We start from the raw sequence: 56,832 nt of genomic DNA, 5'->3' as shown, positions 1-56,832 counted from the left end.
CTGAATGCCTCATCAGCAAGGCCCAAAAGCTTCTGGATCTGCTCACCCAGTGGTGTCGCCAGTTCGATGGAAGTGCCTTCAAGCACCTGAACCATCCCGAAGAACACCGCAGGGTTGCCCCGGTTAATCTGGTCGTACAGATACGAAACCATGAGCTCGATGGACAGGTCCGGCTTGCCGTTGCGAACCTGTTCCTTGTCGGCACCGCAGGCTTCCAGATCATTCAGGATCCACTCGTGGTGGCCATATTCCTCGTCGATGTATTCAACCAGCGCCTTGCGGACGAACTCCATCCGTTCGGGCAATCGGGCACCGCAGGCCATCATCAGAGGGACCGTGTGCTTGACGTGGTGGTAGGCCTGGGTCAGAAACCAGGTGTAGGCCTCAAGACTGAAACGCCCCTCGGCAATCGCCTTGACCACAGGCGCGCCGGTGACGTGCACCCGGGCCCCTGCTGTTTCCTGCTGCAATCTGTCAAAAAATGCCATGTGAGATTCTCCTGGCGTGTTGGATGAGGCTGAACAAGCAACCGTTACGTTCATGAAAATCTGAAAACTGTCGGAAATCAGCGTCGGCAGGTCGGCCTGGATTCTGTGGCGTACCGGCCTGCCGTTTGTGGTTAGATGGCCGCTAGCCTGTGTCAGGAGCTGCCGGCGAATGTAGAGTGCTTCCAGCCGGGCATAGTCCGGCAAGCCGGCATTGAGCGCAGTCAGCGCTGAACGCAACTGCTCCGGCGAGCGGCCATCCCGGATAACCACCAGCGCGCCCGGGTTCGGATCGCCGTCTCCAAATACCACCGCCTGCTGGGCACCGAGGGCCTGGATCAGTTCGCTCTCCAGCCATTCGGGGCTGATGTTGCGGCCGAAACTGGTAATCAGAAGATTCTTGGCACGGCCATTCACCATCAGAAATCCGTCAGGACTGAGGCGCCCCAGATCCCCGGTATCCAGCCACTCGTCACCTTCGGGTTCATCGCCCAGATAGCCCAGGTGGGTATTGCCACGGACCAGAATGTGGTGGTCCGAATCCACCATCACTTCAACGTGGGGAAGCGGCTTGCCAACGGTGCCTTCGCATTCATCACCGGGTACGTTGAGGGCAACCACAGAACTGCATTCCGACAGGCCATAGCCCTCGTAGAGGGGCAGTCCGACGGCACGGCCACGGGCCAGCAACTCCGGAGACACCCGGCCACCGCCAACGGCGAGAAACCGGAACCACCGGTTGTCCAGCTGTCCCTGTTCGGCGGCCGCCACCAGCGCCATGGCCAGCTCCGGCACCAGAATCAGTGACTGCGGCTTGCTCTGGTTGATGCCCGCCACCAGCCGACCAAGGTCCAGACCGCTGCTGCCGGTCATCCCCAGGCTCAGCAGGGGTTCCACGGTGACGGTGGCGCCCATCAGCAGGGGCAGGTACACACCCGCAATATTCTCCAGCAGCGTGGCCAGTGGCAGGATGCACAGGTGCTGTTGCAGCTGTACGCCTGCCAGTCGGTCTTTCAGGGCCAGCGTGGTTGACGTCATCTGTGCTGAGGACAGGCACACACCTTTGGGCGTGCCAGTGCTGCCGGAGGTGAACGTAATCTTGGCGGTGGTTTCCGGCATCCAGGCCCCGGCTGCGGTCACCGGCAGGTGCTGGAGCCAGACACCATGGCCCAGATGCTCACTGCCGGTACCCTGCTCACCGGACAGCAGGCAGTCGAGGCCCGCCCGTTCGATCAGGTGCGACGCCTGGAATTTCGAGAAAAAAACCGGCACCGGGACGCACACGACCTCTGCCAGCAGGCAGGCAAGATCGGCCAGAATCCAGGCCAGGGAATTGTCCCCGCACAGGCCAACACGGTTTACTCCCAACAGCCGCAACTGATCGGCCAGAGCTTCGGCCGCCTGCATCATCTGGCTATAACTGATTGCCGAATCCAGCCCCTGCAGGGCAGTGCGTGAGGGGTGAGCCAGTGCCTGGCGCTGGAGCAATTCAGGCAAGGCGGCCATAAGCACCCTCCTGAGCCGCGCCTCCGGCATCAATGACCGGAGCAACCGACTGAGTTACCCGTAAAAGGCCCGCCTGGCGAAGGGCGGCAAGCCCGTCCGAGACCCTGATAGCCATCACCACCGGGTGGTGATCGTAGTACCGGCCCCAACCGGCGCCGCCGCCCGGAAGCCGGGCAGGGTCCGCATCACCCAGAACCTGCGTGGCGATCCCCAGGCGATGGAAGCTATTGCGGAGCTGGTCAGTGCCGGTGCACACCACCCAGTCGTAACCGGCGCCATCCAGCCAGACCGACAGAGAGGCAAACAGAAAACGGCTGACACCGGCCTCGACACCGGCCAGGTGGGCAATCTCGGCGATCCTGTGGCGCTCGATACCCGGAACCGGCATCATCGTTTCCACCGGAACCGACAGATAATCCTCCAGAAACAGCTTCTCCAGCGCCGCATTGCGCACACCCACTGCCGCCAGCAAGGTTCCCTGAGCCGTCGTCAGGGCCAGAAGAGCCGGCAGGCGTAGACAAGGTTCGGCGCCATAAGCATGAAGAAAGCGGCGGCGTATAAAACCCGCGACTGTCTCAGCCATCGGGGTATCCGGGCGGATTTCGTTAAACCAGCGACCGGCACAACGGATGACAGGCACCACGTCCCCGGAATCCGGTGGGCAACAGGTCGACATTGTCAGCGGGTCTGTCATGGGTATTCTCCGGTCACACGGCCTTGTGGCCCCTTCCATCACGACCGCCAGATTAGAAAGGCAGCCTTAAACGGGCCTTAAGACATCACCGCAAAAACCTTAAGACCGCCTTAAGGTTTTGCCGGGAGGTTTTTCAGGTTTGTTTAAGAATGGCTGTGTAAAGTGCCGGGCCATTATCCGGATTCCCCCCGGATGGGCTCGGGTGCTGAAGCGAGGCTGCATGAAACTTCCGGATTTGCTGACAAACGAATGGGGCAGACTGCCCCGCTTCCTGCTGGCCGGAGGATTCGCCACCCTGCTCCATTGGCTGACCATGCTGGCACTGATTGGGTTCGGCATGAGCGCGGTGGTCGCAACCACCATCGGCGCAACTATTGGCCTGTTGATGAACTACCTCGCCCAGCACCGCTATGCTTTTTGCTCTGGCCTGCCACACCGGATCGCCTTCCCTCGTTATCTCACCGGAGCCAGTTTAGGCTGGATTCTGAACCTGCTCAGTTTTTCCCTGCTACTGGCGGCGGGGATCAGCGTTGCGCTTTCCCAACTCATTGCGACCGGCCTGGTGGCATTCGCCAACTATCTCTTTGCCGAGAGGTTTGTTTTTCATGAAGAACCGACAACCGACATTCAGTGACCCAGTGCTCAGCGTCATCATTCCGGTTCACAACGAGGCGGATGTCATCCCAACCCTTCTGACTCGGCTGGACCTGGTGAGCCGGCAACTGGAGGGCACGGTGGAACTGCTGTTCGTGGACGACGGCAGCCATGACAATTCCGTCGCCCAGTTGATGCGGGCCAGAGATCGCCAGCCCGGCATACGGGTAGTACAGCTGTCACGGAACTTCGGTAAGGAAGCGGCGGTGACCGCGGGCCTGGAGCATGCTCGCGGAGACGCGGTCGTGCTGATGGACGCTGATTTACAGGATCCCCCCGAGCTGATCCCGAGAATGGTTGCCGAATGGCGTAAGGGGGCAGACGTGGTGTTGATGAAGCGCCGGTCCCGGGCCGGCGAGAGCTGGCTGAAACGGACAACGGCCAGCATCTTTTACCGTTTAATCAACCGGATCAGCGATGCGGCGATACCGGTCGATACCGGCGATTTCCGACTGATGAGCCGGCGCACGGTCGATGCCCTGAACCGGTTACCCGAACGCAACCGCTACCTGAAAGGGATGTTTGCCTGGGTCGGTATGCCTACCGTCATCCTGGAATTTGACCGTGACCCGCGAGCGGCGGGCAAGACCAAGTGGAACTATCTCAAACTGATGCACCTGGCAATGGAGGGGATCACCTCGTTCTCCACCCGGCCCCTGCGTCTTGCGCTGGTTCTCGGCCTGCTCGCCGCCGGAGCGGGAGGCCTGTTCGGAACCTGGGAAGTATTGAGGGCGCTGATTTTTGGCATTTCCACGCCGGGCTACGCGTCCATGATTGCCATGATCACGTTTTTGTCCGGCGTTCAACTGCTCTGTGTGGGCCTGCTGGGGGAATACGTCGGACGCATATACATGGAAACCAAACAACGCCCGGTCTTCATTGTTGCCGAAGACAGCGAGGACCTCGCCCAGCCGGTTGTGCCCCAACTGAGAGTTGCCGGTAATGACCAGAAACATTAACACCCTGCTATGGCTGTTGTTTTCGGTTCTGGCTATCCGGCTTGGCCTGACCGCAATCCTCCCGCTGGCCGACACAACTGAACCCCGTTATGCCGAGATTGCCCGCATCATGGCCGAGACCGGCGACTGGATCACGCCCTGGTTCGATGACGGCGTGCCATTCTGGGGCAAGCCACCCCTGTCTTTCTGGGCGCAGGCAGTGTCGTTCAATGTATTCGGTGTGAGTGAATTTTCCGGCAGACTACCCTCCTGGCTGGCCAATGCCGTCATCGTCTATCTGGTCTTTACCCTGCGCCGTTTCCTGCACCCTGATCGCACTGGCGATGCAGCAAAAGCAGCCGGCCTCTGGGCTGCTCTCATTTACGCCACCACTGCCCTGGGCTTCCTGTCGGCGGGCACGGTGATGACCGACTCCTTCCTCGCCCTGGGCTCAACGCTGGTACTGACCAGCCTGATTGTCCGTCTTCAGGGCGGCCCGGCGCCGTGGGGCTGGCTGTTCTTCGTCGGTCTCGCCATCGGCTTGCTGGCCAAGGGCCCGTTGATTCTGGTTCTGACCGGATTACCGGTGTTTCTGTGGGTCGCCGTTACCCGGCGCTGGCGTACCCTCTGGCAGTGCCTGCCCTGGATCCGTGGTTCCATGCTGATGCTGGCCATCGCATTACCCTGGTATGTCCTGGCCGAGCTCAAGACCCCCGGTTTTCTTGATTACTTTATTGTGGGCGAGCACCTCAAGCGGTTCCTGGTCAGCAGTTGGCAGGGTGATCTGTATGGCAACGCCCACGAATTTCCCCGTGGCACCATCTGGCTGTACCTGGTTGTGGCCAGCCTCCCCTGGGGTCTGGTGGCACTGGCGGCATTTCTGCTCAATCGCTGGCGTGGGCACGACACCGTGCATGAATGGCAGGCCCGTGAAAAAGGCATTGGCGGACTGGTGCTGGCATGTACCCTGAGTCCGGCGCTCTTTTTCACCTTGTCGGGCAATATCCTCTGGACTTATGTTCTTCCCGGCTTGCCGTTTCTCGCAGTACTGGCATCAAGCCTCTGGCCACAGAGTCCCGCCAGGCCAATGCAACACTCCGCACTGGCTGCGATTCTTTTGATACCAATGCTCGGCACAGTGGCCGTGAGTTGGCTTGCCTTTCATCCGGAACAACTGAAAACCGAACGTGAACTGATCGCTCGGGTTGACCGCCTGCCCGACATGAGCGCCAACGAACTGGTCTATGTCGGCAAGGCACCATTTTCAGCCCGCTTCTACAGCCTGGGAAAAGTGCGTGCCGTAACCCCGGAGACACTAAAGCGCCAACTGGAGCAGGGAGCGCTTTCCAGACCGATGTTGCTGGCTGTGGAGAAAGGCAACACAGCGATGCTGCATCGGCTTGAAACGCTTGCCGATCCCATTGATGAGAACCGGCGTTACCGCGTATTCCTGTTGGATACCCGGCTCCGGAATACAGCGCACAACGGCGACCGGGAAAGCAAAAGCAGCAGAATCGATTACACTGCAACCAACGAACACCCGCTGAGCTGAAAACCAACCGGATTCCTGCTACATGCGAATACTGCTGATAGAGGACGATCACCTCCTGGCCAAAACCATGCTCGGGATGCTGCGTGACGACCAGAACACCGTCGACTGGCTGGATGACGGCCAGCAGGCCCTGAACGCCCTGCTCAACGACAGTTTCGATCTGGCCATCCTGGACCTGACCCTGCCGCGAGTGGATGGTCTGGATATCATTAAGAAGGTCCGCAACGAGGGCATCGAGACACCGGTGATTATCCTCACTGCCCGGGGTGATCTGGATGAGAAATTGCGGGGCTTGAATGCAGGAGCGGACGACTACCTGACCAAACCCTTTGCCATGGCAGAACTGAAAGCCCGAATCCGGGCGGTTACCCGGCGTGGCTCCGGCGTCCGAACCGCCGGCCTGAAGGTGGGTCGGCTAACTCTGGCCCCGGACTCCGGCCAGTTAGCGGTTGGCACCGAGACGTCGATTCTCCCGCGCAGCGAGTTCCAGATCCTGCACTACCTGATGCGACATCCGGACCAGGTCGCAACACGACGGCGCCTGGAAGAACAGCTCTATGGTTGGGAACAGGGCGCCGAAAGCAATGCCCTGGAGGTGCACGTTCACCATCTCCGCCGCCGTGTCGGCAAGAAAACCATTCGAACCGTTCGGGGAGTGGGCTACCTTCTGGACAGTGAGGCTGCGGCGCTTGGGGAACCCGAATGAGCCTGACCCGCAAACTCACGGTCCTGGTTACCAGTACCGTCTTTTTCATCACTCTGATCGCCGCCGGGTGGGGTTTCTACGTCACTGACCATCAGCTTGAGGAGTTGTTCGACGCGGAACTGGCACAGAGCACTCGCATCGTCCAGGGATTGGTGGACCACTTATCAACGACCCAGCCGGCTGATCAGCTCTCCCACACCCTGTCGAAAACGCTGAAACTGCCCGAGAGTGCATACCGTGGCGAGGAGGAAGAAGACGAGATCCTTCCCGGCGGAGCGGGCCACAAGTACGAACGCAAGATTGCCTTTGAAGTCTGGTCGCCGGACAAAGAACCGATTCTCGATACACTCCGCGCCAACGATTCCCATGGGCTCGATCCGGGTTTCGCCTGGCAGGAGGTAGCAGGCTATCAATGGCGCACATTTACCTTGAGGGATCCGTCTACCGGCTACTGGATTCGCACCGCCCAGCGTGAAGATGTCCGGGACGAACTCAGTCAGGAGATCGCAATGGGAAATGTATTGCCCTTCCTGGTTGCCCTCCCGTTGCTTGCACTGGCCGTGCTTGTGTCGATCCAGGTCGGCTTCCAGCCCCTCAGGAAACTTGAGAAACCGGTGCGCAATATGGCACCGGAAAGTATTCATCCGCTGGACGACCGCCAGGCTCCCAAAGAAGTGGCCGGACTGGTGCAGGCGGTGAACGGCCTGTTGCGACGACTTAACCAGGCTCTGGAACGAGAGCGCAGATTCTCCGCGGATGCCGCCCATGAACTGAGAACGCCGCTGACGGCACTTCGACTGAATCTGGAGAAAGCCTGCGAGGACCACCCGGAGCAGTATCAGGATCTGATCCGGTCGGTTGACCGTATGGTGCACCTTGTTGAGCAAATGTTGTTGCTGAGTCGGGTCGATGCAGGTACCGATTTTGCTCCGGCGTACCACAACCTGTCAGCGATTATTGAACAAAGCATTGCCGATGTGGCACCCCTGGCCATGAAGAAGAATATTGAGCCGGTGCTGGAAGACGATGCGGGCCAGGCCCTGGTGTGCTGCCATAGCGCTCTGATCAATACACTGATGCGCTCCCTGCTTGCCAATGCTATTCAGTACAGCCCCGAACAGACCGTTATTACCACCCACCTCACGCCTTCCGGCGACGGTTACCACATTACCGTCTGTGATCAGGGCCCCGGCATCCCAACCGAAGAACGGGAACGGGCTCTCAGCCGTTTTATCAGGCTTGATCAGCGACTTGGCGGCGGCGCCGGGCTCGGGCTCGCCATCGCCCGCCGTATCGCAGAGCTCCACCGGGGCCAGCTTACCCTCGCCGGAAGGACAGACGGGCAGCCCGGACTGTGCGTCAGCATCTGGCTGCCCGCACGACCTTCCTTTCAAAACAGCCGTTCTTAAGGTTGAATTAAGGTTAAGGGTATATACTGTCTGGTCTTATTAATGGGGAGCATTCAATGAACCCCATTGATGTTCTGCTTTCGAGGATGTTCTGAAATGGGCAAGAAAAGAACCCTGTCGCTGATTATTCCGGCCAAGGATGAACAGGAAAACATTGCTGACCTTCTGACAGAAGCCTTCGGTGTCATGCGGGATTACCCCGGCTTCGAAGTCGTTCTGGTGGACGATGGCAGCCGCGACCAGACACTGGACACCGCTATTCGGACGGCCCGGTCCCTTGGTGGCCGCCTCATCACGGTTCGTCATGAGCAGAGCATCGGCCAGAGTGGTGCGCTGGCCACAGGCATCAGGCACGCCCGAAGTCGTCTTATCGTGACGATGGATGGTGACGGCCAGAATGACCCCGCTGACATTCCGGCACTGCTGCAAAAAGCAAACACGATCCGGGCCCTGGATTTCTGCATTGCGGGCTATCGGAAAAACCGCAAGGACACCGCCTGGAAACGGTTCCAGTCCCGGCTGGCCAACCGCGTCCGCGATGCCCTGCTGCATGATGGCGTGCCGGACACCGGGTGTGGCCTCAAGCTGTTCCCCCGCTCCACGTTTCTCAAACTGCCCTGGTTTGACCACGGCCACCGCTTTATACCGGCGCTGGTGCGGGGTATTGGTGGTGAGATTGCGGTCGTAGAAGTAAACCACCGGCCACGTACCGCGGGAACCTCCAAATACAACGCGTGGAATCGGACCTGGGCCGGCATACTCGACCTGTTCGGCGTTTTATGGCTGCTACACCGCATCCGTACTCCCGTCATTGTCAACCCCGTCGATTCCGACACGCCGGTATCAGTAACGGAGCAGTCCTGACATGTTCAACTGGTCCCGCTGGCTGGCGTTTGCTGTGCTGGCGCTGGTCGGCTATCTGGCAATCCAGAATGGCTGGCTCGATTTTATTGCGGACAGGGCCCAGGTAGCCAGTTACCTGCACAGCCACGGAGTTGAGGGCCTGCTGGCTATTACCCTGGCAGGCGCGATCTTCACCGGCATCGGCGCCCCCCGCCAGTTGCTGGCGTTTGTGCTCGGTTTTGCCCTGGGCGGGATCAGCGGTACCCTGGTCTCAACACTGGCAGCCACTATTGGCGCCACAGGGTGCTTCTTCACCGCAAGATGGCTGCTGCGAACATCCCTGACCCGCCGGTTCAGCCGGCGCATGCGCCAGTTTGACGAACTGTTTCGGGAGCAGACCCTGCTGAAGGTACTTATGGTCCGCCTGCTACCTGTCGGTAGTAACCTGGCCACCAACCTCGTTGCCGGTTGTTCCGGCATCCGTTTTCTGCCCTTCCTGGCCGGCAGCACGCTCGGATACCTTCCGCAAATGCTGGTATTTGCTTTGGCCGGCGCCGGCATTGGCACTGCTGACGAATATCAACTGACCCTGAGCGTTGCCCTGTTCATTCTGGCCTCCATGCTTGGCGCGCTGCTCTACCACAATCAAAGAGCCAGAACCCTGGCCAATTCCGTTTCCGATCATCCCTGAGACCGACCATGCCCGCATCGCCTTTCGTTCGCCATCTCCCTGAATACCTTTTCAACCTTTCGCGGAACCGGCTACTGCTCGTGCTGCTGGCATTTGCCACAGTGATGATCTTCACCGGTATCGGCCTGCGCTCACCCTGGCCGGCCGATGAACCCCGCTTTGCCGAAGTTGCCCGGGAAATGGTGGCTTCCGGACAGTGGCTGATTCCCATGAGAGGTGGCGAGTTCTATCCGGACAAGCCTCCGGTCTTCATGTGGAGCATTGCCCTGTTCTATTGGTTAACTGGCAGCCTGAAAGTCGCCTTCCTGTTGCCAAATGCGCTTAGCAGCCTGCTAACCCTGGGACTGGTTTTTGATCTAGGCACGCGGCTATGGAACCAGCGTACCGGCACGATTGCCGTATTGCTGTTGTTGCTGGCACCGCAGTTCCTGATTCAGGCCCAGAAGGCCCAGATAGATGCCATGGTTGCGGCCTGGATTACCGTCGCCTCCTATGGCCTGATCCGGCATTTTTTCACCGGACCGGCCTGGGGCTGGTACTTCGTGGCCTGGGCATTCATGGGCCTTGGAATCATTACCAAAGGTGTCGGCTTCCTGCCCGCATTCATGTTTATCCCGATCCTGATACTCGGGCTCCGGAACCGCCAGCTTTTTTCCGACACACTTACCTGGCGCTGTGCGCTCGGTCCGCTGGCCATGATAGCCGTCGTTGCGGCCTGGCTGATCCCAATGGTGCTCTACGTGAACAACCTGGGTACAGAAGAAGCCCTTGCCTACAGGAATAACATTCTGTTCAAGCAAACCGGCGAACGATATGCCGACTCCTGGGGCCATATCCAGCCCTGGTATTACTACCTGACCAATGCTATCCCCTCGCTGTGGTTTCCTCTGCCGTTACTGTTGCTTGCATTAGTACGCCCCCTTGCGGGAGCCATCCGGCGAAACCCGGTCCTTCCCGTTCTGTTGGTCTGGGTCGCCCTGGTTGTGGTGTTTTTCAGCATCAGCCCCGGCAAGCGGGGGGTCTATATTCTGCCGGCATTGCCCATGTTCGCCCTGTGTCTTGCGCCGGTGTTGAGCACTCAGCAACCAGCCCGCTGGTTTCCGGCCGTTCTCACGGGACTGCATTTTCTGTTGGCCACAGCCCTGGTCGTCGTCGGAGTCATGGCCTGGAACGATCATCCCAGGCTGGTCGAAAAAGTGGCGGACTACAGCCGAGACCCGGCGCGGCTGCATGAGGCCGGGACACTGGTTTTCAGCGTTGGCCTGGCATGGTTGGTCAGCCTTGCGGTGTTCTGGCGCTCTAATGCGCTGGGGCGCCTATTCGTGGCCATGATGATCAGCTGGCTGCTATACACAACCTGGGGTTACCGGGTTCTGGAACCTTTGCGCACGCCTCGCAATATCCTCGCGGCTGCGGAACGGAGCATTCCCGCCGATGCGCAACTCGGCATGATCGATTTCCGGGAACAATTTATCCTGTTCTCCAGGCTCGATTTCACCCACTTCAGCTATTTCACCGGCCTTGAACAGGAAAATCGCAACGCATGGCTGTGGATGAACGAAACCGCAGATAGCTATCTCATCGTGGCGGATCAGATTGAGTTGCAGTGCTTCACCAAAGAAGGTGCTATCCCTCTGGGAACAGCTCACCGGGAAAACTATCTTTTACTGGGTGATCAACAAATGAAGCCCAGCTGCGCGCCGCCAGACAAGGTTAAACGGTTTACCACGCGCACTCCCGGTAGTTGGCAAGACTGAGCCGGATGCGCCGGGATTTGCACGGGCGGACGTTCTGTTTTAATCGGATCTACCCGGTTTTTGGCAGCGTCACCGAAACCTGCAAACCCTGGTCTTCCGAGCCGGTATCGAGCCGAATGTCTCCTCCCATGCCACGAATCAGGGTGCGTGCGATGGCCAGCCCCAGGCCGGCGCCGCCAGTTTCACGACTGCGGGATTGTTCCAGGCGGTAGAAGGGCTGGAATACCCGTTCGCGTTCGGCTTCCGGGATGCCCGGGCCCTGGTCGGTGATGGTGATGACAGCCTCTTTTTCTGTGGCGTCGAGTTTCACCACGGCCCGCTGCCCGTAGTTCACCGCGTTCTCGATCAGGTTGCGCAGGGCGCGTTTGACGGCTTCCGGCTGCCCCTGAAGGACGCATCGTGGGCTGTCCTCGTACTCTACGGCCATCCCCATCTCCTGCAGATCACCACAGAGACTGTCCAGCAGGGTGGCCAAATCATAACGCCGGTGTTGTTCAGTAGTGCTGCCACGAATGAAATCCAGGGTGGCTTCGGCCAGGTGCTGCATCTCCTGCAGGGTCTCGAGCAGGCGGTCCCGGTCCTCGCCTTCAGGCAGCATTTCCACCCGCAGCCGCATGGAGGTAATAGGTGTACGCAGATCGTGGGCGAGGGCCGCCAGCAGGCGCCCCCTGTCTTCCTGCGCGCGGCTGACCTGATGCTGCATCTGATTGAAGGCGCGCGTTACTTCGCGAATATCTTCAGGACCACGCTCCGGAATCCGGACCTTTTCACCACGCCCGAAGGCATGGGCGGCATTACTCAGTTCGTTAACGGGGCGCAGAATGTGGCGGATAGCCAGCAGGAGCGTGAGTATCAGCAGTATGGCAGTAATGCCTACACTGGTGAGCGTTGCCTTGAGCCAGAGCCACGAGGGTGCAGGCGGCTGAGCCCGGGCGTTGACCCACTGCCCCGTGGGCAATGCCAGGGACACGCTCAGAATGGGCGGGCACTCTTGTCGTTTCTCTTGCCGCTCCTCTTCTCTTTCCTTGCGGTGTTCCCGGCGCTCTTCATCCTCTAGATGCTGCTCATGGTCATCGTGTTTCGCGCGTTCGTCATGTTCATCCTGCTCCGATTCGTGCCATGACAAACATTCCTGTTTATCGGCTTCCATTGCGGCTCTCACCTGCTCCCGGGGCAGACCCAACTCTATAGCCAGTTGCTCAGTCATTGTTGGGGACAGGTCATTGGTGAGATGCGCTGACGGATCGATGGAAAGCTGCAGGGAGGGGCTGGAAAGTGCCCGTAATATGCGTTCCTGCCGCTCCGGGTCGGTAGTGTCTAGCAGGGTGTAGGCATCCGTAACCCGTTGCAGCACATGTTCGAGGCTGGCGCTGCGCAGAGCGCCCTGTCGCTCTCCGGCCAGAATCGCGATGGTGATGATCTGTGCCACCAGCAGCACCAGGATCAGCAAGAGTGCCAGCTGCCCGCCGGCACGCCGGGGCCACAACTTCATTGCCCTGCGCCTCCCACGCTGGCAATCCATTGGTACCCGCCCCCCCAGATGGTCTTGATCAGCCGGGGGTTGCGGGGGTCCGGATCGATTTTCCGGCGTAGCCGGCTGACATGATTATCGATACTGCGATCGAAGGCGTCTGCTTCCCTGCCGAGGGTCAGGTCCATGAGCTGATCCCGGGACAACACCCGACCGGCGTGCTCCAGAAAGGCCAGCAGCAACTTGTATTCGGCGGTGCTGAGAGACACTTCGACGCCTTCGGGATCGATCAGTTGATGGCGATCGACGTCCAGGGTCCAGCCCTCGAATGACAGGCACTGCCCGGCCATCGGGCTGCGTTGGGGTGGTAGCGCGATGGTGCGGCGCAGAACCGCCTTAATGCGGGCCAGAAGCTCCCGCGGATTGAAGGGTTTGGTCAGGTAGTCGTCGGCGCCCATTTCCAGGCCGACGATGCGATCGGTCTCCTCGCTCATGGCGGTCAGCAGAATAACGGGCAACCCGGTGTGTTCGCGCAGGTAGCGGCAGAGAGTCAGGCCATCCTCTCCCGGCATCATGATGTCCAGCACGACCAGGTCCACAGAGTGGTCTCTCAGCTGGCGCTTCAAGGCATCCCCACCATCGGCCAGGAGCACGCGCAGCCCGTGTTCCTGCAGATAACGGCCTACCAGGTCGCGAATGTCTCGGTGGTCGTCGACCACCAGAATCGTGGGAGAAGTGCTCACTCATTACTCCGTCTGTGTACTCACTGTCCCGATTATAGGGGAGTCATCGCGGGGCATGGGCATGAGGTTGTCAAAAATCATCCCAATTCAGGCTGTTGAGACAATTTGCGACAAATTCGGCTGCCACCCGAGACAATTCTGCGACGTTTTTCTGGTGCAATAGCTCGCACCGGGACTGATACGCCGTAATTAGCGCGAGAGCCCTGGAGGGGGAGTTCGCCAACATTCTGAAGGAGATCGACGATGACAATGATGGACGCTGGAAGCCGTTACGGTGCCGTTTCCCGTGCCTTGCACTGGATTATGGCAGTCCTGCTGCTGGCCATGCTCGGCAGCGAGGTGTGGTTCGAGGCTCTGGAGGATAGCCTCTCGGAGGCCTCCTTGATGGCCTGGCATCAGAGTGTGGGGCTGGCATTGTTCGCGCTGGTGGTATTTCGTGGTTTGTGGCGATGGCTGAACCGGTCGCGCCTTACAGCGCCTGCACACTGGGCGACCATGGCAAAGTGGGGGCATTTCGCTCTGTATGCACTGATGATTCTGATGCCTCTGTCAGGGCTGGCGACGGCCCTTGGGGAGGGAGACACTGTCACTTTCTTCGGGTGGACGGTTTTTGCTTCCGGCCCGGAAGTGGCGTGGCTGGAAGACAGTGGCGAAGACATCCATGAGGTCCTGGCAAACGTGCTCTGGCTGATGATCGGATTGCATGTGACTGCAGCGCTGGCACACCAGTACCTGCTCGGTGACCGGATCATGAAGCGTATGGCCGGATCGTAGGCCACAGCCACCAACATTTCTGTGGCACCTTTTTGAAACCGGTAGCCAACAGGCTGCAACGAGACAACAGGAAAGACGCGGACCTCGGACGCAACTCTGCACAGCTCCCGCATATGGGTTATGTTTCGTTTTCTGGTAATTCGAGTTGTCTCTCACTCCGCCAGATTCGAATAAGCACAACTTCGGTGGCTTGCCTCAGGTAAACAACTCGAAAAGGCGAGTGAATCAACTCTCGAATATGATCCAGACTGAATTCAGGAACAGCTCGGCCAGCCTCAGGATGATGCTTCAGCATTCCCGAGTGCTCCAAAATAGCAGTCACATACCCGTCACCAATATGCGGCACATCCTGCTCTGTGTAGTACTCCTGAATAGCCTGCAAATCTTCAAGGGCAGACTGTGCGATGCGTAATTCCATTTACTTGATGCCTAGCGTTTTCCTGGCTTCCTCCAAAGATACAGTGTTGCCCTCACGAACGTCCATGAGCCCTTGCGCCACCGCCTTTACGAACCGTAGTTCCTCTGCGGTTCGCTCGTAATCCTCAAGCCCCTGAACAACAGCGACACCACGGCCACGGCTAGTAAGCAGGATTGGACGATGCGTATCCTGAGCTCGACCAACCACCTTTCCGGGATTAATCTTCAGGTCTGAAAGAGGAATAACATCCTCAGAAAATTTCACTTGCATGGCAGTCACCAAATCGACAGAACTGGTATAACTACTAGCACCAGTTAACAGGTGCGGTCAAGAAACGCCAACAGCACGCGCGGCTGCGGAATGGAGGCGAAGCCGCAATGTAGTAATAGCCTTCGCCGTGCCTGTGTTATGCATTCCTGGGACCCTGCTCATGATACTGAGTCGCTGTATCGGGCAGTATTTCCCACGTAAGCAATGGGATGGACTCCTCCTCACCTCACCGCAAAAACACTCGCCGGTTATTGGCACTTCACTCTCCTTGGTGCATGGCGCCGAAGCGCACCTGGTTAGCTACTCCCAAGTATGTATGCACGAAGCTGCCGCTCCTCTCTCATAACACAGAGTATGAGAACCCGTTTCTTATCTTCACGAAAAAAAATTCGACAAGGGGGCACCACTACTTCTCTGTATACCGAATTGGGGAGCTCCGGAGGAATCCGTCCGGATTGGGGAAAATCCTGCAAACGCTCGGTTTTATCGAAGACTTCTTCGACCAAATGGCTTGCGGCAGCAGGATTATCCAGATCAACGTACTCGGCAATAGCGTCCAGTTCCTGAAGCGCGGGCTCCGTCCAGATTACTTCAGCCATTTACTCATTTTCGCCCTGGCCTCACTTTGGCTGCATGTTCTTCCCTCAAGTACCGCACGCTCTCCCCGTGAGAGCCCCTCAAGCAGCTCAAGCCGGCGCTGCATAAACTCGTAATCCTGAACATCGACAAGATAGGCCGATGGCTGACCATGCTCCGTGATCAGTATCGGCTCCTTTGACAAATGCAGGTCCGCCAGAATCTTCGTGGCCTGGCGCTTGAGGTTCGTAACAAGCTCAACTTTCATCGGCTCTCCCTGAATCAGACTATTAGTGACACTATAGTATCACTATTCGGGTGGGGCAATCACAGCTAACGCCCGCCATCACCGGTGACAAAACCGGAGCGAAGCGGAGATTTTGGCATCCGGTGCATGGCCTTGATGCAATATCAGTTTGACTCAACTATTTCTCTGATAACGCTTCCAAGCTCAGCTATCGCTGCATTTCTTTCGTCAAAGGATGCTGTGGTTTCAGCTATATAAAATGCAACAATGATTGGCTCGCCCTCTGATTTTACGCGGATTTCCAGCAAGTACGGAACTTTCCACAGCCTTTGGGTGGCCTCGAAATTAATTCCGTGCTTTTCCAGATTGACCTGGCGTTGGCACTGGCATGCAGAAGTTAGCATCGACTCTTTTCATGGTGTGCTCCACCGAAGGACTGCCTATACAGTATTGTTGAAGCGTACCATCAGAAGAAGCCAACATAGACATGGATGTACAGCCTTAAGAGAGTCGGGATGGGGTCTTGAGATAGGTGACCAGCGCATCAAATGGCAGAGGTTTTGTGAACAGAAATCCCTGGCCGAGCGGGCACTGAAGCTCCGCCAGCATTTGCAGTTGGTCGTCTGTTTCGATGCCTTCCGCCACCAGATTCAAACGCAGGTTGTCCGCCATTTGCACGATGGTGGTCACCAGTTGGCGAGCCATGTCGCTCTTGTGCATGTCATCCAGGAAGGACTTGTCCAGCTTCAGGGTGTTGACCGGAAGGAAGGCAAGTCTGGCGAGGGACGAGTAGCCGGTTCCGAAGTCGTCGATGGCGACGGTAAATCCGTGATCGTGAAATTCGTGCAGCATCCTTTCCATGCGGGGAACATCGCTCATCATTGACGATTCGGTGACTTCCAGTTCCAGTGCGCCGGGCGGTAACCCTTCATCCTGGATGGTCTGCTGGATCTGTTGGGTCAAGGTCGGTTGCCATAGCTGGCGCACAGACAGGTTCACGGCCATGCGTAGATTGGGAGCAAATTCCCGTGCTTTGCGAAGATCGCGACAGGCCTGCTTGATGATCCAGGTTCCCAGGCGCACGATGAGCCCGCTTTCCTCCAGCATTGGAATGAAGTGGGCGGGGCTCAGCAGGGTGCCATCTTCCTGTGGCCAGCGAAGCAGTCGCCTGCTTCGTGACCCAGGCCATCGTTGACTCTCTTGAAGCCGTCCAGGTCAATAAAGAGCACAGCGGCGTGGGCCTGCTCCCGCTCTGATTTCGCTTCCAGCGAGCCCAGCTCTTCCAGCACCCACTGACGGTTCGGCAATTTGGTTAGGGCATCCCGGTAGGCCCGCTCTTCGGCGCGCTCCTTTTCCGCATCCAGGGCCTGATGACTGCGCAGCGCGCTTAGCCCAAGGGCGATGTTTTTGGCCAGGCGCCACATCAGTTCTATTTCCGATTCTCCGAAGGCGTTCGGTTTTTCGGAATAAAGTGCCAGTACACCGACCGTGTTCTCTGAGATCAGCAGAGGTAACGCCAGCACTGAGTTCATGCCGTGTTGGGCGGCGCTGCCCCGCCAGGGGTCAAAAAGGGGGTCGGTGTGCAAGTTCTGCGAGACTTCCGGCTGGCAGCGGCGTATGGCGCTGCCAGCAGGGCCTTGCCCCTGGGCGTTGTCGCCCCAGGAGAGTTGCATGTTTTCCAGGTACTCCGCCGCGCCGCCACAGTGAGCAATCACCTCAACGGACTTCTGTTCATCGTGTTGCGCTATGCCGAACCATGCGAACCGATAACCGTGATCGCCCACCAATTGCCCAAGCATCTCATCCAGAAGCTCCGTTTCGGTCTTGGCCCGAATCACCAGCTCATTGCAGGCTGAGAAAATACGGAAAGCCCGGTCCATATTCTCCAGCGCGCTTTCGCTCTCATTGGCCCGCTGGCTCAGTTCCACGGTGGACTGCCGCAGCCGGAGCATGTTTGCGATTCGGGCGATCAGCTCGGGCGCACGCAGAGGGGACACCACGACATCCTCGAACTGGCCGTCCAGCGTACTTCTCGCCCGGCTTAGCTGGCTTTCCCTGACCACAAGCAGAACAGGAATCAAGGCGGGCGCCTGCGCTTCACGATGCGCTGCCAGCGTGTCCCGCCACTTTACAAGCGCCCCCAGATCCGCAATAACCATGTCAAAGTTTCGGTCCGGAATGAGGCCATTTTGGGGGCCAAGCAACTCGTGGTTCTCCAGAATCTGGGACAACAAGCGCTTGTTACCGGAATGCCCAAGTAAAACAAGAATCTGCGCCATTAGGTATTTCGCTTATATGGTTTTTTCTTCGGGCGCTGTCTGGTTTCGGTGGGTATCCACAAAATGAGGCTGCCCGTGCAGAATGCCCTGGAGGCCTTTTAGCGGCTCGCCGACATTCAGGCCATTGGGGGTGATTTCGAATGCCCGCAACGATCTTTCGAAATCACTGGTGCGCTTTTTAAGGACGCCAATGGTTTTGCGAAGTTCGCTGTTGAATTCCACATAGCGCAGCATGACGATGGTATCGGCCAGATAGCTGATGCCGGAGTCGGTGGCTCGCACCTCATTGCCGGCAATTGATGCAATTTCGTTAAGAATCAGCACGGTTACGCCACGGCTGACCAGATACCGACACAGCGCGTGGAGTCGTTCAACCACGTCATCCCCCGCCACCGAGAGGCGACCCACGGACAGTTTATAGCCGGAAAGGCTGTCCAGCATGACCAGGCGGGTATTGTTGATTTCAACTTCTTCACGAACCGAATGCGAAAGCTCATCCGGGGAATAGCTCACCGCCTCAACGGTCTCGATATGCAGCTGATCCTGTTCCAGAAGATCGTCCAGCGGCATGCTGAGGCTGCGGCAACGGTGCTTGAGAATACGGGGCTGTTCCTCAAAGCTGTACACCACGGCCCGCTCGCCTCGCAACGCCGCTGTGCGCATGATCTGCATACCCAGAGTTGTTTTCCCTACGCCTGTCGGCCCGGAAAGAACCGACACAGTGCCACGCTCAATTCCCCCGCCCAGAAGCGCGTCGATTTCCTCGACGCCGGTACTTAAAGTGACCGGGTCACAGGGAGCCTGCCTGTTATCGGGGATGAGTCGGGGGAATACCTGCATGCCACGGTCGGTCAACCGCATGAAATGCACGCCATCGGCAAACTGAATTTTGCCATCGGGGATCTTTAACTGCTGGCTCTGAGCGCGGACCTGGCCACCGTTTTCGCCCAGACTTACATAGAGCCCGGTGCCTTCGGTTTCCGCGGCCAAAAAATGCAGGGACAAGGTCGTCTTTCCGCCACCCGGTCCCCCTCTGACCAGATACGCTCGCTGTGGAAGGAGGCCGCCGTAGGCGATTTCATCCAGACCTTGAACACCGGTGGAAATGCGCTGTTCTGGTGACGTCACTGAGATTAACCTCGATAAATGTCAGAACATTGAGCGACCAACATAGCCATTGAGCCCACAGCATACAATAACCGTGCGGAAGAAAATCACGGTTATTGTGTTGCTATCTGGCGGGGCCCTGTGGTGCGATTCTGGCCAGCGCTGCACGGATCGCCTGGGGAACTGGTGCTGCCGGGCGCATCTTCCACTACTATCAAGGTACGTTCGCGCTAGAGACGACGTTACCGTGGGACTGTCGATCAAAAAATCGGAATTTACGGCGGAAGAGTTTGAACGTTTTGCTGCCAAGGTCCGGACGGACCTTACAGCACTCACTCGCCTTCTGAACCGGCCCGGCTTTGGTGAGGGAGAGAGTTCCATTGGAGCCGAGGTCGAGTTCTACATCGTAAACCCTGACCTGCGAGTTCAACCCATCAACACAGAAATCGCCGCCAGCGTTCAGGATCCCCAACTGACGGTTGAGCTCAATCGCTTCAATCTTGAATACAACCTCAGCCCCCAGGCTTTCAAGGGAACTCCGTTTGCCAGAACAGAGCAAGAGCTGCTCGCTGCCATCAAACGAATCGACCAGCACGCCGCACCACTGGATGGGGAACTGGTACCAATCGGCATTCTGCCCACACTCCGGCAGTCCGATATGGGCGCGAAGGCGATGACAGACGAACCCCGCTACCATGCGCTATCCAACGCGCTGATCAAGCAACGGGGCGAGCCATTCAGCATCCATATCGGCGGCAACGATGTCATAGATCTGGTGGCCGACGACGTCACCATGGAAGGCGCCAATACCTCGTTCCAGCTGCACTGGCGTGTCCCCGCCCACCGTTTCGCCGACTATTTCAATGCAGTCCAACTGGTCATGCCGATTGTTCTCGCTCTGGCCAGCAATTCGCCCAGCCTGTTTGGCCACCACCTCTGGGACGAAACCCGTATTGCCCTGTTCAAGCAATCCATCGACAGCCGACCCCCCAATCATAAAACCTGGCGCCACCCGCCAAGGGTCTATTACGGAAACGGCTGGGCACGCGGCGCCTGGGAACTGTTTGCGGCCTCCGCATCGCTGTATCCCCCCATCATTCCACTGATGTCAGATGAAGATCCGATGGCCGTGATTGATCGTGGCGAAGTACCGGAACTGGCCGAGCTGCGCCTGCACCAGGGAACCACCTGGCCCTGGAACCGGGCCATCTTTGATCCCTCAGACGGTGGTCATCTACGCATCGAGATTCGTTCTATGCCTGCAGGTCCGACTGCAGTGGATATGTGTGCGAACGGACTGTTCGTGATCGGCGCTGCGTTGGCAGTGCTCGATGACATCCGTCATCTGACGTCGATACTCCCCTTCCATTACACCGAACACAATTTCTACCGCGCCGCCAAATATGGCATCGGCGCAGAAATCATCTGGCCGCACAAGGATCAGGTTCAGTTGCAGGATATGCCCCTGTTGGCCGTGGCCCGTGAGCTGCTGCCCCGCGCCCGGGAAGCACTGCAACGAACCGCCGTGGACGAGACAGAAATCCACCACTTGCTGGGCATCATCGAAGGCCGCATTGAAACCAACATGTCCGGCGCCCGGTGGCAGCGCCACATCACCGAGTCTTTTTTCAGGTCCCTGAGCCCCGATGAGGCGTTCCGGAGTATGCTGTCTCTGTACATGGCCAACCAGAAGAAAAACATTCCGCTCCATGAATGGACACTGTCACCGTGAGTAACTCGAACGTTCTTGATTGTCTGAATCACCCGTCACCCCAGACGCTGGGCCGCTCACCCCTTGAGTGGCTGGACCGACTGCACAAGCCCACGGTTGTTCGTGTTGCCGGTCGTGATCGCTCCCGCACCCGAGCCATGGCAACGCTTCTTCACGGTAATGAACCTTCGGGTCTGTTTGCGCTTCACCGGTGGCTACTTGAGCAGCACACGCCCGAGGTCAACATGCTGTTTCTGCTGGGAGGCGTCTATCCGGCGAAGATCCCACCCAGGCTTTCACTGCGCCAACTGCCCGAAGGACGTGACCTGAACCGGTGTTTCAAAGAGCCCTTTGCAGGGGAAGAAGGTGCGATTGCCGAGGCCATGCTGGACGAGCTTCGCAAAGCGAAACCCGAATGCCTGCTGGACGTGCACAACACCTCAGGCACAGGCCCGGCCTTCGCTGTGACCATCACCAATGACGCCGCCCATCAGGCGCTGACCTCTCTCTACACCGACCGCCTCATAATGACGGATCTTCGTCTGGGTGCGCTGATGGAATATTCTGAACAGGAGGTGCCCACGGTAACCATCGAGTGTGGTGGGTCCCAGGATGATCAAGCTCATCAACTGGCGTACGAGGGACTCGTTCGGTATGCCTCAAGACCAGACGTGTTGTCACTGGAAAAAGCGGAGTGGGACGTCGCCGTACTGCGAAATCCGATTCGGGTGGAACTGGCGCCTGAAGCGACCATAGAATACCGCCTTGAGCCCACCGGTCAGGCTGACCTCACGTTTCCGCCAGACATCGAACACCGCAATTTCGGGATTGTTTCCCCAGATGAGCCGCTGGGATGGATTGGAAAAAAAGGCCTCGGCATACTCACAGCGATCGGCCACAACCGGACCGAAAACATGGAGCAGGTTCTTCGAGTCAAGGATGGGCAGATCTACCCCGCACAGGCCATCAGAGCCTTTATGATTACCACCAACCCGGTTATTGCGAAGAGCGATTGCCTGTTCTATGCGGTCAAAGCAACAGGCGAACCCATTTTTTAGAATCCAAAGAGTCCCAGAGCGACGCTGCGGGCTTCAGGCACCCGGCATTTCCACTCCCTGGCAATCATTACTACGCACTGACCCTGACCCCGGATTAGGTCCAGCCAGCAGCCTGTCGGACTTAAGTCCGACAGGCTGCTGGAGTGGGGAAAGTCCACGGATACGCAATGGCCAAGGTTAAACCCGATCTGACAGACGACGATCAAAATCGGTAGCTGAACTCAATCATGTGAAAATCCGCCCCTATCGTGTCAGATCCATTAACGCCGGCATCTGAATAATGAAGGAACCGATATCCCAGCCCCAGATTTCTATAAAGCGGAACAGCGACACCCGAGGTCAGGGCAAACTGGAAAGGCCCGCCATAATCCTGGGTGCCGAAGCCCCACCTGCTGAACAAAGCGCCACCCATGCCCAAATCCAGGACAAAGCGCCCGTCCTCACTACCCAGCGTCAATTCCGGGATGAGCGAAACGACGAGCGCATTTTTACCCGCTCCCCGCAAAAGTCCGCCACTCGCCATTAAACGGCTGCCGATACCCCAGCCTGAAGTGGAGTAGTTATTCCAGGGCAAATGGAAGTTCGCCGACACATCGTATTCCTTAAAATCCTCCGGAGCCTCTTCTCCAAGCAAGGTCTTCTCTGAAATCCGTGCGCGTATGCTGAGACTCTGTAATTCCAGGTCTTCGGAGTACGAGTAGCTCGGGCCAGGAATGAGAAGGCCGCAGAGGATGATCGGCAGCAGTCCGAAATGAAAGAAATGGCGAGAAAAAACCATTGCTGGCAGCCCATGCTTATTATGAGGAAGGCTTTCGCTGCTACGCTTGTGAGCGGTGAAGAGCCTTATAACGTTCCTCTAACTCAACTCGAATCGCACGACGTTCCTGGCCGTTAGCAAAGCGCCTGATTTGCTCATCAGTGCGTGGTTCCAGTTTAGGCACTGCAACGGCTTTTCCGTTTTCATCAACAGCTACCATAGTGAAAAAGCAACTGTTGGTATGTCTGACCAGCTTTTCACGGATGTTTTCCGTGATCACTTTAATGCCCACCTCCATTGAGGTGCGCCCTGTGTAGTTGACGCTGGCCAGAAAGGTAACCAATTCACCGACATGAACGGGTTGAAGAAACATTACCTGGTCTACGGACAGGGTAACCACATACGTACCTGCGTAACGGCTGGCGCACGCATAGGCCACTTCATCAAGACACTTAAGCAAGGTGCCACCGTGCACGTTGCCAGAAAAGTTGGACTTATCCGGCGTCATCAAAATGGTCATGGTGAGTGTTGTAGATTCGAGTTCCATAATGCGCTCGTTGTTATCTGACAATTCAGTATATGCGCAGTTCCTGTCCGCCACCCCCCAATTTTGCGTTGGGCTTACTTCCGGCCGGCGCTCCGGAGACATCCCCTCGCGGGTTTGCCCTTCCCCCTTTCGCTAACCTTCGGCTCTGCGAATACCTGGTATCGGGACTTTCACCCGACGAGTCTGGTGCCATGCCTGCCAGAGAGCGGTCCGCCTTGCGGCACGCCCTAGCAGCCTTAAGTCCGACAGGCTGCTGGCAGAAAATCCCTTCAGGTCAATAACTTCCCATTACTTTCCCTTTTCGTTTTCCAGACAAAAATGGTCAGTAAGACTACTATCCTCGCCCAATGGGTCCAGGGCATGCCACTGATTCAAAAAGAATTTATGAGTTCGTTCAAATTCCGCCAGGTTCATGGTCGCAACGACCATTTCCCATACCTTCCACAGCTTCGCCGCCAACTTGCTCAAAGGGGGTACAGACATTCGCAGTATTCAGGAGTTGCCGGGCCACAATGATATCTCCACAACACAGATTTATACCCACGTTGTTGGAACACACCAGTGTGGCATCAGCAGCCCGCCGGATGCTTGAGAGGCATTTTTTACGCTAACCCGGAACAAACACCGGAAAGCCGTCCAGTTCGGCAGAAAGCAGGCGCTGGCCAAACAGCTTTTCCAGCGCCGGGGCAACCAGCATGTCCCGGGCCGGTCCCCAGCATGCCTGGCCGTCAGGAAACATCAGCAGGATCTGGTCACACCAGCGGGCGGCCAGATTGAGGTCGTGCAGGCACAGGAATACCGCCCGGCCGGATGCGGCCTGATTGCGCAGCAGCTTCATCACCGAGGTCTGGTGCCGCAAGTCCAGATGGTTGGTGGGCTCGTCCAGCAGCCAGATTCCCGGCGCCTGGGTCATCAGCGTGGCAATGGCCACCCGTTGCCGCTCGCCCCCGGAAAGCGTGTTGACCAGCCGGTCCCTCAGGTGGCTTACATCCAGCGCTTCCAGTGCCTGCTCTGCAATTGCCAGGTCTTCGCCACGCTCCATCTGCCAGGGTGACAACCAGGGATGGCGCCCGATCAGGGCGGTTTCCAGCACCGTGGCCGGGAAACCGTCCTGCCGGTCCTGGAACACCAGGCCCATCTGTTGCGAAACCAGTTTGCGCCGGATTTCCGTCAGCGGTTTGTCATCCAGAGAGAGTTCGCCGCTGCGGGGCTCCCGGAGACCCGCCAGTGTATGCAGCAGTGTGGTTTTGCCCACGCCGTTGGGGCCAAGAACGCCCCAGACCTGGCCCGGCTGCAAGGACAGATTCAGGGGCACACCCGGGGCGCGTCCGGGAATGTCGATGATCAATTCTTCGGTGGTCAATATTGCCATTATCGACTCCGGTAGAGCAGGTACAGGAAGGTCGGCACCCCAATCAGCGCCGTGATCACGCCCACCGGCAACTGTTCCGGCGCGATCACCACCCGGGCCAGCGTGTCCGCCAAAACCAGCAACGTACCGCCCGCCAGCGCGCAGGCGGGCAGAATCAGCCGCTGATCATTGCCCAACGCCAGCCGGAGCATATGGGGCACCACCAGGCCGACAAAACCAACGGCCCCTGCCATGGTCACGGCGGTCGCCGTCAGCAGACTGGCCATCAGATAAATCAACCACTCCAGTGGCCGGACCGAAACCCCCAGAGCCGCGGCCTGCAATGAGCCCCGGGCCAGAACATTCAGTGCCCGCCCGAGCGGAAACACCAGCAGGCAGACCAGAACCAGAATAACCAGACCCGGCCAGGCCGTGGTGGCGTGGGAAAGGTCCCCCATCAGCCAGTAAAGCATGCCGGGCAGCCGGCTGGCCGGTGTCATGGACAGGATCAGGGTAATGACAGCACCCCAGCCGGCGGCCACCACCACACCGGTAAGCAGGAGACGGGAGGGTGTCCAGCTTCCGCTGCCATGGGCGAGACCAAAGACCAGCAGGGTCGCCAGCATGGCACCGGCAAAGGCCGAACCGGAAACCAGGTAACCGGCGGCTCCGGCCAGCATGGCCAGCAAGGCACCGACGGCAGCACCCCCGGACAATCCGAGCACATAGGGGTCTGCAAGCGGATTGCGCAGCAGTACCTGCATCAACGCTCCGGCCACTGCCAGTAAACCTCCGGTGGCGAACGCGCTCAGCGTACGGGGCAGCCTCAGATCAAGAATCAGGGTTTGCTGCAGTTCACTGCCGCTGCCGGCCAGCACCCGCAAGGTGTCCTCAATACCGATGGCGCTGCTGCCAATGCTGACCGACAAAAAGCCCGCCACCAGGCTCGCCAGCACCAGGACCAGCATGGGTTTCAGGGGACTAGAGATTGGCACGGGCCTGCTCCAGGGTCTGGCACAGGTGTCTGGCGCCTTCTGCCATGCGAAGCGTGGGTCGCGCCAGCAGATCGGGCGGTTCCAGGAACAGGTTGCCGGCTGCCGCCGCCGCAAGGCCCGGGAACTGGCGCCATGCTGCCAGCCACCCTTCGTTCTCCGCCGACCCGGCGGTGACAATCGCCTCCGGATTGGCCTCCAGAACCGCCTCCCGGCTGACCCGGGGCACCAGTCTCGGCAACTGGCCGAATACATTGGTTCCCCCACACAGCGTGATGGCCTTGCTGATCAACTCCTCCTGGTTCACGGTCATCAGTGGCTGGTCCCATATCTGGTAAAACACCCTGACGGGCCTGGCACCGGCAAAACGGTCCTCCAGTGTCGCGATTTCCTTTCGGAAGGATTCCGCGCGGGCCTCACCAACAGCCGGTGAGCCGGTCAGTAACGCGAGCGCCTCAACCGCCGTGGCGATATCATCGAACGCCCGCGGGGCAAGCCAGAATACGGAAACGCCAAGCTCTGACAGCCGTTCCAGCTGGCTGCGGGAGTTGCCATCCACCCAGGCCACCACCAGGTCCGGTGCCATCGAGACGATGGCCTCCAGATCCAGCCGGCTACTGTCGCCTACCTGCGGTAACTGCACCGCTTCTGCCGGATAGTCGCTCCAGGCACTCACCGCCACCACCTTCCCGCCGGCACCGGCGGAGAACAGCAGTTCGGTGGCGCCCGGTGACAGCGAGACAACCCGCCGGGCGGGATCAGCCAGGCACACCTCATGGCCGAGCGCGTCGCGAGCACACGGGCCGCCTGCCTGCGCCGACAAGGACGCAGGCAGAACCAGGACAAACAGTGCGGCGAGCCCGAGATGCCTCATCAAGACAGAAAGCCTTTCCGATCAATAAAGTTACTGCTGAAAATCATAGCGCACCGAGGCCATGAAGGTCCGGCCAGCGGCCAGATAGTCGAAAGGTTCGAAGGTCACGCTGTCATTGCCCCGACTGGTGGCATAGCGGCGGTCCAGCAGATTGTCGACCTTGAGTGACGCCGACCAGCCCGGCTGAAAGTTCCAGGCTGTTCTTATATCGACTGTGCCGTACCCGGGCAGAAGGCTGGTGTTGGCTGCATCATTATAGCGGTCACTCTCGGCGATGAAGCTGGCACCGACAGACCATTGCGCAAACAGGCGATCAACGTCGAGACGCACATTCTTTTCGGCACGGCGCGGCAGGCGGGCACCGCTATCCCGATTTTCGGTGTCCGCGTAGGTTACGGCTGCTGCCAGGTTCCAGTCCGCGGTTTCAATACCCGAGGAAACTTCGATACCGCGGATCCGGGCCGTCTCTACGTTTTCCATTGTGCCCTCAAACGTTACCGGGTCAGAGACAAAGGTAATGAGGTCTTTCACATCGTTCTGATAGAGCGCAATGTCCCAGTACCAGTGGTCATAACGCCCCGTAAAACCGGCCTCGATCATCTGGCCTTCTTCCGCATCAAGGTCGGGATTACCGGTGTAGAATGGTACTGTCAGATAAAGATCATTGAAGGTTGGAGCCCGGAACGAAGTGGCATAGCTGAGGCGCAAACGATGGGCCCGGTCCAGTTGGTGGCCAAGGGCCACACCCCCCGTCTCATCCTTGCCGTAGGCTTCGTTGTCATCAAGGCGAAGGCTGAGCATCAGGTCTGTCGCATCGAAGTTCAGGCGTCCCTGACCAAATACCGCGCTGTTCGACCGGCTGTTTTCGAGGAAGTCGCTACTGCCGTCCACTTCGTCGATCACCACCTCCGAGCCAAGAACCAGTTCGTGGACGCCGGCAGTCAACGTGTTTTCCCAGCGCGCAGAGCGGGACAGGGTGTCGAAGGTGCTCGGAAAACTCCCGAAGGTGTCCTGTTCATCCCTGGCCTCTGAGAACTGAATCCGGGTGCGCCAGTAGTCACTGGCAACCGCCTCCAGATACAGCCCCATGGCACGGATCAGGAAATCGGTATCACCACCTTCAAACTCGGTATTGCCCTCGGACTGGAACACCGTCAGCCCGGCACCGCCGCCCTGGCGAAACTCGTGGCTGATCTTTGCCAGCCCGCCGGCATTGCGAAACCCCTTATCCTCGCCACCGGCCCGCAAGCTAGTGCCCTCGGTATCGGAATAAACCCCGCCGGCCAGAAACGCCGACTGCCCTTCCCTTCCGGCCACGCCGGCCGTGGTTTCAAGCGTCTCGTGGGAGCCACCGGACAGTTCCGCCCAGCCCTGGCGGCCCGCTTCTGGCTCGAGGGTAAACGCCTGGATAACACCGCCCACCGCATCCGCCCCATACAGGGAGCTTTTCGCACCGCGTACAAGCTCGACCCGCTCCATCAGCTCCGGCGGCAGGAACTGCCAGGGCGGGATGCCGGCGGTGGCTGAGCGCAGGCGGATACCGTCCAGCAGCAGAACCGTACCGGAACTGCCGGCACCGCGCAGGAATACGCTGGTGGTCTTGCCATAGCTGCCATCGGAAACCACATTAACACCTGGCTGGGCGTCCAGCAGATCCCGGAATTCGGCTGGTTGCTGGCGACGGATGTCGTCTTTTTCGATGACCGTCACCGACGACAGGCTTTCACCCACGGTTTTCGGACCAAGGGTTGCCGTGACGATGATCGGATCAAGGGCTTCGGTGTCATTGTCATTCTGGCCCAACGCAAGGACAGGCAGGGTTAACAGTGACGTTGCCGTCACCAGGGCAGGGAAGGAAGGTTTCACAGTCATTATTCGTGGCTCCGCACCGCGCGCACCCGCGCAGGAATCTGGGTTTTGTTGCGGAACGGGAAAGCAGGGGGCGGGCGGTCATCGGGTGGCAGGAAAGCGGAACCGGACTATCACCCACCCAGGTCGCCCACCGCAACATCGGGTGTTTTTCCAGGCCGGTCTCCGGGCTGGCAGGCGGAACCGAGGTTCCCGGGCAATCACCTTCCCATGCCATGACGACACAGTGGCGCATCAGATTGCCGTTATCCTGCTTACCGTTGCGGGGGCAGCATCGGACTTGCGCTGGCAATGCCAGGCTCACCGATTTCCCGTTTCACCCGTCGCGCTGTGCGACGGACACCTGAAAAAAGTACCGGAAGGCTAGCAACACCGACGAAAGCGGTCAATGAGATCCGTCAAATGTCGACATGGCCGCTGCTTCCTACCACTGCTATATTGCTTATCTCAGATTGATTTTCCTCCGTCAAAACAGGGAGTTTTATGCAGGCCGAGCTTATCGACATCCGCAATCACATGGCGCAGTACCCGCCGTTTGACGAGCTGCCCGAGGAGCTGCTCGACAGGGTGGTTGGCGGCATTGAGGTGGTGTATTTCAAGGCCGGCACCCAGATCCTGGAGTTCGGTGAGCAGAACACCTGGCTTTGCTATGTGCGCAGCGGGGCCGTGGAGATCTATCGGCGCACCGGCGAGCTGTATAACCGGATCGGCGAAGGAGAGATATTCGGCCAGTTTGGCCTGCTGATGCGCAAGAAGGTGCGGTTTCCGGCGAAGGCCCTCGAAGACACGCTGATCTACAAGATCCCCGGTGAAACCTTCCACTACCTGTGGGAAAACGATGAGAATTTTGCCGATTTCGTGGAAATCGAGGACCGCAGCCGCCTGCGATCCGCCCTTTCCCGGCGGGAAAAGTCGAACCAACTGATGACCTCAAAAGTCACCCGCCTGATTGCCCGGGAACCGGTCTCGGCGCCCTGCACGGTCCGGCTCCAGGAAGCCGCCCGGATCATGACGGACAATGGCGTTTCCGCCCTGCTACTGATGGACGAGGAAGGTGAAAAGCCGTTGCTAAAGGGCATTATTACCGACCGCGACCTTCGCACCCGTGCGCTCAGCGAAGCCCTGCCCTCGGAGACACCCATCAGTGACATCATGTCGGAGGACCTGATCACCATCCGCTCGAACGCCTTCATCTTCGAAGCCATGCTCACCATGCTTCACAACAATGTGCACCACCTCCCCGTGATGGATCGGGACGAGGTGCGGGGCGTGATCGCCCTGTCCGACATTGTGAAATACGAGAGCCAGAGCAGCCTTTACCTGGTCAGCAATATCTACCATCAGCAGGATGTTAAAGGCCTGAGGAAGATCAGCCGGGATGTGCGCGACAGTTTCGTGCGGATGGTAAACGAAGACGCCAATTCCCACATGATCGGCAGTGCCATGGCCGGAATCGGGCGCAGCTTTACCCAGAGGCTGCTTGAGCTGGGCGAGGAAAAACTCGGCCCGCCCCCGGTTCCCTACTGTTTCATGGCCCTGGGTTCCATGGCCCGTGATGAGCAACTGGTAGTGACGGACCAGGACAACGCCATGATCCTGGACGACGGGTTTGTTCCCGAACAGCACGATGAGTATTTCCTGGCGCTGGCGAAATTTGTCAGTGACGGACTGGCCGAATGCGGATACACCTACTGCACCGGCGATATCATGGCCACCAACCAGAAGTGGCGGCAGCCGCTGCGGGTGTGGAAAGGCTACTTCACCGACTGGATTGACAACCCGAAGGCCCAGGCCCTGCTCAACAGCAACATCTTCTTCGATCTGGACGGCATCTATGGCCAGACCGAATTTGCCGAGCAGCTGAAAACCCTGGTGGCCGACAAGGCCAGCAACAGCCAGCGGTTCCTGTCACTCCTGGCCCGCAACGCCCTGAACCGGACACCGCCCATCGGCTTTTTCCGCACATTTGTGCTGGAAGAGGACGGCAAACAGCAGAAAACCTTCAACCTCAAACGCCGGGGCACCGCTCCGCTGTCGGACCTGATCCGGGTCCACGCCCTGGCCTGCGGCTCCCGGGCCCAGAATTCCTTCGAGCGGCTGAAAGCCATCGGCAATACCAAGCTGCTGCTGGACGATGATCTCGGCAACCTTCGGGACGCCCTGGAATTCATTTCGATTGTCCGGATACGACACCAGGCCCTGGCCATTGAGGCGGGGCGGGAGCCGGACAACAATGTCCGGCCGGAAGACCTGTCACCCTTTGAGCGCAGCCACCTCAAGGATGCCTTCCAGGTGGTCAGTAATGCCCAGAAATTCCTGAAATTCCGGTACAACACCCAGGTGACCCGCAATGTCTGATGACTCGCGGGCTGAACACTCCCTCACCAGCCTGCCATGGCCGGAGCAGTATCAGGCCATGGCCGACCAGAGTAAGTCACCGCTTCTGAAAGCTTTTTACGAGAGCGGATGCGTATCGCCCGATACGCCGCTGTCAGAGGTTCCGTTGGTGGCTGTCGACTTTGAGACCACAGGCCTCGATGCCAACCAGAACTCGATTGTCAGTATCGGTCTGGTGCCCTTCACGCTGGACGGGATCCGGTTGGCCGAGGCCAGGCACTGGATCGTGCGCCCGAAACTGCCCCTGCACCAGACCTCCATTGCCATCCACGGCATCACCCACAGCGATATCGACAAGGCACCGGATCTGGAAGACATTCTTGAGGATCTGTTTGCCTGCCTGAGTGGCCGTGTCCCTGTTGTCCACTACCGGAATATCGAACGACCGTTCCTGGATGTGGCGCTGAAGTGGCGGCTTGGTGAAGGCATCCGCTTTCCGGTCCTCGACACCATGGCCATTGAGGCCCACCTGCACCCGAACCGCCAACCTACCATGTGGCAGCGATTCCTGGGGAAAAGTCCGGTATCGATCAGGTTAGCGGACAGCAGGCTGCGTTATGGGCTGCCCCATTACGCGGCCCACAACGCGCTGATCGATGCCATTGCCACGGCGGAGTTGTTGCAGGCCCAGGTGTTACATCACTTCAGCCGGCAAACGGCGATTGGCGATCTCTGGCTGTAGCCTTATTGTCGGATTACGCTGCGCCAATCCAACCTTCCCAGATGCCCCAATCCCGCCGCCTGGGCGTCCGGCCCGGCTACTGACTGGCCATATCGGCCTTGGGTTGGACCTCGTTGATCCATTCGCCATAACCCGCCGAAGCCATGTCCTCCAGGGGAATGAACTTCATGGCAGCGGAATTCATGCAATAGCGCAGTCCCGTGGGGGCCGGGCCATCGTTGAACACATGGCCCAGGTGGGAGTCCGCGTAGCGGCTGCGAATTTCCGTCCGGCTCGTGAAGAATGAGCTGTCATCCCGCTCAACCACCGCATCCGGCGTGATGGGACGGGTAAAGCTGGGCCAGCCGGTGCCGGATGTGTATTTGTCCCGGGAGGAGAACAGGGGCTCACCTGAGACAATATCCACATACAGGCCCGCCCGCTTGTTGTCCCAGTACGGGTTATTGAATGCCGGTTCGGTGCCGTCTTCCTGGGTGACCTCATACTGCCTATCGGTCAGCCGCTGTTTCAGGGTTTTCTGATCAGGCTTCACAAAGCTCTGGCGATCAAAGCCCGGGTCCGCCTCGCCGGTCGCCATGGCTGCCGGCCTGAATCGGGAAAAGTCCAGTTCGTAGTCTTCACCATACACCTTCTCGATAAACTGATAACGGCCTGAATTGAAGGTGTAGAAGTTATAGCGAATCGGATTTTTCTTGTAATAGTCCTGGTGGTACTTCTCTGCCGGATAAAAGGTTTTCAACGGCACAATTTCAATCAGCACCGGGTTGTCGTAGATACCTGATGCCTCAAGCGCCTGCCTGGCCGCCTCCGCCAGGCGCTTCTGCTCATCGTTGTGGTAGAAGATCGCCGGGCGGTACTGCCGACCCCGGTCCACAAACTGACCCTTGATGTCGGTCGGATTCATCATCCGCCACAGCCCGGCCAGCAGACCTTCGTAGGTCATTTTCTCCGGGTCGTAATACACCTGGACTGCTTCGGTGTGGCCAGTGCGGCCAGACGAGACCTGCTGGTAGGTGGGATTCTGTTCATCGCCACCGGCGTAACCCGAGACCGCCTCGACCACGCCGGGGATCTTTTCGTAACCGGCCTCGACACACCAGAAACAGCCGCCGGCAAAGGTGGCCACCGCCAGCCCGGGATCATCCGGTGCGAATTCTGTGTCTTTGCGATCCTGCTTGTCAGCGGTCGCGTAAGCCGCAAACAGGCCACCGAAAGACACCAGCGCCAAGGCGGCCAACATACCCGTAATCGTGCGTTTCATGATAACTCTCCTCTACGTGATTCCATGCCGACAGCGTACCGCCCCGGATTCACGAAAGCGTTCGGTAGTTGTCACGAATCCATAACATCGTGGATTATTTACCGGCGGCACCCTCTGGCTCATCCGCCAGCGGAAGCCAGACAGAGAAAACAGCGCCGGTGTCACTGCGGACCGAGAGCCGGCCCTGCTGCAGGGATACCATCCGCTGGGCAATGGCCAGGCCGAGCCCGGCGTGGCCGATGCGAGAGGAGCCAGGGGCCTGATAGAAAGGTTCGAACAGGTGATCCATATCGGCCGCGTCAATACCGGGGCCGGCATCAGCCACGGTAATCTCCGCGCCATGCTCCCCGGCGGCGACGCCAAGGGTGATCTCGCTGGCCCTGGGCGAATGGTTGATGGCATTTCCTATCAGGTTATCCAGTACCCGCTCGGTCATGGCGATGTCGGCCAGAACCCGCACAGGAGCAACCTCGACAATGGACAGGGACACGCCGGCGTGTTCGGCTTCGGGCCGGTGTTTCTGCACCACATCGTGCAGCAGTTCGGCAACCACGAACGGCTCGGGTGTGGGCTGCTTTTCCCGGGCATCCAGGGCTGCCAGCTCAAACAGTTCTTCCACCAGGCGTCCGAGCCGGTGAGTTTCCGCCAGTGCCACATCGAGAAACCGGGCGCGCTCATCGCCACTCAGGGTATCCTGCTTAAGGCGTAACGCCTCAATGTAGCCCTGGATCGACGCCAGGGGGGTGCGCAGGTCGTGAGACACCTGGGCTACCAGTTGGCGGCGCTGGGCGTCCTTGTCTTTCAACTGGTCCAGTTGCGCGGCAATGCGCCCCGCCATCTGGTCAAACCTGGCGGTCAGGTAATCGATATCGTCGCCTTTACCGTCGACTGCGGGCGTTCGTTCAGGAGACATGCCGCTCTCAAAGGCCTCAACCCGCTCGGTCAGTCGGGACAACCGACGGGTCAGCAGGCGGAAAAACACCAGGCCCGCAAGCAGTCCGACAACCAGGCTCACCGCCAGAGCTCCGGCCCCCATCTGCAGTAACCGGTCGCTGTGCACCATGCTTTCGGCCAGATCGTATTCCTCTCCCCGAAGCACCACATACAGGTAGCCGGTGGGATCCTCTGCGGAAGGGACAGGCGTTACCGAGAACACCTTGTGCCGGTCATGGCTGCGGGGGTCGTCACCGGGCAGCGGGTAGGCCTCCGGATTTTCCAAAAGGGTCCGGATCGGTTCCAGGGAAACCCGGTTACGCTTGATCTTGTCCGGGTCGGCGGAATAGGAAAGGATCTGCCCCTCCCTGTCCAACAGGTAAATCTCAATGCTTGGATTGATGGTCATGTACAGTTCGAACAACTGCCTGAGGGCATCCCGGTTGAGCTTGCCGTCGGTAACCAGGTTGCGATCTGACACCAGGTTACGGGCCAGATCGCGATTGAGCTGATGGCTCACCGCCGCGGAATACTCCCGGACCGAGGCCAGGCTCAGGAAGGTAAACAGCCCCCCCACCACCAACAGCAGAAGGAACAGGCCAATTGCCAGCCGGGCATAGAGCGTTCGGAACACCGACAGAGCCATGATTAATCCATGAACCGGTACCCAACGCCCCAAACGGTCTGCACATACCGGGGGGCGGCGGGATCAGTTTCAATCTTGTTGCGCAGGCGGTTGATATGGGTATTCACGGTATGCTCGTAGCCTTCGTGGTTGTAGCCCCAGACCGCATCCAGCAGTTGCGCCCGGCTGAACACCCGGCCCCGATGGCTGGCAAAGTGCCAGAGCAGATCGAACTCCCGGGCGGTGAGTTCCACTTCCACCGCCTGCATAAAGACCCGTCTGCGGACAGGGTCGATACGCAGCCCGTCGACTTCGATTTCTCGGGCGTCATTGTCGGAAGCACGATGGGAGGAAAGGGCGTCCACACGCCGAAAGAGCGCCTTGATGCGGGCCGACAGCTCAGCCACGCTGAACGGCTTGGTGAGGTAATCATCCGCCCCCATTTCAAGCCCCAGAACACGGTCGAGCTCGGTACTTTTGGCCGTCAGCATCAGCACCGGCACGTAGCCACCTTCGGCCCGGATCTCCCGGCACACCGCCAGACCATCCAGCCCGGGCAGCATCAGATCCAGAATCACCAGATCGATGCCGCCCTCACGGAAACGCTCCAGACCGGTGTCGCCCCGATCCATCAGGACCGCCTTCATACCCAGGTCCGATACCTGCATGCGGACCAGCTCTCCGATGCCGGGGTTGTCCTCAATAATCAGTACGGTTCTTGTCATGATCTCCGGACTCGTTGTAACCACCGGTGGCTTTCACTGCTATTCAAAGGGGAGTGTAGGCTGAAAAGTTCACAAAACCATCACAGCCCCGTTTCCGGGCCTGCATAGCGGCCTCCATGTTTAGTCGTTAGAATGAATCGAAATTACGGCACGAGGTTCCAGTGGCAGACAAAACCATAAGCAGGGCGACACCCGCGGATGCGTTCAAGCGGGCACGGCGCATGTGGCTCAAGGGTGAGCGCATTCACCTGGCATCTCTGTCTGACGAACTCGGAATTGGCCGGGCCACCCTGTTCCGCTGGGTCGGCAACAAGGACCTGCTGATCGGAGAGGTTCTCTGGTCCCTCTACGATCCTCTGCGGTTGGAAGCGCTGGAAAAAACACCCGGTGACGGCGTGGATTTTATTGTCGGCGTTTACCGCCGCACCAACTCCACCATCCTGCACTTTGAGCCGCTTCGGCGCTTCATCAATCAGGACCCTGAGTACGCCCTGAAAATCCTGACATCTTCCCAGTCTGTCCTGCACACCCGCACGGTGGAAGCCAACACCCGGATGCTGAAGGAGCAGGTGGCGGCCGGGCATATCAACCCGCCGATGAATATCGACAGCCTGTCCTACTTCATGGTGCGGCTGGCGGAATCCTGCTTGTACAGCGACATAATCGGCGGCCGCGACCCCCGGGATGAGGAGCTGGAGGATGCCTGTACGGCTGTGCGGATTTTGCTTGGAGGGAAGGCCTGACGTCGGGAGCTGGTCGTGAAGGCGGGGTCAGATGAAAGCTTTCATCTGACCCCATGTTCGGACCCCATGTTCGCGTGAATTTGCAGGCTGGTCGGCTGAGGGCGGGGTCAGATGAAGGCTTTCATCTGACCCCATGTTCGTACTATAGCTGCAGCGACCGAACTTCCAGGAACTCTTCAAGCCCCCACTTACCAAACTCGCGGCCGATGCCCGAATGCCCGAAGCCGCCAAACGGCGCCATGGTGTTGAACGCGCCACCGTTGACGAATACCTGGCCGGTGCGCAGTTTGCCGGCAATTGTCTTCGCCTTGCCGGCATCCGCGGACCATACGGCTCCGGAGAGACCATAGCGGGTACCATTGGCGATTCTAATGGCGTCCGTCTCATCCTTGTAGGGAATGACGCACAACACCGGCCCGAAGATTTCCTCCTGGGCAATGCGGCTGTCAGGTTTCACGTCGCCGAAGACCGTGGCCTTCACAAAGTAGCCTTTATCACACCCTTCCGGGGCTTCCGGACCGCCGGCAATCAGTGTGGCGCCGTCCTCGATGCCCAACTTGATGTAATCGATCACCTTGTCACGCTGCTGCGCGGAAGCCAGTGGGCCAAGACGGGTGGTTTCTTCCAGCGGGTTGCCGGGGGTCATTTTCGCCACAGCAGCAGCGGCCAGTTCGCAGGCTTCGTCGTGCTTGTCGGCCGGCACCAGCATGCGGGTCAGTGCGGTGCAGGTCTGACCCGAATTCAGCAGGCAGTTGTTCACGGTGCCCTTGACCGCTGCGGCCAGGTCGGCGTCCGGAAGGATGACCGAGGCGGACTTACCCCCCATCTCCAGGGCAATCCGCTTGAAATCCTCCGCGGCAGCGTGGCCTATCTGATGCCCGGTCCGGGTGGAGCCGGTGAAGGACACCATGCGCACATCCGGATGCTTTATCAGAGTGTCGCCGACGGTCTGTCCCAGACCACACACCATGTTGAAGACACCCTTGGGCAGGTCGGTACCGTCCAGGATCTCGGCGAGAATATAAGCGGTCTGGGGTGCAACTTCCGACGGCTTGAGCACCACCGTGCAACCGGCCGCAATTGCAGGTACGACTTTCAGGATCACCTGGTGCAGGGGATAGTTCCAGGGGGTGATACAGCCCACCACACCCACCGGCGCGTACTGCACTTCGGAGTTGCCGGACTGTTCGGTAAACGGGAAGTCCGGCAGCATCTTCAGGTAGCTCTTGGTCACAGCGGCCGGCATGCCCGCCTGGATCGGGGCAGCCAGTTTGATCGGCATGCCCACTTCCCGGCAGACGGTTTCGGCAATTTCGGGAGCGCGTTCTTTGAGGCCCGCGTGCAGCTGCTCCAGCACCTTAATACGCTGCTCAAGCGTGCTCTCGGACCAGTTGCCAAAAGCAGCGTCCGCCGCCGCAACCGCCTGTTCCATTTCTCCAGGGCCGGACGCGGGCACCCGGGCAATGACCTCGCCGGTGCCGGCTTCGTGAACATCGATCATCTCGCCGGTCCAGGAAACCCACTGGCCGTTGATGTAGTTCTTGCTCAGTTCTCTCATATTCTTCCCCTTACTCAAATACGATTACGCCCCGGCCGTTCTTACCTGCCACCATATCATCGAAAGCCTGGGCGGCCGCCTCAATAGGGTAGGTCCGGGTAACCAGCTCAAGTAGAAAGTGGGGTCAGATGAAAGCTTTCATCTGACCCCCTGTTCATGACCCCGTGTTAAAATCAAAGGTCACCGAATTTCCTGCCCTCGCTGACCAGCTTCTCCAGCAGGGCTGAAGGCTCCCACTGCTCACCGCCGACGGTATCCCGGTATTTCTTCACCGCACAGAGAATGGTGTCCAGACCTTCCTGGTCGGCCCAGAACATGGGGCCGCCGCGGTGGGCCGGGAAGCCGTAACCGTAGATCCAGACAATGTCGATATCCAGCGGACGGTCGGCGATACCCTCCTCCAGGATCCTGGCACCTTCGTTGATCATCGCATACATACAGCGCTCGAGGATCTCCTGGTCGGTAATCGCCCGCGGCGTAATTCCCTGCTCCTTGCGGAACTGCTCGATCAGCTGCTCCACTTTCGGGTCCGGAACCGGCTTGCGGCTGCCTTCTTCATACTTGTATACACCTGCCAGGGTCTTCTGGCCAAGACGGCCCTGCTCCGCCAGCTTGTCCATCCAGCTGGCCGGAATGTCCTCACCCGCCTTGCGGCGCTCTTCCCGGATACGGTAACCCACATCAATCCCGGCCAGATCGGACATCGCAAACTGGCCCATCGGGAAACCCAGATCAGTCAGCACCTTGTCTACCTGCTGCGGGGTTGCCCCCTCGTCCACCAGTGACATGGCTTCGGTGCCGCGCTTGTGCAGCATCCGGTTACCGACAAAGCCATAACCGTTGCCAACCATGACACCGACCTTCCTGATCTTCTTGGCCACCGCCATCACGGTGGCTTTTACCTCATCGGAGGTCTTGCTGCCGCGCACGTTTTCCAGCAGCTTCATGACGTTGGCGGGGCTGAAGAAGTGCATGCCCACAACGTCTTCCGGACGCTTGGTGGCAGAAGCGATCTCGTCGATATCCAGGGTCGACGTGTTGGACGCCAGGATGGCCCCGGGCTTGCAGACCTCATCCAGCCTGGCAAAGATTTCTTTCTTGATGGCCATGTTCTCGAACACCGCCTCGATCACCAGGTCGACATCCCGGAAATCGTCGTAGGTCAGGCTCGGGGTTATCAGCGCCATGCGCTGTTCCACCTGCGCCTGGGTCAATTTGCCCTTCTTCGCGGAGTTCTCGTAGTTACGGCGAATGATGGCCAGGCCTTTGTCCAGGGCTTCCTGCTTTACCTCGACGATGGTGACCGGAATCCCCACGTTCACGAAGTTCATGGCAATACCGCCACCCATGGTGCCGGCACCGATGATGCCGACACTCTTCACGTCACGGACCGGGGTGTCCTTGGCCAGCCCCTTCACCCTGGAGACCTCACGCTCACCAAAGAACGAATGGATCAGACCCCCGCGCTGGGGCGATTCCATGCATTCCATGAACAGTTCCCGCTCGCGCTTCATGCCTTCATCGAAGGGCAGGCTGAACGCGGCTTCCACGGCATCGACGCACTTGAACGGAGAGAACAGACCCCTGGCCCGCTTCTTCAGCTCGTCGCGGAACTGATCGAAAACATCGCTGCCCTTATCCGCTTCAATTTTGTCGGTAATGTCCCGAACCCGACGCACAGGTTTGCCCTCATCGGCCACCTTTTGCGCATAAGCCAGGCCCGCCGCGCGGATATCATCGCCATCGTCCACTGCATCCAGAATACCCAGAGCCAGGGCATCCCTGGCACCGACAAATTCACCGGTGGTGATCATATCCAGCGCTTTCCTGGCGCCGGTCAGGCGCGGCAGTCGCTGGGTACCGCCCGCGCCGGGCAGCAGCCCCAGTTTCACCTCCGGCAGTCCCACCTTGGCACTGCTGACCGCAACGCGATAATGGCAACTCAGCGCCGTTTCCAGGCCACCACCCAGGGCCGTGCCGTGGATTGCGGCAACCAGCGGTTTGTCACTGTTCTCAAAGGTATTCACCAGCGCCGGCAGGGTCGGCTCCTGCATCGGCTTGCCGAATTCCCGGATATCGGCACCGGCAATAAAGGTGCGCCCTTCACAAACCAGCAGCAGCACCTTGGCGTCTGCGTCCTTCTGACCTTGCTCCAGGGCTGCGAGCAGACCGGAGCGGACAGCCTGGCCGAGGGCGTTCACCGGCGGGTAGTTCACGGTAATAACGCCGATCTTGCCTTCCCGGTTATAGCTAACGACCTCAGACATATTTTCTCCTCGCATTCTTTCTGGAATATGATTTTAACTAGCGAAACATGCGTACGATTTAATACAAGTTCCGTGACGGTTTCAACCACCCATTAAACTACAGGTATAAAAAAACCGCAGAGGTTTCTTCTGCGGTTTTTTTTCGAACCTGGAGTCTGGGAGTCTACGGGTAGGGTCTTCCGAAACACGCTGTGAATACGTCCCTGTACGCTCTGCTCCGCCATCCATGGCTCCGCAAGGTTTCGGAAGACCCTACCCGCAGCCTCCCGTTCAGCTTTGGCATTTAAACGCTACACACCCAGCGACTCTATATCTCCTGCCAGCATCGCCAACTGGTGAGCAATGGAACCACGAAGCTTTTCAGCGGGCACCAAATAGGACGGCGCGGCACAGGTCAGGGCCATGATGGTGCCATCCTGCAGGTGGATGGGAACGCCGGCGGAATTGATATTCCGGTCCCACTCGCCAATGGACAGGCAGAAACCGTGCTCCTTGTAGTCCTTCATGGCCTGATCGAGGCTCTCTTTCTTTTCTGGCCAGGCATCGCTGTATTTCACGGCCATGGCGTCGTCGATGACCAGGCGGGCCTTGTCGCTGATGGCGCAGTAATAGGCGCGGCCAGCCGAGGTGGTGGCCATGGGCAGTTTCAGACCGATGTCCATGCGCAACAGGGAGGCCTCAGGCGGCAACCGGTTTTCCACATAGATCATGTGCAACCGGTCCCGGCAGGTGAGGCCAACCGACATATTGGTCTGGCGGGCGAACTCGTCCATGTAGGGTTTGGCCAGCTGGCGTACCTTGAGGTTGGAAACATAGGCATAGCCCAGCGCCAGCACTCCGGAACTCAGCTGGTATTTCTCCAACTGGGTGTTGTAGCTCAGGTAACCGAGTTTGGTGAGGGTGTAGGTCATCCGGGAAACGGTCGGTTTGGGCAGCCCGGTGATGCGGGCAATGTCCTGGTTGCCCAGAATGACCGGGCCCTGGCTGAACGCACGGAGCACATCCAGGCCGCGGGACAGGGCCTCGACAAACTTGCGGTCTTTCTCCGGCTTCACGGGTTCACCGTCACTGGATGCCACTTTCAGTTCTGGTGAACTCTGCTTTGTTCTTGCCATAATGGGACGCCCTCCAACCGCGTCGCCTGCTCCGGTGTCCGGGCGCGGATTGTCCGGCAGCGCCATCGGTCGGGCTTGAACACGCTTGCATTTGCCCAACACCCGGATTAGTCTTTCGATTCTCAATTACAAAACTGTATTTCGCTAATCGAAACTATGTTAGTGCATATTGCCAGGAAATCCCAATGAAAGGGTTTTCCGATTGTTGCTTTCAGGAGAATACACATGGCTTCCGCACCCTGGGATGACCTGCTGCAATTTGACAAACAACTTGAAGAAACCGAGCGTCAGGTCCGCGACAGCATCCGCAACTTCTGCGATCAGCAACTGATGCCCGGCATCGTCGAGGCCAACCGGCATGAGAAGTTCGACCGGAACATCTTCAACGAGATGGGCGAGCTGGGCATGCTGGGCGCCACCCTGCCGGAAGAGTATGGCGGCCCGGGTCTGAATCACGTGTGCTACGGCCTGATTGCCCGGGAAGTGGAGCGGGTGGATTCCGCCTACCGTTCGGCTCTGAGCGTACAGTCCTCTCTGGTTATGCACCCCATCCATGCCTTCGGCCAGGAAGCCCTGAAAAAACGCATCCTGCCAAAACTGGCTTCCGGCGAATACGTGGGCTGCTTCGGCCTGACCGAGCCCAACCATGGCTCCGATCCCGGTGGCATGGAAACCCGCGCCAAAAAGGTTGACGGCGGGTACCTGCTGAGCGGCTCGAAAACCTGGATCACCAACTCCCCGATCGCGGACATCTGCGTGGTCTGGGCCAAGCTTGACGGCAAGGTAAACGGCTTCGTGATCGAGCGTGAAGGCGCAGAGGGTCTGGACACGCCGAAGATCGAGGGCAAATTCTCCCTGCGGGCGTCCGAGACCGGTTCCATCTTTATGGACGAAGTGTTTGTGCCGGACGAAAACAGGCTGGAGGTTGAAGGTCTGAAGGGTCCGTTCAGCTGCCTGAACAAGGCCCGTTTTGGCATTAGCTGGGGCTCACTGGGTGCGGCCGAGTTCTGCTGGCACGCCGCCCGCAACTACACCCTGGAGCGCAAGCAGTTTGGCAGGCCCCTGGCCGCCAATCAGTTGATCCAGAAAAAGCTGGTGGATATGCAAACCGAGATCACCCTCGGCCTGCAAGCGGTACTGCAGCTCGGCCGCATGATGGATGACGGAACCGCCACTGCGGATGCAATCTCGCTGCTAAAACGTAACAACTGCGGCAAGGCTCTGGACATCGCCCGGGTTGCCCGGGACATGCACGGCGGCAACGGCATTGCCGATGAGTACCACGTGATCCGCCATGTCATGAACCTGGAGGCGGTGAACACCTACGAGGGCACCCACGATGTGCACGCCCTGATTCTTGGCCGGGGCCAGACCGGGATCCAGGCATTCAACTGATACCCACGGAGACGCCCGAAAACGAAACAGCCCCTCACGATGAGGGGCTGTTTCGCGTCAGGCGATAGCGCTTTTATTCAATCTCCATCAGCACCTCGCCGGGAACCACCCGGTCACCCTTGGCAATGAACACGCCTTTCACCGACCCGGCGATGGTCGCCTTAACTTCGGTTTCCATCTTCATCGCCTCGATGATCAGCACCGGATCGCCGGCCTGGACATCGTCACCTTCCTTGACCAGGACATCCACGATATTGCCCGGCATACTTGTAGTGACATGGCCTTCTTTGGTAGCACTCGCGCGGCCACCGCCCTTGCCGCCAGCCTGGTTTTCATCACCTTCCGAGGCCAGGTGGATTTCCTCGGGCACGCCATCCACAGTCATGTAGAAGCGCCGCTCATTGTCGCTGACCGGGTTGGCACCGGTCACATGAATGTCGTAGCTCTCACCATGCACCGTAATCTTGAAGCGGGTCGCCACCGGCCCGCCGCTGCCTTTCGCTGCTATCGGCTCCAGCGGCTCTGGCTGCAGGTTGCCATCGCGGCGCTGCTCCAGGTAGCCCCGGGCCTGATCCGGGAACATGGCGTAGGTGAGCACATCCTCTTCACTGGTCGCCAGCTCTCCCACCTGTTTTCGCAACTCGTCGAGCTCACGGGGGATCAGGTTGGCCGGGCGCTCATCCACCAGCTCTTCCTTACCCACGGCCCGGCGCTGAAGCTCCTGATCTACGTTGGCGGGCGCCTTGCCGTACCAGCCCTGCAGGTATTTTTTCACCTCATTGGTGATGGACTCGTAGCGCTTGCCCCCCAGCACATTGATCACCGCCTGGGTGCCAACAATCTGGGACGTGGGGGTCACCAGCGGTGGATAGCCCAGATCCTTGCGGACACGGGGGATCTCCTCGAACACCTCCTGGATACGATCCAGGGCGCCCTGCTCCTTCAGCTGGTTGGCCAGGTTGGACATCATGCCGCCGGGCACCTGGGACAGCAGTACCGAGGTGTCCACGCCGTTGTAGTCGCTTTCAAACTGGTGGTACTTTTTTCGCACCTCCCGGAAGTGGCGCGTGGCCTTGTCCAGCAGCTCCAGGTTCAGACCCGTTTCGAAACCAGCATCGTGCAATGCCGCCACCAGAGACTCGGTGGGCGGATGACTGGTACCACCGGCAAAGGCCGACAGGGCGGTGTCAATGTGGTCGACGCCCGCTTCCATCGCGGCCCACTGGCACATGGGCGCCATGCCCGAGGTGGCATGGGAGTGCAGGAACACCGGGAGGTTCAGCGTCTGCTTCAGCTTGCCGACCAGCTCGGCGGTCACCGCCGGCGTCAGCAAACCGGCCATGTCCTTGATGGCGATGCTGTCAGCGCCCATATCAGCCATGGCTTTGGCCTGCTCCAGATAGGCATCGCTGCCGTGTACCGGGCTCACGGTGTAACAGAGGGTGCCCTGGGCATGCTTGCCGGCCTTCTTCACAGCCTTGATGCTGGTTTCCAGGTTGCGCACGTCGTTCAGGGCGTCAAAAATGCGGAACACGTCTATTCCGTTTTCGGCGGCCTTGGCCACGAAGGCCTCGACCACGTCATCGCCGTAATGGCGGTAGCCCAGCAGGTTCTGGCCACGCAGCAACATCTGCAGACGGGTGTTGGGCAGGGCCTTGCGCAGGGTACGCAGGCGCTCCCACGGATCTTCCTTCAGGAAACGCACGCAGGCGTCGAAGGTGGCACCGCCCCAGCATTCCAGCGACCAGTAGCCAGCCTGGTCCAGCCATTCACAGGCCGGCAGCATGTCTTCGGTACGCAGTCGGGTGGCTATCAGTGACTGGTGGGCGTCCCGCAGGATAACGTCGGTAATATGGATCTTGCGCTTGGTCATGGGATCTCTCCGATATTCTTTTAAAGGCCCGCCTGGGCCGCGATGGCAGCGGCAATGGCTGTGGCAATGGATTCGGGGCGGGTCTTGGCGCTGTACTCGAGCAACTGCGGATTACGCTCTACGAAGCCGGTATTGAATTCAGCGGCCTGAAAATCCGGATGCTCCAGAATCTGTTTGTAATACGGAATGGTGGTCTGGACACCGTAGATGCCCATGTCGCCCAGCGCACGGCGGGAGCGGGCAATCAGCTCCGGCCAGTCCATGGCCCAGACAATCAGCTTGGCGCACATGGAGTCGTAGTAAGGTGGAATCTCGTAGCCGGTGTACATATTGGCATCGGTACGGACACCGGGGCCGCCGGCCGAATAGTAACGGCTGATCCGGCCAAAGCTGGGCAGGAAACCGTTCTTCGGGTCCTCGGCGTTGATCCGGAACTGGGCTGCGAACCCCCGATAGGAGATATCCTCCTGCTTCAGCCCAAGAGGCTCACCCGCGGCTATTCGAATCTGGGCCTTAATGATGTCCACACCGGTAATCTCCTCAGTGATGGTGTGTTCCACCTGAACCCGGGTGTTCATTTCCATGAAGTAAAAGCTGCCATCGTGGTCCAGAAGGAATTCCACGGTGCCGGCATTAACGTAGCCACACTGTTTTGCGACCCGCCTGGCGAGATCACCGATATACTCCCGCTGGCTCTCCTCCAGCTGGGGGGACGGTGCCAGCTCGATCAGCTTCTGGTTGCGGCGCTGGATCGAGCAGTCCCGTTCATAGAGATGAACGACGTTGCCATGAGTGTCCGCAAGAATCTGAACCTCAATGTGACGGGGCTCGATGATGCACTTTTCCAGGAATACCTCGGCGCTGCCGAAGGCCTTGGTGGCCTCGGAAATCACCCGCTCGTAATTCTGCCGCAGCTCCTTCTCGTTATCGCATCGTCGGATGCCGCGCCCGCCACCACCGGAGGTGGCTTTCAGCATCACCGGGTAACCAATGTCGGCAGCCTGGGCCACAGCGTCTTCCACGTCGTTGAGATTACCTTTGGAGCCGGGGGTTACCGGCACACCAGCGGCTAAAGCCGTTTGCCGGGCCTGGGTTTTGTCCCCCATCGACGCGATGGCGTCGGCCGTGGGTCCCACAAAAGTAATGCCACGCCGCTCACAAATAGCCGCAAGCTCGGCGTTTTCCGACAGGAAACCGTAGCCGGGATGCAAGGCATCGCAGCCGGTTTCCACCGCCATGTTCACGATGTGGTGCGGATTCAGATACCCCGACAGGGGATCCTTGCTGATCTGATAGGCTTCGTCGGCTTTCTTGACGTGCAGGGAGTACTCGTCAGCCTCCGAATGAATGGCGACTGAGCGGATACCCAGTTCGCTGCAGGCCCGGGCAATCCTGACCGCAATCTCTCCGCGATTGGCAATCAGCAGCTTCCGTATAGCCATGGAAAATCCTCCAGGTGATGGAAGTCGTTTGAATCGAAAGGTCGGTTGGAGTGGCACGAGTGCCGCTCACACAGATGGCCGTCAGGCCAGGGGCGGTGCCTGTGGCAGCACCGGGAAACTGGCGCAGGGCACCAATCCGGAAAAGCTCCGGATCTCGCAAAGGATACCGCCGGGCGTCAGAGTGAAATCCCGGAGACGGTCGCTGCCGGGCACGTCTCCTTCCTGAGCACCATCGCCCATCGCATCTGAGCACAACAGGCAGGAGACCGGCTCACAGCCCGGGAGCACCGGCGTATTTTCAGCAGAATAGGCGAGCAATGAATCCAGACCCAGTGCCAGAATGATAACGAGGCGTAGCATCTGAATCCGGCAATTTTGGTGGGCGTCCTGCATGGGCGTCCTTTAAGGTGACTAAAGTCTTAGTCAGTGTCACGTGATTATCACATCGGTTCAATACGGTTTTTTGGGTGAGAAGCATCGACTTTTTCGATTGATGAAAGCTTCGGCGCCGTATGGGCACCGAAGCCGTTGCCCGATCTAGAAGCCTCCTTTTACCACATGGACAATTTCATAGAACTTGGTTGCCCGGTGCTCCAGATCGATGGCCAGGTCAAGCCGCTGCAACAACTCCCGGGCATATACCAGGCCTCTGAGATAGGAACGGGATTGCTGGTGCCGATCATCATCCAGCACCAACAGATACTCCTCACGGACCTCACGGAAAGTGCTGACCAGATCCCCGACAGTTGCCGCCCGCAAATCACGGTAATGAATGGCCGGCAAATCGCTGATGGGGCGCATGATGTCTCGCACCCGCAAGTCTTTCAGGGCCACACCCTGCCGGCTGGCCACACTCATCGGCTTCTCGCCGTTCACATCCTCGATGGCCAGAATACCGAGGCAGTCACCCGCCTGGTTTTCCACTACCTTGAAGGAGTTGTCGGCAAGCTTCATCCAGAGTCTCGCCTCGGAGACGGACATATCGGAATTCAGCTCCGACAGTTTCTGCTCGGCAAAATCGGTGAGCAGGTGAACGGCCGAATCTTCTCTACCAATGTGCGACAGCGGCTTGGCGGTCGGTAACGCACCGGTGCGCGCCAGATCCCGCACTGGCAATGCATTGAATACACTGTTCATGATAAACCTCGTGAATCTGAATTCAGGTTGGAACAGCCCTGCGCAGGCATGAGCAATCCCGTTGTTGTCAGAATCAGGCGAGGCGGGGCGGCCCTTGAGGCAGTACCGGGTAGCTCAGCAACCTCAATGGCGGCCGAATAAAATCAAGGCTGGCGGAGAAGACGGGCCGAAAATCCCCTTCCGGGAACAGAAGGGACGACGTGATGAAGACGGAAGCATCCGGCGACGAGGAATCCCCCGCACCATCAACCGAAATCAGTGTCGGGGTAAAGTGGTCATCAATCTGGGGATCAATTGCCGGGTGGGACGGTCCGTTGAGGAACAACACAAACAGACCGGTGACCAGCAGTGCCAGGAGGCTGAGCTTCACGCTGCTTCTGTTAATGGAGCAACTCGGCATATGGAGGGTCTGCTGTCGTTATTTGAACGTCTCGTCTATTACAAACATATAGCCTTTTGGGTCCAATGCAAACTCTCGACCACGTTAAAAGTGCGCAATGTGCTCAAGTGATCTGGCTCGCCGGGCCATTGGCCCCTATGCCATTCCGTTCGTGGAAGAGGAACTGGAAATGGACTACGACGGCGACTTCCTCTCTGACTAGAACGCGGCGCCGCTGGCTGCCCAGTACTTCAACAACCGCAAGCTGTCGATTTTCGGCGGATCCAACGAGATCCAGAAAAACATCGTGTCGAAAATGATTCTCGGGCTTTAAGGAGGCGACCATGGATTTCCGACTCAACGAAGAGCAGCAGATGCTGCCGGACACCGTGGTCACCTCACACTTACCGTTCACCCCGAAGGACCTTTCTGTTTGCGCTCCGACAAAACTGAAACAAATCAAAACAAATAATACACAACTCGCAATATGCGATTTGCCTTTAAGGCAAATGAAAACTTATTTTTTGCGCTCGATGAATATAACTTCCCCCCCTGAATAATCGAATTAGACATTCCATTATCAAGACTATATTTTACTATACAGCCCAGTCATTAAAGAGTATTCACAATAAAACCTGTTATCCTAATTTCACATAAAAATCAGAAGCATAATTTTTAATACGCTGCAATTATTCACTTTAAATATTAGGTTCTGAGAATGAATAATGTTTTATTAAACATGCCTGTGAAGCTCAAACTTTTAACAGCCTTCGGTTTGTTACTACTACTAACCGTGGGCGCCTCCCTGGCCTCTTATTCGGCGTTCGACAACCTCACCGATGGAAATAAAAAGGTCAAAGACGTCGCTTCTATCAACAATCTTGTTAAAGACGCCCGGTTTAATGAAAAAAACTTCTTCATGCGCAACGATCAGCGCTATGTCGAGAACACTCTAAGCGCCATCAAAGCCGCCGGCGAGACCGCCGAACTCGCCGCCCAGACCCTCGAAAGCCCCGAGCAAAAAACAGCCATGGAGAAAGTGCAGAAGGATCTCGTCGGGTACCAGGCAGCACTTCTACGCATGGTGGAGCAACGCGCCCAAAGCGGAGCGGCCCTGAAAGCCATGGAGGCGAGCGCCCGGGAAGCGGTCGAAGGCTTCACGCACCTGGAACAGTTTTTCCAGGCTCGATTGCTGGAACAACTGGCAGCGGGCCAGGACAATGATGCACAGGAAACGTTGCGGCTCGTTCGGCTGGCAGGTGAGCTGGCACGAGACGTACTGGATGCCCGCCGTATTGAAAAAAACTTCGTGATTTCGGAGAACCCTGAAGCGGCCGCTGAACTGAACCAGCGGATCGACTCCGTCGAGGACGGTCTGTCAGAGCTTGCCGGCTTTGCCGACACAACGGCAGCCCAAACACGCATTGAGCAGCTCGAAACCGCCCTCGAATCCTACGGACAGCAATTCGTCAGGCTGACCCGCAACGTTGAAGACATGAATCAGGATGAAGCCCGCGTCACCGAGCTGGCAAGGGACACGATAGCGCAGGCCGGGGCGGCCCTGGCCGAAGAACGGATGATCATGGACGAAGTCAGGGACAATGCACTGCTGATTCTCTTTGGCGCAACCATTACGGCTCTGGTTTTCGGTATCGGGGCGGCCCTGCTGGTTACCCGAACGATTGTCGGGCCACTTGATGAGCTTGTCTCTCATGCCGGGAAGGTCGCCGATGGCGATCTGTCCAACAACATCCATACAGACCGAAAAGACGATCTGGGCCGACTGATGATGGCCATGCAGGTTATGACGGAAAACCTGAGACACATGGTGAAGGAGGTCTCGGACGGCATCTCGCAGATCGCCAGTTCCGCGGAAGAACTTTCTTCCGTGACCGAACAAACCAGCGCCGGTGCCAACCAGCAGCGCGACGAGACCGACCAGGTTGCCACGGCCATGAACGAGATGACCGCGACCATCCAGGAGGTGGCACAGAACGCGGAATCCGCGGCCAGCTCCGCCTCCGAATCGGACACGGAAGCAAAAGAAGGCCATGAGGTCGTGTCTTCAGCCATGGCGAAAATTGAAACCCTGACGGAGGACATCAACAGCAGTGCCAAACTTATTTCCAAGCTGAGAGATGACAGCGCAAATATCGGAACCGTTCTTGACGTCATCCGCAGCATCGCCGAGCAAACCAACCTGCTGGCACTCAACGCCGCAATCGAAGCCGCCCGGGCGGGAGAACAGGGCCGGGGCTTTGCGGTCGTTGCGGATGAGGTCCGTGCGCTGGCCCTCCGGACCCACGAATCCACAGGCGAGATTGAAACGCTGGTGCAGACGCTTCAGCAAGGCGCGAATGAAGCGGTTGAAAGCATGCACGGCAACAGTGAGAGCGCGGAATCAGCCGTTCGCGTAACACGCAGCGCCGGAGAGGCCCTGTCCAGCATCGCAGGTTCAGTGTCCACGATCCAGGCAATGAACCAGCAGATCGCGACCGCCGTGGAAGAACAGACATCGGTTGCCGAGGACATCAGCCAGAGCGTGGTCAACATTCGTGAAGTGACCGACCAGACCGCTACCGCCAACAGCCAGATTGCGATCTCATCCAACGATCTGGCGCGCCTGGGCAGCGATCTTCAGCGGGTATCCGAACGTTTCAAGGTTTCGTAAGTAACAGTAATTAAAAATTTTACTGGACGCCTATGCATGAATCCCATACCACAACCACTGACCAATAAACCGCCTCGGACACCATCACCGTTAGTCGCGGTGATGGTGGACCAGAAAACCGGCTTGTCGTTTCTGGAGCAACTGGCCGGCTATAGCTGCATCGAGCCCGACCTTCAGGCCCTGAGAACGACGCCCTTTACCCTTGCTATCTTTGACATTGCCACACTGGCGAAGTGTGAAGACGAAGTTCGCGGTATCAGGCACAGCGCGCGGCCTTTTCCGGTGCCGATCCTGTTGCTTGTTTCCGATGATGATCTGCCACAGGCAGGTCATTTCATCGGAGACCTTGCTGACGATGTGATTCGTGTTCCGGTCTCAGCCGTTGAGCTGACGGCACGGATCGAATGCCTGATTCGCCTGACCCGCCTTGCTGGCGGCTGCAGGCCGAATACTGAGCCAGTCACGGGGGAGCCAGCCGGAGATTCGAGGGTATTGCAGGCGCTTATAGCCTGCAATGATCGTGTCATTCATGCTTGCAACGAACAGGAAATTCTGTCGGATGTCTGCAAGAGCCTGACCCGTGAAGGAGGCTACCCATTTGCATGGGTTGGCACGACTCATGGCGAAAGAGGCGGTACCATCAAGCCAGTCGCCGTTTCCGGCGTGGTCCTCAGCCAGCAGGGTGCTTCAGCGGTGGGTGCTCTTGACACCCGTCCGATGGAACACACCTTCGGGAGCGGCCGCCGTTTTCTGAAGACCCCCAACGCAGACGCCGGGTAGAGGCATTCACGCAATGCCCTCTCAGGCCGGAATGCGGTCACTGTCTTTCCGCTGACCAGCAAAGATGGCAGTCCCGAAACCTGTCTGGCCGTTTACACGGACTCGCCGGGCGGATTTCATGAACCTGAAATCCACCTGTTGCAACAGATGGTCGATTACACGATTTACGCCATTGAGGCCCTGCGCGAGAAATCCCGTCGTATACAGAGCGAACAGGAAGCCCGCAGACTGGCCTACCTGGACGGGTTGACCGGCCTGGCAAACCGCACAGCCGCGATCGAAGTCCTGGATCAGCACCTTCGTTCAAGCGGCCCCCACTCACCGGCCACCGGCCTGCTGTACCTCGATCTGGATGGCTTCAAGCTGATCAATGATGCCCTGGGCCACGACGCCGGAGACCAGGTTCTGAGCCAAGTCAGCCGGCGACTCCAGTCGTCCGTAAGGGATACGGACCTGGTCGCGCGCCAGGGCGGCGATGAGTTCATAGTTATCGCCTTTCATGACACGGGCATCGGCGAACCGGCCCAACTGAGATCAACAATGACCACGCTGGCCCAGCGGTTACTTGACTCGGTGGAAGCGCCGGTTCAGGTCCGTGGCCGGGATTATCACATCGAAGCGAGCGTAGGCATCAGTCTTTGCCCCCTGCACGGCAAGGACGCATTGTCGTTGCTGATGAAGGCAGACAGCGCCATGCACGAGGCCAAGAAACTCGGAGGTAACAGCTTTCAGGTTTTCTCTTGTGAGCATTCCGAGCGACAGCAGCATCGTCTCGAACTGGCAAACCGTTTGTACCGGGCCAGCGAAGACAACGCCTTCCAGCTTGCTTTCCAGCCTGTCATTGATCTGGCCGATGGACACATTTCGGGCGCCGAGGCCCTGCTACGTTGGCCACAGCCCGATGGATCCAGCATTTCGCCCGCCGAATTCGTGCCCGCTGCTGAAGAGAACGGTCTTATCCTGGGCATTGGCGAGTGGGTCATCGAAGAGTCACTGAAAACCATCAAGCGGTTGCGGGAGGCGGGCTTTCCCGACCTCCAGATCGCGGTCAACCTGGCCATCAGCCAACTGTGGCAGGCGGAGCTGGTCAATAACATCGTTGCTCGCCTGAACGACCTGGAGCTGCCTCCGTGCTCACTCATCGTGGAACTGACCGAAGGCTCACTGATGACCGATGTCGATCGGATGGAAGGGATTGTAAAAGAGTTTCGAAGTGTCGGAATCGGGGTGGCTATCGACGACTTCGGCACCGGCTTCTCATCCCTGGCCCGACTGAAGTCACTGCCTATTTCAACTCTCAAGATTGACAGAAGTTTCCTTATGGGAACCCCGGAAGACGAAAATGCGGTCAAGATGGTGCGGGCAATTGCCCATATGGCAGAGAGCCTTGGCATCCAGTCCGTGGCTGAAGGCATTGAGACCGAGGCGCAATGGCGCATGCTGAGTGGTCTGGGTTGCCAGTTCGGGCAAGGTTTCTATTTCGCCAGGCCCATGCCGGAACCCGACCTTCTGGCATTGCTCGCCAAGCGGGGAAAGGCATAGCGGAACAAGTGCTGAACTGAGATAACAAAGCGGGAGTACTGCCGCGAGCCCGAAAGCGGGTTACAACCAGGCGCTTTGGGAATAGGATGGTTGAAAGCTAGGCACATGAATCACCAGAGATGATTTAATGCTCTGAAGGCTTTTTTTGGCCCGGTTTATATGCATTTTGCAACTTTGTCTGTCCCGGATTTTAGCTGTAAAATCATCGTCTTGGAAACCGAGGCACAAGATGAGTTTAGGTCAGGCAATCAGGCGTTTAAGAAAACAGCGGGGAATGACACTGGCAGACCTGGCAGCGCGTTGTAACTCTCATGTGGGCAATCTGTCGCGCATTGAGAGGGAACAGGCAAAACCGAGCCTGGAGCTGCTCTACCGCCTGGCGCAAGCCCTGAGCCTATCTCTCACCGACATTTTCTCGGTTGCCGAGAAAAAACAACTGGATTCCGGGCAGGTCGCATTAAACGCAACCTTCATTTCCCTCCTTGAGGAAGACCGTCAGCTTCTCCTGGAGTTTGCGCAGCTTCTTCAGCGCCGGGCGTCACACCCCATGGATTCAGTGAGTGTGGGCCAGGACTCCCTGCCCGCCGATGCAACGGACGCTGACGCCCCAAACAACGACACGGAAAAATCGCCGGATTGACACAGGGCCTCATGGTGGCACCAACCGGGTAACCCATGCAACGGGGACAAAGCGGGGCAAGTTCACAGTGCAGGTAATGCGCCTGCAGCCGATGTCGAAGCTGTTCGTCCCCGCATCAATGCCCTGAGAGCCATCGCTGAGGAAAAGGCCCCTTAGACAAAACAGAGAAAAAGCCCGGCCATAAAACACGCCGGGCTTTTTCTGTACTGCCGGTCAGCTAACCGATCAGGATGGTTTTCACGCCACCAGGTTGTAGACGAATACGACAGCAACCGCGATGGGTGTGACAAACCGGATCAGGTTGTACCACAGCGTGAAGGCACCGCCTTTCAGGGCCAGGTCGGTTTTAAGTGACTCCTTCGCCACAAACCAACCGACGAATACCGCCGTCAGCAGGCCGGAAAGCGGCAGCAACACATTGGCGGTAAAGAAGTCCAGCAGGTCGAAGATGGTCTTGCCCTCAAAGCGCTCGAACATGGCCAGCGGAGCAACATCGGCCCAGACGTTGAGGGACAGAATCGAGGCAATACCCAGGGCCCAGCAGAGCACACCTACCAGGATGGCACTGCCAGTTCGGGCCAGGCTGGTCTTTTCTTCCACCCACTCAACCACCGGCTCCAGCAGGGAAATGCCGGAAGTCCAGGCCGCGAACAGCAGCAGAATGAAGAACAGGGTACCGAACAGGCCACCCATGGGCATGTTGCCGAACGCCAGCGGCAGGGTCTGGAAGATCAGTCCGGGCCCGGCGCCGGCTTCCAGACCATTGGCAAACACCACCGGAAAGATAGCCAGGCCAGCCAGCAGTGCCACCACGGTATCCATAAGGGCGACACTGACCGCTGTGCGACCGATGGAGATATCGCGGCCAAGATAGGACCCGTAGGCCATCATGATGGCCATACCCAGACTGAGGGTAAAGAAGGCATGGCCGAGGGCAATAAGAACCCCATTGATCGTGAGAGCTCCGAAATCCGGTGTGAACAGGAAGCTGACAGCCTCGCCAAAGTGACCGGTTGTTGCGGCATAGCCGACCACCAGCAGCAGCAGGATAAACAGGGCCGGCATCAGGATGGTCACAGCCCGCTCCAGGCCACCTTTGAGGCCCCGGGAAACCACCAGAATCACCAGCGCCATGAAGAGGGTGTGCCACAGCAGCAACTGGCCGGGGCTGGCCAGCAGATTACCGAACAGGTCACCAATGGACTCCGCAGTGCCGCCGGTAAAATCACCCATGGCAGCGTGGCCGACATAGGAAGCAGACCAGCCACCAATCACGGAATAGAAAGAGAGGATAACAAACGCGGCAATCATCCCGATGATCGCCGAGATCCGCCAGCCCGGGGAACTGAGGTTGCGTTCGGCGACCAGGCGCATGCTGGTAATGGGATTGTGCCGGCCATTCCGGCCGATAAACACTTCCGCCATCATGATGGGAATACCGATAACCGCGATACACAGCAGGTAAACCAGCACAAAGGCGCCACCACCGTTTTCACCGGTGATATACGGGAATTTCCAGATGTTACCAAGACCAACGGCAGAACCGGTTGCCGCCAGAATAAACGCCAACCGGGAGGACCAGAGACCACGAGCGGCCCCTGTACCGTTACCCGAAACCGAGTTGGACTGAGTCATGTTGTGTTCCTGTGCGTTTGGCTGAGAAAGGTCTTTAAAAAGACACAGCCACGGTGCTGCCGGGGCAATTGCTGCAAGATTTTGCCAGCACTGGCGCTGCGATGCCAGTGCTGGCGGCAAGGACGATGAACAGGATAAACCCCGATGCCCTGATAGGGACCAAATCGGGTAGGATGCTTGGTCTGTGCGGCGCTGCCGGCGCGCATTCAGGAATCTGAAGGAACACGGGACCCCACGCCCTATGGATGAACGACACCAGCCATTACCGGAAGCACGTCAGACGCTGTTCGCCCGAACACTCACGGAATGGCGGACTCTGGCCATTCTCGGTGGGCCAATCCTGATCGCCCAGGTTGCCCAGATGGCCAATGGCGTGATTGATACGGTGATGGCCGGGCACGCCAGTGCCAAAGATCTGGCGGCCGTTGGCATCGGCAGCAGCCTGTGGATGCCGCTGTTCCTGTTTTTCATGGGAATGCTTGGCGCACTGCAACCCATTATTTCCGGCTACAACGGTGCCCGGGCCGTCGGGAAGATCATGCCGGCCACCTGGCAGGGCCTGTACCTGGCGGGGGCCGGGTCCGTCATCATGATCCTGTTGCTCACCAACGTGCACCCGGTGCTGGCGATTCTGAACCTGGAAGCCAGCACGGCACGCATTACCCAGGGCTACCTGGACGCCTTCGCCTGGGGTGTACCGGCGTTGCTGCTGATCACAGCACTGAGGGGACTCACCGATGGCCTGGGCCATACCCGGGTAATCATGGCGTTCTCCGTGCTCAGCACACTCATCAACCTGCCCATGAATTACATTTTTATTTACGGCAAGCTCGGGCTGCCAGCCATGGGCGGCGTCGGCTGCGGCTGGGCCACCGCCATCTCCAACGGCGTCGCGGCCATTGCGTTGCTGGTGTATCTGAACCGAAGCCGTGTCTATCAGCATTTCCATCTGATTTCAGACTGGGTGAAGCCGGATTTGCCGGGCATTCGGTACATTCTGGCAATCGGTGTACCCATCGGCTTCACTATTTTTGTCGAGGCCAGCATGTTTTCGGTGATCGCCCTGTTTCTGGCCCCCCTCGGCCCGGTGGTCGTGGCGGGGCATCAGATTGCCCTGAACGTTGTGTCGCTGTTATTCATGCTGCCGCTTAGTATCGGTATGGCACTGACGCTCAGGGTCAGTTTTCTGGTGGGTGCCGGGGCGCCGGAGACAGCGCGCCTGATCTCCCGCAGTTCCCTGATTCTGGCTGCGGCAACGGCGCTGGTCTTCGCGCTGATGCTATTGGCTCTGTCCCGCGAGATCTCGGCACTCTATACCGGTGATACCGACGTTCGGGACGTGACCGTCAGACTGCTGATGTTCGCGGCGATATTCCAGATTGCCGACGTCATTCAGGTGACCTGCATCAGCGCATTGCGGGGTTACAAGGATACCCGGGTTCCAATGTTCATCATGCTGTTTTCATTCTGGGGGCTGGGCCTCCCACTGGGCTACCTGCTGACCTTCACGGACTGGCTGGTACCGGCGATGGGGGCGGCCGGCTTCTGGGTCGGGCTGACCGGCGGGTTGGCCTCTGCCGGCATCCTGCTTGGCTGGAGACTCTTTCTCTATGCGCCCGGCGGTGGTCAGGCCGTGGCCGTTACCAGTTCCGGTGGTGAGTGACTATCCGCAAATACGATCCGGTCACGGCCGGTTTCCTTGGCCTCATAAAGCGCGGCATCCGCCCGGGCCAGCCAGCTGTCTACGCTTTCACCTTGTTCGAGCAGCGCGACGCCAAATGAGACAGTGACCATACCTCCCGGATGTTTCATATACTTGCGCAAGACCTGCTGAAGATTGCTCATCACCGCGTTCAGACTCACGCCATCGACCCCGGATAACAACAGCACAAACTCCTCACCACCATAGCGGAACAGCTGGTCCGACTTGCGGGTGTTCTGCTGCAGCAAGGCGACGAGATCAATAAGCACATTATCGCCCACCCCATGACCGTGCTCGTCGTTGATTTTCTTGAAATGATCGATATCCAGCAGCGCCAGGGCATAGGGCAGGCCGGTGCGTTCAGAGTTTGCCACCGCCAGGTCCAGCTCCTGATCCATGGAGCGGCGGTTCTTGATTCCGGTCAGCGGATCAATCGTCGCCAGATGCTCCAGGCGCTGTCGCTGATCGTGGTTCCGGTGCGCAAACACATAGGCACAGGCGCTGACCACAAACGCTGTTGAGGCAAAAGACCACATCTGGACATCCGACCGGAAGGCGCCGCCATGCACCATCAGGGCCACCACGGAGGCAACGTTAAGGGCAACGGCCATCCTGGGATTGACGAGAAAGAAGGTAGTGACCAGAGCGGGGTACAGCCAGAAAAGTCCGGGCTCTCCCACCACGATTCCCACAACCACTGCACCACTGCAGGCAGTGCTCGCCACTACCAGCCCGCTTCTGCGCGTATCACCCGTTACCCAGGCGTAGACCAGCGCTGAACCGATAGCGAGGAGGATGGCCGTGTCGACCAGCCCCGCCAGCAGATTGCCCTGCAGAAAACGCATCACGGCGAACGGCGTGACCCCCAGAAATGCGCTTACGCCGAGCAGGGTAATGATCGACAACCGGAAATCGGTCTTGAGGCGCTGGAGCATACAGAGTGATCGTCCGACAATAAGAGTTTTTCAGGGCTCCAGAATAGCGCAAGTCATGTGAGCGGTCGTTGTTCCGCTACGATTCTTTACATATTCTCTATCTATTTCCACAAATT

Annotated in this window: 52 protein-coding genes, 1 pseudogene and 1 riboswitch (1 of these 54 running past the window's edge); of the genes and pseudogenes, 23 read left to right on the top strand and 30 right to left on the bottom strand. The window is 58.6% G+C overall.

The genetic code is table 11. The features are described from left to right. Together NLK58_RS14725 and NLK58_RS14720 are read right to left on the bottom strand one after the other, a co-directional pair. Positions 1–1,991 carry the 5' portion of an AMP-binding protein gene (locus NLK58_RS14725; RefSeq protein ID WP_341581166.1) on the bottom strand. The gene continues 196 nt to the left of window position 1, outside the view, so only the first 1,991 of its 2,187 coding nucleotides appear in the window; its start codon is at positions 1,989–1,991; its stop codon lies off the left edge, out of view. Continuing rightward, the gene (locus tag NLK58_RS14720) at positions 1,975–2,685 is read right to left on the bottom strand and encodes a thermostable hemolysin (RefSeq protein ID WP_341581165.1); all 711 of its coding nucleotides are present in this window, start codon (positions 2,683–2,685) and stop codon (positions 1,975–1,977) included. The genes NLK58_RS14725 and NLK58_RS14720 overlap by 17 nt, the downstream gene beginning before the upstream one ends. 220 nt (positions 2,686–2,905) lie before the next feature. Here NLK58_RS14720 and NLK58_RS14715 point away from each other — a divergent pair, with 220 nt between their 5' ends. From NLK58_RS14715 to NLK58_RS14680, 8 genes are all read left to right on the top strand, one after another. After that, positions 2,906–3,319 carry a GtrA family protein gene (locus NLK58_RS14715; RefSeq protein ID WP_117620412.1) on the top strand — a complete coding sequence of 138 codons (414 nt, stop codon included), beginning with the start codon at positions 2,906–2,908 and terminating at the stop codon, positions 3,317–3,319. Continuing rightward, the gene (locus NLK58_RS14710) at positions 3,291–4,298 is read left to right on the top strand and encodes a glycosyltransferase family 2 protein (RefSeq protein WP_117619175.1); all 1,008 of its coding nucleotides are present in this window, start codon (positions 3,291–3,293) and stop codon (positions 4,296–4,298) included. The genes NLK58_RS14715 and NLK58_RS14710 overlap by 29 nt, the downstream gene beginning before the upstream one ends. Next, the gene (locus NLK58_RS14705; protein WP_341581164.1) at positions 4,282–5,829 is read left to right on the top strand and encodes a glycosyltransferase family 39 protein; all 1,548 of its coding nucleotides are present in this window, start codon (positions 4,282–4,284) and stop codon (positions 5,827–5,829) included. The genes NLK58_RS14710 and NLK58_RS14705 overlap by 17 nt, the downstream gene beginning before the upstream one ends. A gap of 22 nt (positions 5,830–5,851) precedes the next feature. Beyond that, entirely contained in the window at positions 5,852–6,535 is a 684-nt protein-coding gene (locus tag NLK58_RS14700) for a response regulator transcription factor (protein ID WP_117619173.1), read from the top strand. Next, positions 6,532–7,944 (top strand): ATP-binding protein, encoded by a 1,413-nt coding sequence (locus NLK58_RS14695; protein ID WP_341581163.1) that lies wholly within the window; start codon positions 6,532–6,534, stop codon positions 7,942–7,944. Before NLK58_RS14700 ends, NLK58_RS14695 begins: the two co-directional genes overlap by 4 nt. A gap of 96 nt (positions 7,945–8,040) precedes the next feature. Further along, positions 8,041–8,808, top strand: coding sequence for a glycosyltransferase family 2 protein (locus NLK58_RS14690; RefSeq protein ID WP_341581162.1), 768 nt, complete (start codon positions 8,041–8,043; stop codon positions 8,806–8,808). Between the two features lies 1 nt (position 8,809). Next, positions 8,810–9,478, top strand: coding sequence for a VTT domain-containing protein (locus NLK58_RS14685; RefSeq protein ID WP_341581161.1), 669 nt, complete (start codon positions 8,810–8,812; stop codon positions 9,476–9,478). 8 nt (positions 9,479–9,486) lie between these two features. Beyond that, positions 9,487–11,235 carry a glycosyltransferase family 39 protein gene (locus NLK58_RS14680; protein ID WP_341581160.1) on the top strand — a complete coding sequence of 583 codons (1,749 nt, stop codon included), beginning with the start codon at positions 9,487–9,489 and terminating at the stop codon, positions 11,233–11,235. A 49-nt stretch (positions 11,236–11,284) separates the two neighbouring features. Here NLK58_RS14680 and NLK58_RS14675 read toward each other — a convergent pair whose 3' ends face one another. Then, positions 11,285–12,727, bottom strand: a complete 1,443-nt coding sequence (locus NLK58_RS14675; RefSeq protein WP_341581159.1) for an ATP-binding protein — start codon at positions 12,725–12,727, stop codon at positions 11,285–11,287. Continuing rightward, complete coding sequence (locus NLK58_RS14670; protein ID WP_117619167.1) at positions 12,724–13,449, bottom strand: response regulator; 726 nt, start codon at positions 13,447–13,449, stop codon at positions 12,724–12,726. Before NLK58_RS14670 ends, NLK58_RS14675 begins: the two co-directional genes overlap by 4 nt. A 243-nt stretch (positions 13,450–13,692) precedes the next feature. On the opposite strand from NLK58_RS14670, the gene NLK58_RS14665 reads away from it, so the two are divergent. Further along, a complete protein-coding gene (locus NLK58_RS14665) occupies positions 13,693–14,223 on the top strand; it encodes a cytochrome b (RefSeq protein WP_117619166.1) in 531 nt (176 codons plus the stop codon). Between the two features lie 118 nt (positions 14,224–14,341). Here the strand turns inward: NLK58_RS14665 and NLK58_RS14660 are convergent, their stop codons facing one another. The 7 genes from NLK58_RS14660 to NLK58_RS14630 form a co-directional block, all read right to left on the bottom strand. Beyond that, a complete protein-coding gene (locus NLK58_RS14660; protein WP_117619165.1) occupies positions 14,342–14,641 on the bottom strand; it encodes a type II toxin-antitoxin system RelE/ParE family toxin in 300 nt (99 codons plus the stop codon). Continuing rightward, positions 14,642–14,911, bottom strand: a complete 270-nt coding sequence (locus NLK58_RS14655; protein WP_117619164.1) for a type II toxin-antitoxin system Phd/YefM family antitoxin — start codon at positions 14,909–14,911, stop codon at positions 14,642–14,644. It abuts the gene before it with no gap. A gap of 296 nt (positions 14,912–15,207) precedes the next feature. Continuing rightward, positions 15,208–15,510, bottom strand: coding sequence for a type II toxin-antitoxin system RelE/ParE family toxin (locus tag NLK58_RS14650; protein WP_117619163.1), 303 nt, complete (start codon positions 15,508–15,510; stop codon positions 15,208–15,210). Beyond that, positions 15,498–15,755 (bottom strand): type II toxin-antitoxin system Phd/YefM family antitoxin, encoded by a 258-nt coding sequence (locus NLK58_RS14645; protein WP_117619162.1) that lies wholly within the window; start codon positions 15,753–15,755, stop codon positions 15,498–15,500. The genes NLK58_RS14650 and NLK58_RS14645 overlap by 13 nt, the downstream gene beginning before the upstream one ends. Before the next feature lie 480 nt (positions 15,756–16,235). Further along, positions 16,236–16,841, bottom strand: coding sequence for an EAL domain-containing protein (locus tag NLK58_RS14640; protein ID WP_264756449.1), 606 nt, complete (start codon positions 16,839–16,841; stop codon positions 16,236–16,238). 20 nt (positions 16,842–16,861) lie between these two features. Beyond that, positions 16,862–18,013 carry a GAF domain-containing protein gene (locus tag NLK58_RS14635; protein WP_117619160.1) on the bottom strand — a complete coding sequence of 384 codons (1,152 nt, stop codon included), beginning with the start codon at positions 18,011–18,013 and terminating at the stop codon, positions 16,862–16,864. A 12-nt stretch (positions 18,014–18,025) separates the two neighbouring features. Continuing rightward, positions 18,026–19,141, bottom strand: a complete 1,116-nt coding sequence (locus tag NLK58_RS14630) for an ATPase domain-containing protein (protein ID WP_341581155.1) — start codon at positions 19,139–19,141, stop codon at positions 18,026–18,028. 226 nt (positions 19,142–19,367) lie between these two features. Here NLK58_RS14630 and NLK58_RS14625 point away from each other — a divergent pair, with 226 nt between their 5' ends. Beyond that, complete coding sequence (locus NLK58_RS14625) at positions 19,368–20,852, top strand: hypothetical protein (RefSeq protein WP_341581153.1); 1,485 nt, start codon at positions 19,368–19,370, stop codon at positions 20,850–20,852. Then, entirely contained in the window at positions 20,849–21,889 is a 1,041-nt protein-coding gene (locus NLK58_RS14620; protein ID WP_341581151.1) for a succinylglutamate desuccinylase, read from the top strand. The genes NLK58_RS14625 and NLK58_RS14620 overlap by 4 nt, the downstream gene beginning before the upstream one ends. Positions 21,890–22,091: 202 nt before the next feature. Here the strand turns inward: NLK58_RS14620 and NLK58_RS14615 are convergent, their stop codons facing one another. Both NLK58_RS14615 and NLK58_RS14610 read right to left on the bottom strand, forming a co-directional pair. Beyond that, the gene (locus NLK58_RS14615; protein WP_341581148.1) at positions 22,092–22,667 is read right to left on the bottom strand and encodes an acyloxyacyl hydrolase; all 576 of its coding nucleotides are present in this window, start codon (positions 22,665–22,667) and stop codon (positions 22,092–22,094) included. Between the two features lie 40 nt (positions 22,668–22,707). Continuing rightward, positions 22,708–23,193 (bottom strand): acyl-CoA thioesterase, encoded by a 486-nt coding sequence (locus tag NLK58_RS14610; RefSeq protein ID WP_117620411.1) that lies wholly within the window; start codon positions 23,191–23,193, stop codon positions 22,708–22,710. 412 nt (positions 23,194–23,605) lie between these two features. Between NLK58_RS14610 and NLK58_RS14605 the strand changes: the two genes are divergently transcribed. Further along, complete coding sequence (locus tag NLK58_RS14605; protein WP_205422205.1) at positions 23,606–23,785, top strand: tyrosine-type recombinase/integrase; 180 nt, start codon at positions 23,606–23,608, stop codon at positions 23,783–23,785. 15 nt (positions 23,786–23,800) lie between these two features. Here NLK58_RS14605 and NLK58_RS14600 read toward each other — a convergent pair whose 3' ends face one another. From NLK58_RS14600 to NLK58_RS14585, 4 genes are read right to left on the bottom strand one after another with little or no spacing between them, the layout of a single operon-like run. Further along, the gene (locus tag NLK58_RS14600) at positions 23,801–24,565 is read right to left on the bottom strand and encodes an ABC transporter ATP-binding protein (RefSeq protein WP_117619154.1); all 765 of its coding nucleotides are present in this window, start codon (positions 24,563–24,565) and stop codon (positions 23,801–23,803) included. Next, positions 24,565–25,539, bottom strand: coding sequence for an iron ABC transporter permease (locus NLK58_RS14595; RefSeq protein ID WP_117619153.1), 975 nt, complete (start codon positions 25,537–25,539; stop codon positions 24,565–24,567). The genes NLK58_RS14600 and NLK58_RS14595 overlap by 1 nt, the downstream gene beginning before the upstream one ends. Continuing rightward, positions 25,526–26,410, bottom strand: coding sequence for a cobalamin-binding protein (locus NLK58_RS14590; RefSeq protein WP_117619152.1), 885 nt, complete (start codon positions 26,408–26,410; stop codon positions 25,526–25,528). Before NLK58_RS14590 ends, NLK58_RS14595 begins: the two co-directional genes overlap by 14 nt. Before the next feature lie 30 nt (positions 26,411–26,440). Continuing rightward, positions 26,441–28,282, bottom strand: a complete 1,842-nt coding sequence (locus tag NLK58_RS14585; protein WP_117619151.1) for a TonB-dependent siderophore receptor — start codon at positions 28,280–28,282, stop codon at positions 26,441–26,443. A 135-nt stretch (positions 28,283–28,417) separates the two neighbouring features. Further along, a riboswitch (cobalamin riboswitch) is annotated at positions 28,418–28,641 on the bottom strand. Between the two features lie 121 nt (positions 28,642–28,762). On the opposite strand from NLK58_RS14585, the gene NLK58_RS14580 reads away from it, so the two are divergent. Further along, on the top strand, positions 28,763–30,637 hold the full coding sequence (locus tag NLK58_RS14580; RefSeq protein WP_117619150.1) for a putative nucleotidyltransferase substrate binding domain-containing protein: 1,875 nt from the start codon (positions 28,763–28,765) through the stop codon (positions 30,635–30,637). Further along, entirely contained in the window at positions 30,630–31,358 is a 729-nt protein-coding gene (locus NLK58_RS14575) for a 3'-5' exonuclease (RefSeq protein WP_303288796.1), read from the top strand. Before NLK58_RS14580 ends, NLK58_RS14575 begins: the two co-directional genes overlap by 8 nt. A gap of 76 nt (positions 31,359–31,434) precedes the next feature. Here the strand turns inward: NLK58_RS14575 and msrB are convergent, their stop codons facing one another. The 3 genes from msrB to NLK58_RS14560 form a co-directional block, all read right to left on the bottom strand. Then, on the bottom strand, positions 31,435–32,619 hold the full coding sequence (gene msrB / locus NLK58_RS14570) for a peptide-methionine (R)-S-oxide reductase MsrB (protein WP_117619148.1): 1,185 nt from the start codon (positions 32,617–32,619) through the stop codon (positions 31,435–31,437). 94 nt (positions 32,620–32,713) lie between these two features. After that, positions 32,714–34,198: an ATP-binding protein gene (locus NLK58_RS14565; protein ID WP_341581142.1), complete on the bottom strand. Its 1,485-nt coding sequence runs from the start codon at positions 34,196–34,198 to the stop codon at positions 32,714–32,716. Positions 34,199–34,200: 2 nt separating this feature from the next. Beyond that, positions 34,201–34,902 (bottom strand): response regulator transcription factor, encoded by a 702-nt coding sequence (locus NLK58_RS14560; protein WP_117619146.1) that lies wholly within the window; start codon positions 34,900–34,902, stop codon positions 34,201–34,203. 161 nt (positions 34,903–35,063) lie between these two features. Between NLK58_RS14560 and NLK58_RS14555 the strand changes: the two genes are divergently transcribed. Continuing rightward, complete coding sequence (locus tag NLK58_RS14555) at positions 35,064–35,645, top strand: QsdR family transcriptional regulator (RefSeq protein ID WP_117619145.1); 582 nt, start codon at positions 35,064–35,066, stop codon at positions 35,643–35,645. Between the two features lie 142 nt (positions 35,646–35,787). Here the strand turns inward: NLK58_RS14555 and NLK58_RS14550 are convergent, their stop codons facing one another. From NLK58_RS14550 to NLK58_RS14540, 3 genes are all read right to left on the bottom strand, one after another. Then, positions 35,788–37,203, bottom strand: coding sequence for an aldehyde dehydrogenase family protein (locus NLK58_RS14550; protein ID WP_117619144.1), 1,416 nt, complete (start codon positions 37,201–37,203; stop codon positions 35,788–35,790). A gap of 173 nt (positions 37,204–37,376) precedes the next feature. Then, positions 37,377–39,470, bottom strand: a complete 2,094-nt coding sequence (locus NLK58_RS14545) for a 3-hydroxyacyl-CoA dehydrogenase NAD-binding domain-containing protein (RefSeq protein WP_341581138.1) — start codon at positions 39,468–39,470, stop codon at positions 37,377–37,379. A gap of 290 nt (positions 39,471–39,760) precedes the next feature. Then, the gene (locus NLK58_RS14540; RefSeq protein ID WP_341581136.1) at positions 39,761–40,585 is read right to left on the bottom strand and encodes an IclR family transcriptional regulator; all 825 of its coding nucleotides are present in this window, start codon (positions 40,583–40,585) and stop codon (positions 39,761–39,763) included. 225 nt (positions 40,586–40,810) lie between these two features. On the opposite strand from NLK58_RS14540, the gene NLK58_RS14535 reads away from it, so the two are divergent. Next, positions 40,811–41,980, top strand: a complete 1,170-nt coding sequence (locus NLK58_RS14535) for an acyl-CoA dehydrogenase (RefSeq protein WP_117619141.1) — start codon at positions 40,811–40,813, stop codon at positions 41,978–41,980. A gap of 73 nt (positions 41,981–42,053) precedes the next feature. On the opposite strand, the gene oadA is transcribed toward NLK58_RS14535, so the two are convergent. The 5 genes from oadA to NLK58_RS14510 form a co-directional block, all read right to left on the bottom strand. Beyond that, entirely contained in the window at positions 42,054–43,853 is a 1,800-nt protein-coding gene (oadA, locus tag NLK58_RS14530) for a sodium-extruding oxaloacetate decarboxylase subunit alpha (protein ID WP_117619140.1), read from the bottom strand. A gap of 20 nt (positions 43,854–43,873) precedes the next feature. Beyond that, positions 43,874–45,295: an acetyl-CoA carboxylase biotin carboxylase subunit gene (locus NLK58_RS14525; RefSeq protein WP_117619139.1), complete on the bottom strand. Its 1,422-nt coding sequence runs from the start codon at positions 45,293–45,295 to the stop codon at positions 43,874–43,876. A gap of 81 nt (positions 45,296–45,376) precedes the next feature. Beyond that, positions 45,377–45,655 carry a hypothetical protein gene (locus NLK58_RS14520; protein ID WP_162893741.1) on the bottom strand — a complete coding sequence of 93 codons (279 nt, stop codon included), beginning with the start codon at positions 45,653–45,655 and terminating at the stop codon, positions 45,377–45,379. A gap of 177 nt (positions 45,656–45,832) precedes the next feature. Further along, entirely contained in the window at positions 45,833–46,432 is a 600-nt protein-coding gene (locus NLK58_RS14515) for a hypothetical protein (protein WP_117619137.1), read from the bottom strand. A gap of 73 nt (positions 46,433–46,505) precedes the next feature. Continuing rightward, positions 46,506–46,802, bottom strand: a complete 297-nt coding sequence (locus NLK58_RS14510) for a hypothetical protein (RefSeq protein WP_341581130.1) — start codon at positions 46,800–46,802, stop codon at positions 46,506–46,508. A gap of 136 nt (positions 46,803–46,938) precedes the next feature. On the opposite strand from NLK58_RS14510, the pseudogene NLK58_RS14505 reads away from it, so the two are divergent. From NLK58_RS14505 to NLK58_RS14480, 6 genes and pseudogenes are all read left to right on the top strand, one after another. Beyond that, a pseudogene (locus NLK58_RS14505) lies at positions 46,939–47,145 on the top strand (pimeloyl-CoA dehydrogenase large subunit); the annotation flags it as partial. 10 nt (positions 47,146–47,155) lie between these two features. After that, a complete protein-coding gene (locus NLK58_RS14500; protein ID WP_341581128.1) occupies positions 47,156–47,371 on the top strand; it encodes a hypothetical protein in 216 nt (71 codons plus the stop codon). Positions 47,372–47,529: 158 nt separating this feature from the next. Continuing rightward, positions 47,530–49,482, top strand: coding sequence for a methyl-accepting chemotaxis protein (locus tag NLK58_RS14495; RefSeq protein WP_117619134.1), 1,953 nt, complete (start codon positions 47,530–47,532; stop codon positions 49,480–49,482). 36 nt (positions 49,483–49,518) lie between these two features. Beyond that, a complete protein-coding gene (locus NLK58_RS14490) occupies positions 49,519–50,262 on the top strand; it encodes a hypothetical protein (RefSeq protein ID WP_162893740.1) in 744 nt (247 codons plus the stop codon). 147 nt (positions 50,263–50,409) lie between these two features. After that, the gene (locus tag NLK58_RS14485; RefSeq protein ID WP_341582813.1) at positions 50,410–51,804 is read left to right on the top strand and encodes an EAL domain-containing protein; all 1,395 of its coding nucleotides are present in this window, start codon (positions 50,410–50,412) and stop codon (positions 51,802–51,804) included. Positions 51,805–52,078: 274 nt separating this feature from the next. Beyond that, on the top strand, positions 52,079–52,444 hold the full coding sequence (locus tag NLK58_RS14480) for a helix-turn-helix transcriptional regulator (RefSeq protein ID WP_341581124.1): 366 nt from the start codon (positions 52,079–52,081) through the stop codon (positions 52,442–52,444). A gap of 237 nt (positions 52,445–52,681) precedes the next feature. Here NLK58_RS14480 and NLK58_RS14475 read toward each other — a convergent pair whose 3' ends face one another. After that, positions 52,682–54,079 carry a sodium-dependent transporter gene (locus tag NLK58_RS14475; protein WP_341581122.1) on the bottom strand — a complete coding sequence of 466 codons (1,398 nt, stop codon included), beginning with the start codon at positions 54,077–54,079 and terminating at the stop codon, positions 52,682–52,684. A gap of 241 nt (positions 54,080–54,320) precedes the next feature. Between NLK58_RS14475 and NLK58_RS14470 the strand changes: the two genes are divergently transcribed. Next, positions 54,321–55,742 carry an MATE family efflux transporter gene (locus NLK58_RS14470; protein WP_341581120.1) on the top strand — a complete coding sequence of 474 codons (1,422 nt, stop codon included), beginning with the start codon at positions 54,321–54,323 and terminating at the stop codon, positions 55,740–55,742. On the opposite strand, the gene NLK58_RS14465 is transcribed toward NLK58_RS14470, so the two are convergent. After that, positions 55,706–56,716, bottom strand: a complete 1,011-nt coding sequence (locus tag NLK58_RS14465; RefSeq protein ID WP_341581118.1) for a GGDEF domain-containing protein — start codon at positions 56,714–56,716, stop codon at positions 55,706–55,708. The two genes, NLK58_RS14470 and NLK58_RS14465, sit on opposite strands and share 37 nt — an antisense overlap. Positions 56,717–56,832 lie beyond the last annotated feature (116 nt).

Origin of the sequence: Marinobacter metalliresistant (genome assembly GCF_038098645.1) — a bacterium.
In the GTDB taxonomy this organism is placed as follows: domain Bacteria; phylum Pseudomonadota; class Gammaproteobacteria; order Pseudomonadales; family Oleiphilaceae; genus Marinobacter; species Marinobacter metalliresistant.
The sequence above is the reverse complement of the archived record's forward strand: the minus strand, read 5'-3'. Positions and strand labels throughout refer to the sequence as shown.

What these genes read in the sequence shown, in the direction of transcription:
- NLK58_RS14465 (WP_341581118.1), bottom strand. Translation starts at nt 56,716, where the DNA reads ATGCTCCAGCGCCTCAAGACCGATTTCCGGTTGTCGATCATTACCCTG.
- NLK58_RS14655 (WP_117619164.1), bottom strand. Translation starts at nt 14,911, where the DNA reads ATGCAAGTGAAATTTTCTGAGGATGTTATTCCTCTTTCAGACCTGAAG.
- NLK58_RS14675 (WP_341581159.1), bottom strand. Translation starts at nt 12,727, where the DNA reads ATGAAGTTGTGGCCCCGGCGTGCCGGCGGGCAGCTGGCACTCTTGCTG.
- NLK58_RS14475 (WP_341581122.1), bottom strand. Translation starts at nt 54,079, where the DNA reads ATGACTCAGTCCAACTCGGTTTCGGGTAACGGTACAGGGGCCGCTCGT.
- NLK58_RS14515 (WP_117619137.1), bottom strand. Translation starts at nt 46,432, where the DNA reads ATGAACAGTGTATTCAATGCATTGCCAGTGCGGGATCTGGCGCGCACC.
- NLK58_RS14525 (WP_117619139.1), bottom strand. Translation starts at nt 45,295, where the DNA reads ATGGCTATACGGAAGCTGCTGATTGCCAATCGCGGAGAGATTGCGGTC.
- NLK58_RS14480 (WP_341581124.1), top strand. Translation starts at nt 52,079, where the DNA reads ATGACACTGGCAGACCTGGCAGCGCGTTGTAACTCTCATGTGGGCAAT.
- NLK58_RS14550 (WP_117619144.1), bottom strand. Translation starts at nt 37,203, where the DNA reads ATGAGAGAACTGAGCAAGAACTACATCAACGGCCAGTGGGTTTCCTGG.
- NLK58_RS14695 (WP_341581163.1), top strand. Translation starts at nt 6,532, where the DNA reads ATGAGCCTGACCCGCAAACTCACGGTCCTGGTTACCAGTACCGTCTTT.
- NLK58_RS14660 (WP_117619165.1), bottom strand. Translation starts at nt 14,641, where the DNA reads ATGGAATTACGCATCGCACAGTCTGCCCTTGAAGATTTGCAGGCTATT.
- NLK58_RS14470 (WP_341581120.1), top strand. Translation starts at nt 54,321, where the DNA reads ATGGATGAACGACACCAGCCATTACCGGAAGCACGTCAGACGCTGTTC.
- NLK58_RS14635 (WP_117619160.1), bottom strand. Translation starts at nt 18,013, where the DNA reads ATGGCGCAGATTCTTGTTTTACTTGGGCATTCCGGTAACAAGCGCTTG.
- NLK58_RS14605 (WP_205422205.1), top strand. Translation starts at nt 23,606, where the DNA reads ATGGTCGCAACGACCATTTCCCATACCTTCCACAGCTTCGCCGCCAAC.
- NLK58_RS14615 (WP_341581148.1), bottom strand. Translation starts at nt 22,667, where the DNA reads ATGGTTTTTTCTCGCCATTTCTTTCATTTCGGACTGCTGCCGATCATC.
- NLK58_RS14640 (WP_264756449.1), bottom strand. Translation starts at nt 16,841, where the DNA reads ATGCTGGAGGAAAGCGGGCTCATCGTGCGCCTGGGAACCTGGATCATC.
- NLK58_RS14710 (WP_117619175.1), top strand. Translation starts at nt 3,291, where the DNA reads ATGAAGAACCGACAACCGACATTCAGTGACCCAGTGCTCAGCGTCATC.
- NLK58_RS14645 (WP_117619162.1), bottom strand. Translation starts at nt 15,755, where the DNA reads ATGAAAGTTGAGCTTGTTACGAACCTCAAGCGCCAGGCCACGAAGATT.
- NLK58_RS14700 (WP_117619173.1), top strand. Translation starts at nt 5,852, where the DNA reads ATGCGAATACTGCTGATAGAGGACGATCACCTCCTGGCCAAAACCATG.
- NLK58_RS14520 (WP_162893741.1), bottom strand. Translation starts at nt 45,655, where the DNA reads ATGCTACGCCTCGTTATCATTCTGGCACTGGGTCTGGATTCATTGCTC.
- NLK58_RS14495 (WP_117619134.1), top strand. Translation starts at nt 47,530, where the DNA reads ATGAATAATGTTTTATTAAACATGCCTGTGAAGCTCAAACTTTTAACA.
- NLK58_RS14580 (WP_117619150.1), top strand. Translation starts at nt 28,763, where the DNA reads ATGCAGGCCGAGCTTATCGACATCCGCAATCACATGGCGCAGTACCCG.
- NLK58_RS14545 (WP_341581138.1), bottom strand. Translation starts at nt 39,470, where the DNA reads ATGTCTGAGGTCGTTAGCTATAACCGGGAAGGCAAGATCGGCGTTATT.
- NLK58_RS14650 (WP_117619163.1), bottom strand. Translation starts at nt 15,510, where the DNA reads ATGGCTGAAGTAATCTGGACGGAGCCCGCGCTTCAGGAACTGGACGCT.
- NLK58_RS14685 (WP_341581161.1), top strand. Translation starts at nt 8,810, where the DNA reads ATGTTCAACTGGTCCCGCTGGCTGGCGTTTGCTGTGCTGGCGCTGGTC.
- NLK58_RS14500 (WP_341581128.1), top strand. Translation starts at nt 47,156, where the DNA reads ATGGATTTCCGACTCAACGAAGAGCAGCAGATGCTGCCGGACACCGTG.
- NLK58_RS14560 (WP_117619146.1), bottom strand. Translation starts at nt 34,902, where the DNA reads ATGACAAGAACCGTACTGATTATTGAGGACAACCCCGGCATCGGAGAG.
- NLK58_RS14665 (WP_117619166.1), top strand. Translation starts at nt 13,693, where the DNA reads ATGACAATGATGGACGCTGGAAGCCGTTACGGTGCCGTTTCCCGTGCC.
- NLK58_RS14590 (WP_117619152.1), bottom strand. Translation starts at nt 26,410, where the DNA reads ATGAGGCATCTCGGGCTCGCCGCACTGTTTGTCCTGGTTCTGCCTGCG.
- NLK58_RS14485 (WP_341582813.1), top strand. Translation starts at nt 50,410, where the DNA reads ATGGTCGATTACACGATTTACGCCATTGAGGCCCTGCGCGAGAAATCC.
- NLK58_RS14690 (WP_341581162.1), top strand. Translation starts at nt 8,041, where the DNA reads ATGGGCAAGAAAAGAACCCTGTCGCTGATTATTCCGGCCAAGGATGAA.
- NLK58_RS14575 (WP_303288796.1), top strand. Translation starts at nt 30,630, where the DNA reads ATGTCTGATGACTCGCGGGCTGAACACTCCCTCACCAGCCTGCCATGG.
- NLK58_RS14535 (WP_117619141.1), top strand. Translation starts at nt 40,811, where the DNA reads ATGGCTTCCGCACCCTGGGATGACCTGCTGCAATTTGACAAACAACTT.
- NLK58_RS14705 (WP_341581164.1), top strand. Translation starts at nt 4,282, where the DNA reads ATGACCAGAAACATTAACACCCTGCTATGGCTGTTGTTTTCGGTTCTG.
- oadA (WP_117619140.1), bottom strand. Translation starts at nt 43,853, where the DNA reads ATGACCAAGCGCAAGATCCATATTACCGACGTTATCCTGCGGGACGCC.
- NLK58_RS14600 (WP_117619154.1), bottom strand. Translation starts at nt 24,565, where the DNA reads ATGGCAATATTGACCACCGAAGAATTGATCATCGACATTCCCGGACGC.
- NLK58_RS14565 (WP_341581142.1), bottom strand. Translation starts at nt 34,198, where the DNA reads ATGGCTCTGTCGGTGTTCCGAACGCTCTATGCCCGGCTGGCAATTGGC.
- NLK58_RS14490 (WP_162893740.1), top strand. Translation starts at nt 49,519, where the DNA reads ATGAATCCCATACCACAACCACTGACCAATAAACCGCCTCGGACACCA.
- NLK58_RS14540 (WP_341581136.1), bottom strand. Translation starts at nt 40,585, where the DNA reads ATGGCAAGAACAAAGCAGAGTTCACCAGAACTGAAAGTGGCATCCAGT.
- NLK58_RS14610 (WP_117620411.1), bottom strand. Translation starts at nt 23,193, where the DNA reads ATGGAACTCGAATCTACAACACTCACCATGACCATTTTGATGACGCCG.
- NLK58_RS14715 (WP_117620412.1), top strand. Translation starts at nt 2,906, where the DNA reads ATGAAACTTCCGGATTTGCTGACAAACGAATGGGGCAGACTGCCCCGC.
- NLK58_RS14680 (WP_341581160.1), top strand. Translation starts at nt 9,487, where the DNA reads ATGCCCGCATCGCCTTTCGTTCGCCATCTCCCTGAATACCTTTTCAAC.
- NLK58_RS14585 (WP_117619151.1), bottom strand. Translation starts at nt 28,282, where the DNA reads ATGACTGTGAAACCTTCCTTCCCTGCCCTGGTGACGGCAACGTCACTG.
- NLK58_RS14720 (WP_341581165.1), bottom strand. Translation starts at nt 2,685, where the DNA reads ATGACAGACCCGCTGACAATGTCGACCTGTTGCCCACCGGATTCCGGG.
- msrB (WP_117619148.1), bottom strand. Translation starts at nt 32,619, where the DNA reads ATGAAACGCACGATTACGGGTATGTTGGCCGCCTTGGCGCTGGTGTCT.